Origin of the sequence: Brevirhabdus pacifica, from assembly GCF_002797755.1 — a bacterium.
In the GTDB taxonomy this organism is placed as follows: Bacteria; Pseudomonadota; Alphaproteobacteria; order Rhodobacterales; family Rhodobacteraceae; genus Brevirhabdus; species Brevirhabdus pacifica.
In genome coordinates, this window is sequence record NZ_PGFI01000013.1 from 1 (window position 1) to 53,922 (window position 53,922).

Annotated in this window: 62 protein-coding genes and 1 riboswitch (1 of these 63 only partly in view); of the genes, 28 read left to right on the forward strand and 34 right to left on the reverse strand. The window is 67.7% G+C overall.

The window, feature by feature from the left end:
- Positions 1-347: 347 nt before the first annotated feature.
- The 6 genes from CLV77_RS11765 to CLV77_RS11790 all read left to right on the forward strand — a co-directional run bounded on the left by CLV77_RS11765 (position 348) and on the right by CLV77_RS11790 (position 4,515).
- Positions 348-851 carry an SH3 domain-containing protein gene (locus CLV77_RS11765; RefSeq protein ID WP_076980136.1) on the forward strand — a complete coding sequence of 168 codons (504 nt, stop codon included), beginning with the start codon at positions 348-350 and terminating at the stop codon, positions 849-851.
- Between the two features lie 151 nt (positions 852-1,002).
- Positions 1,003-1,830, forward strand: a complete 828-nt coding sequence (locus CLV77_RS11770; protein WP_076980135.1) for an SDR family NAD(P)-dependent oxidoreductase — start codon at positions 1,003-1,005, stop codon at positions 1,828-1,830.
- 37 nt (positions 1,831-1,867) lie between these two features.
- Positions 1,868-2,065: a twin transmembrane helix small protein gene (locus CLV77_RS11775; protein WP_076980134.1), complete on the forward strand. Its 198-nt coding sequence runs from the start codon at positions 1,868-1,870 to the stop codon at positions 2,063-2,065.
- Positions 2,066-2,071: 6 nt separating this feature from the next.
- Complete coding sequence (locus CLV77_RS11780) at positions 2,072-2,680, forward strand: cob(I)yrinic acid a,c-diamide adenosyltransferase (RefSeq protein ID WP_076980133.1); 609 nt, start codon at positions 2,072-2,074, stop codon at positions 2,678-2,680.
- Between the two features lie 147 nt (positions 2,681-2,827).
- Entirely contained in the window at positions 2,828-3,589 is a 762-nt protein-coding gene (locus tag CLV77_RS11785) for an electron transfer flavoprotein subunit beta/FixA family protein (protein ID WP_076980132.1), read from the forward strand.
- Positions 3,589-4,515 (forward strand): electron transfer flavoprotein subunit alpha/FixB family protein, encoded by a 927-nt coding sequence (locus CLV77_RS11790; RefSeq protein ID WP_076980131.1) that lies wholly within the window; start codon positions 3,589-3,591, stop codon positions 4,513-4,515. The genes CLV77_RS11785 and CLV77_RS11790 overlap by 1 nt, the downstream gene beginning before the upstream one ends.
- Here CLV77_RS11790 and CLV77_RS11795 read toward each other — a convergent pair.
- Positions 4,458-5,462: a DUF6473 family protein gene (locus CLV77_RS11795; protein ID WP_157802057.1), complete on the reverse strand. Its 1,005-nt coding sequence runs from the start codon at positions 5,460-5,462 to the stop codon at positions 4,458-4,460. The genes CLV77_RS11790 and CLV77_RS11795 overlap by 58 nt on opposite strands.
- Before the next feature lie 159 nt (positions 5,463-5,621).
- On the opposite strand from CLV77_RS11795, the gene CLV77_RS11800 reads away from it, so the two are divergent.
- Complete coding sequence (locus CLV77_RS11800) at positions 5,622-6,500, forward strand: 3-hydroxybutyryl-CoA dehydrogenase (protein WP_076980129.1); 879 nt, start codon at positions 5,622-5,624, stop codon at positions 6,498-6,500.
- 35 nt (positions 6,501-6,535) lie between these two features.
- On the opposite strand, the gene CLV77_RS11805 is transcribed toward CLV77_RS11800, so the two are convergent.
- The 6 genes from CLV77_RS11805 to CLV77_RS11830 are packed head-to-tail and all read right to left on the reverse strand — an operon-like array spanning position 6,536 to position 11,008.
- A complete protein-coding gene (locus CLV77_RS11805; protein WP_076980128.1) occupies positions 6,536-6,805 on the reverse strand; it encodes an HPr family phosphocarrier protein in 270 nt (89 codons plus the stop codon).
- Positions 6,806-6,835: 30 nt separating this feature from the next.
- Positions 6,836-7,228, reverse strand: coding sequence for a PTS sugar transporter subunit IIA (locus CLV77_RS11810; protein ID WP_076980127.1), 393 nt, complete (start codon positions 7,226-7,228; stop codon positions 6,836-6,838).
- Positions 7,225-8,130 carry an RNase adapter RapZ gene (rapZ, locus tag CLV77_RS11815; RefSeq protein WP_076980126.1) on the reverse strand — a complete coding sequence of 302 codons (906 nt, stop codon included), beginning with the start codon at positions 8,128-8,130 and terminating at the stop codon, positions 7,225-7,227. Before rapZ ends, CLV77_RS11810 begins: the two co-directional genes overlap by 4 nt.
- Positions 8,131-8,142: 12 nt before the next feature.
- Entirely contained in the window at positions 8,143-8,574 is a 432-nt protein-coding gene (locus CLV77_RS11820; RefSeq protein ID WP_076980125.1) for an HPr kinase/phosphorylase, read from the reverse strand.
- Positions 8,575-8,579: 5 nt separating this feature from the next.
- Positions 8,580-10,310, reverse strand: a complete 1,731-nt coding sequence (locus tag CLV77_RS11825; RefSeq protein ID WP_076980124.1) for a sensor histidine kinase — start codon at positions 10,308-10,310, stop codon at positions 8,580-8,582.
- Entirely contained in the window at positions 10,307-11,008 is a 702-nt protein-coding gene (locus CLV77_RS11830; protein ID WP_076980123.1) for a response regulator transcription factor, read from the reverse strand. Before CLV77_RS11830 ends, CLV77_RS11825 begins: the two co-directional genes overlap by 4 nt.
- Before the next feature lie 320 nt (positions 11,009-11,328).
- Here CLV77_RS11830 and CLV77_RS11835 point away from each other — a divergent pair, with 320 nt between their 5' ends.
- On the forward strand, positions 11,329-12,927 hold the full coding sequence (locus CLV77_RS11835; RefSeq protein ID WP_076980122.1) for a phosphoenolpyruvate carboxykinase: 1,599 nt from the start codon (positions 11,329-11,331) through the stop codon (positions 12,925-12,927).
- A 77-nt stretch (positions 12,928-13,004) separates the two neighbouring features.
- Here CLV77_RS11835 and CLV77_RS11840 read toward each other — a convergent pair whose 3' ends face one another.
- Complete coding sequence (locus CLV77_RS11840; protein ID WP_076980121.1) at positions 13,005-13,781, reverse strand: sulfite exporter TauE/SafE family protein; 777 nt, start codon at positions 13,779-13,781, stop codon at positions 13,005-13,007.
- Positions 13,782-13,982 (reverse strand): hypothetical protein, encoded by a 201-nt coding sequence (locus CLV77_RS16395; RefSeq protein WP_143815122.1) that lies wholly within the window; start codon positions 13,980-13,982, stop codon positions 13,782-13,784.
- Positions 13,983-14,063: 81 nt separating this feature from the next.
- Between CLV77_RS16395 and CLV77_RS11845 the strand changes: the two genes are divergently transcribed.
- From CLV77_RS11845 to CLV77_RS11855, 3 genes are all read left to right on the forward strand, one after another.
- Complete coding sequence (locus tag CLV77_RS11845; protein WP_076980120.1) at positions 14,064-15,755, forward strand: acyl-CoA dehydrogenase family protein; 1,692 nt, start codon at positions 14,064-14,066, stop codon at positions 15,753-15,755.
- A 69-nt stretch (positions 15,756-15,824) separates the two neighbouring features.
- Positions 15,825-16,856 carry an NAD-dependent epimerase/dehydratase family protein gene (locus CLV77_RS11850; RefSeq protein WP_076980119.1) on the forward strand — a complete coding sequence of 344 codons (1,032 nt, stop codon included), beginning with the start codon at positions 15,825-15,827 and terminating at the stop codon, positions 16,854-16,856.
- Between the two features lie 3 nt (positions 16,857-16,859).
- The gene (locus tag CLV77_RS11855; protein WP_076980118.1) at positions 16,860-17,465 is read left to right on the forward strand and encodes an META domain-containing protein; all 606 of its coding nucleotides are present in this window, start codon (positions 16,860-16,862) and stop codon (positions 17,463-17,465) included.
- 22 nt (positions 17,466-17,487) lie between these two features.
- Here the strand turns inward: CLV77_RS11855 and recO are convergent, their stop codons facing one another.
- The 13 genes from recO to folK all read right to left on the reverse strand — a co-directional run bounded on the left by recO (position 17,488) and on the right by folK (position 27,705).
- The gene (recO, locus tag CLV77_RS11860; protein ID WP_076980117.1) at positions 17,488-18,207 is read right to left on the reverse strand and encodes a DNA repair protein RecO; all 720 of its coding nucleotides are present in this window, start codon (positions 18,205-18,207) and stop codon (positions 17,488-17,490) included.
- Between the two features lie 28 nt (positions 18,208-18,235).
- Entirely contained in the window at positions 18,236-18,568 is a 333-nt protein-coding gene (locus CLV77_RS11865; RefSeq protein WP_076980116.1) for a DUF1491 family protein, read from the reverse strand.
- Positions 18,569-18,574: 6 nt separating this feature from the next.
- Positions 18,575-19,495 (reverse strand): GTPase Era, encoded by a 921-nt coding sequence (gene era / locus CLV77_RS11870; RefSeq protein ID WP_197685785.1) that lies wholly within the window; start codon positions 19,493-19,495, stop codon positions 18,575-18,577.
- 121 nt (positions 19,496-19,616) lie between these two features.
- Positions 19,617-20,303: a ribonuclease III gene (rnc, locus tag CLV77_RS11875; protein ID WP_076980115.1), complete on the reverse strand. Its 687-nt coding sequence runs from the start codon at positions 20,301-20,303 to the stop codon at positions 19,617-19,619.
- Positions 20,300-21,091: a signal peptidase I gene (gene lepB, locus CLV77_RS11880; RefSeq protein WP_076980114.1), complete on the reverse strand. Its 792-nt coding sequence runs from the start codon at positions 21,089-21,091 to the stop codon at positions 20,300-20,302. The genes rnc and lepB overlap by 4 nt, the downstream gene beginning before the upstream one ends.
- A 54-nt stretch (positions 21,092-21,145) precedes the next feature.
- A complete protein-coding gene (gene acpS, locus CLV77_RS11885; RefSeq protein ID WP_076980113.1) occupies positions 21,146-21,571 on the reverse strand; it encodes a holo-ACP synthase in 426 nt (141 codons plus the stop codon).
- 18 nt (positions 21,572-21,589) lie between these two features.
- The gene (locus CLV77_RS11890; RefSeq protein ID WP_085047429.1) at positions 21,590-22,144 is read right to left on the reverse strand and encodes a hypothetical protein; all 555 of its coding nucleotides are present in this window, start codon (positions 22,142-22,144) and stop codon (positions 21,590-21,592) included.
- 246 nt (positions 22,145-22,390) lie between these two features.
- A complete protein-coding gene (locus CLV77_RS11895) occupies positions 22,391-22,828 on the reverse strand; it encodes a PA2169 family four-helix-bundle protein (RefSeq protein WP_076980111.1) in 438 nt (145 codons plus the stop codon).
- Between the two features lie 159 nt (positions 22,829-22,987).
- Positions 22,988-23,737, reverse strand: coding sequence for a pyridoxine 5'-phosphate synthase (locus CLV77_RS11900; protein WP_076980110.1), 750 nt, complete (start codon positions 23,735-23,737; stop codon positions 22,988-22,990).
- Between the two features lie 62 nt (positions 23,738-23,799).
- Positions 23,800-24,453, reverse strand: a complete 654-nt coding sequence (locus tag CLV77_RS11905; protein WP_076980109.1) for a DUF2062 domain-containing protein — start codon at positions 24,451-24,453, stop codon at positions 23,800-23,802.
- Positions 24,454-24,487: 34 nt separating this feature from the next.
- Entirely contained in the window at positions 24,488-26,611 is a 2,124-nt protein-coding gene (locus tag CLV77_RS11910; RefSeq protein WP_076980108.1) for a RelA/SpoT family protein, read from the reverse strand.
- 22 nt (positions 26,612-26,633) lie between these two features.
- Entirely contained in the window at positions 26,634-26,987 is a 354-nt protein-coding gene (rpoZ, locus tag CLV77_RS11915) for a DNA-directed RNA polymerase subunit omega (RefSeq protein WP_076980107.1), read from the reverse strand.
- A gap of 112 nt (positions 26,988-27,099) precedes the next feature.
- Entirely contained in the window at positions 27,100-27,705 is a 606-nt protein-coding gene (folK, locus tag CLV77_RS11920) for a 2-amino-4-hydroxy-6-hydroxymethyldihydropteridine diphosphokinase (RefSeq protein ID WP_076980106.1), read from the reverse strand.
- A gap of 100 nt (positions 27,706-27,805) precedes the next feature.
- Here folK and CLV77_RS11925 point away from each other — a divergent pair, with 100 nt between their 5' ends.
- From CLV77_RS11925 to CLV77_RS11950, 6 genes are all read left to right on the forward strand, one after another.
- Positions 27,806-28,384: a LabA-like NYN domain-containing protein gene (locus CLV77_RS11925; RefSeq protein WP_076980105.1), complete on the forward strand. Its 579-nt coding sequence runs from the start codon at positions 27,806-27,808 to the stop codon at positions 28,382-28,384.
- A gap of 162 nt (positions 28,385-28,546) precedes the next feature.
- Positions 28,547-28,957 carry a YqaA family protein gene (locus CLV77_RS11930; RefSeq protein WP_244901596.1) on the forward strand — a complete coding sequence of 137 codons (411 nt, stop codon included), beginning with the start codon at positions 28,547-28,549 and terminating at the stop codon, positions 28,955-28,957.
- Between the two features lie 112 nt (positions 28,958-29,069).
- Positions 29,070-30,020 carry a 4-hydroxy-3-methylbut-2-enyl diphosphate reductase gene (gene ispH, locus CLV77_RS11935; protein ID WP_076980103.1) on the forward strand — a complete coding sequence of 317 codons (951 nt, stop codon included), beginning with the start codon at positions 29,070-29,072 and terminating at the stop codon, positions 30,018-30,020.
- A 110-nt stretch (positions 30,021-30,130) separates the two neighbouring features.
- Positions 30,131-30,754 carry a glutathione S-transferase family protein gene (locus CLV77_RS11940; protein ID WP_076980102.1) on the forward strand — a complete coding sequence of 208 codons (624 nt, stop codon included), beginning with the start codon at positions 30,131-30,133 and terminating at the stop codon, positions 30,752-30,754.
- Positions 30,751-31,239: a ribonuclease HI gene (gene rnhA / locus CLV77_RS11945; protein ID WP_076980101.1), complete on the forward strand. Its 489-nt coding sequence runs from the start codon at positions 30,751-30,753 to the stop codon at positions 31,237-31,239. Before CLV77_RS11940 ends, rnhA begins: the two co-directional genes overlap by 4 nt.
- On the forward strand, positions 31,239-31,886 hold the full coding sequence (locus tag CLV77_RS11950; RefSeq protein WP_076980100.1) for a trimeric intracellular cation channel family protein: 648 nt from the start codon (positions 31,239-31,241) through the stop codon (positions 31,884-31,886). Before rnhA ends, CLV77_RS11950 begins: the two co-directional genes overlap by 1 nt.
- Positions 31,887-31,907: 21 nt before the next feature.
- Here CLV77_RS11950 and fmt read toward each other — a convergent pair whose 3' ends face one another.
- Genes fmt through def (CLV77_RS11970) form a run of 4 tightly spaced genes read right to left on the reverse strand, consistent with a single transcriptional unit; the run spans position 31,908 to position 34,396 of the window.
- The gene (gene fmt / locus CLV77_RS11955) at positions 31,908-32,813 is read right to left on the reverse strand and encodes a methionyl-tRNA formyltransferase (protein WP_076980099.1); all 906 of its coding nucleotides are present in this window, start codon (positions 32,811-32,813) and stop codon (positions 31,908-31,910) included.
- Entirely contained in the window at positions 32,813-33,325 is a 513-nt protein-coding gene (gene def, locus CLV77_RS11960; RefSeq protein WP_076980098.1) for a peptide deformylase, read from the reverse strand. Before def (CLV77_RS11960) ends, fmt begins: the two co-directional genes overlap by 1 nt.
- The gene (gene def, locus CLV77_RS11965; protein WP_076980097.1) at positions 33,322-33,843 is read right to left on the reverse strand and encodes a peptide deformylase; all 522 of its coding nucleotides are present in this window, start codon (positions 33,841-33,843) and stop codon (positions 33,322-33,324) included. Before def (CLV77_RS11965) ends, def (CLV77_RS11960) begins: the two co-directional genes overlap by 4 nt.
- Before the next feature lie 31 nt (positions 33,844-33,874).
- Entirely contained in the window at positions 33,875-34,396 is a 522-nt protein-coding gene (def, locus tag CLV77_RS11970) for a peptide deformylase (protein WP_076980096.1), read from the reverse strand.
- Between the two features lie 93 nt (positions 34,397-34,489).
- Here def (CLV77_RS11970) and CLV77_RS11975 point away from each other — a divergent pair, with 93 nt between their 5' ends.
- Positions 34,490-35,662, forward strand: coding sequence for a MalY/PatB family protein (locus CLV77_RS11975; RefSeq protein ID WP_076980095.1), 1,173 nt, complete (start codon positions 34,490-34,492; stop codon positions 35,660-35,662).
- Positions 35,663-35,673: 11 nt separating this feature from the next.
- Positions 35,674-37,170, forward strand: a complete 1,497-nt coding sequence (locus CLV77_RS11980; protein WP_170043962.1) for a citrate lyase subunit alpha — start codon at positions 35,674-35,676, stop codon at positions 37,168-37,170.
- Positions 37,171-37,224: 54 nt separating this feature from the next.
- On the opposite strand, the gene CLV77_RS11985 is transcribed toward CLV77_RS11980, so the two are convergent.
- The gene (locus CLV77_RS11985) at positions 37,225-37,572 is read right to left on the reverse strand and encodes a hypothetical protein (protein WP_076980093.1); all 348 of its coding nucleotides are present in this window, start codon (positions 37,570-37,572) and stop codon (positions 37,225-37,227) included.
- Between the two features lie 243 nt (positions 37,573-37,815).
- On the opposite strand from CLV77_RS11985, the gene CLV77_RS11990 reads away from it, so the two are divergent.
- The 5 genes from CLV77_RS11990 to CLV77_RS12010 all read left to right on the forward strand — a co-directional run bounded on the left by CLV77_RS11990 (position 37,816) and on the right by CLV77_RS12010 (position 42,709).
- Positions 37,816-38,811 (forward strand): glutathione S-transferase family protein, encoded by a 996-nt coding sequence (locus tag CLV77_RS11990; RefSeq protein WP_076980092.1) that lies wholly within the window; start codon positions 37,816-37,818, stop codon positions 38,809-38,811.
- A gap of 124 nt (positions 38,812-38,935) precedes the next feature.
- Entirely contained in the window at positions 38,936-39,454 is a 519-nt protein-coding gene (locus CLV77_RS11995) for a DUF1636 family protein (RefSeq protein WP_083707794.1), read from the forward strand.
- Positions 39,451-40,506: a threonine-phosphate decarboxylase gene (locus CLV77_RS12000; protein WP_076980091.1), complete on the forward strand. Its 1,056-nt coding sequence runs from the start codon at positions 39,451-39,453 to the stop codon at positions 40,504-40,506. The genes CLV77_RS11995 and CLV77_RS12000 overlap by 4 nt, the downstream gene beginning before the upstream one ends.
- Positions 40,503-41,462 (forward strand): adenosylcobinamide-phosphate synthase CbiB, encoded by a 960-nt coding sequence (gene cbiB / locus CLV77_RS12005; protein WP_076980090.1) that lies wholly within the window; start codon positions 40,503-40,505, stop codon positions 41,460-41,462. The genes CLV77_RS12000 and cbiB overlap by 4 nt, the downstream gene beginning before the upstream one ends.
- 56 nt (positions 41,463-41,518) lie before the next feature.
- On the forward strand, positions 41,519-42,709 hold the full coding sequence (locus tag CLV77_RS12010) for a lytic murein transglycosylase (RefSeq protein WP_076980089.1): 1,191 nt from the start codon (positions 41,519-41,521) through the stop codon (positions 42,707-42,709).
- 77 nt (positions 42,710-42,786) lie between these two features.
- Here CLV77_RS12010 and smc read toward each other — a convergent pair whose 3' ends face one another.
- Positions 42,787-46,242, reverse strand: coding sequence for a chromosome segregation protein SMC (gene smc / locus CLV77_RS12015; protein WP_076980088.1), 3,456 nt, complete (start codon positions 46,240-46,242; stop codon positions 42,787-42,789).
- Positions 46,243-46,482: 240 nt separating this feature from the next.
- Positions 46,483-46,701, forward strand: a riboswitch (cobalamin riboswitch).
- Between the two features lie 33 nt (positions 46,702-46,734).
- On the opposite strand from smc, the gene CLV77_RS12020 reads away from it, so the two are divergent.
- A complete protein-coding gene (locus CLV77_RS12020) occupies positions 46,735-46,929 on the forward strand; it encodes a CbtB domain-containing protein (protein WP_076980087.1) in 195 nt (64 codons plus the stop codon).
- Between the two features lie 4 nt (positions 46,930-46,933).
- The gene (locus CLV77_RS12025; protein ID WP_076980086.1) at positions 46,934-47,629 is read left to right on the forward strand and encodes a CbtA family protein; all 696 of its coding nucleotides are present in this window, start codon (positions 46,934-46,936) and stop codon (positions 47,627-47,629) included.
- Between the two features lie 32 nt (positions 47,630-47,661).
- Here CLV77_RS12025 and CLV77_RS12030 read toward each other — a convergent pair whose 3' ends face one another.
- Positions 47,662-48,423 carry a TSUP family transporter gene (locus CLV77_RS12030; protein ID WP_076980085.1) on the reverse strand — a complete coding sequence of 254 codons (762 nt, stop codon included), beginning with the start codon at positions 48,421-48,423 and terminating at the stop codon, positions 47,662-47,664.
- 109 nt (positions 48,424-48,532) lie between these two features.
- Between CLV77_RS12030 and CLV77_RS12035 the strand changes: the two genes are divergently transcribed.
- Positions 48,533-49,339, forward strand: coding sequence for an HTD2 family dehydratase (locus CLV77_RS12035; RefSeq protein WP_076980084.1), 807 nt, complete (start codon positions 48,533-48,535; stop codon positions 49,337-49,339).
- A 74-nt stretch (positions 49,340-49,413) separates the two neighbouring features.
- Here CLV77_RS12035 and rsmD read toward each other — a convergent pair whose 3' ends face one another.
- Together rsmD and CLV77_RS12045 are read right to left on the reverse strand one after the other, a co-directional pair.
- Positions 49,414-49,974 carry a 16S rRNA (guanine(966)-N(2))-methyltransferase RsmD gene (gene rsmD, locus CLV77_RS12040; RefSeq protein ID WP_076980083.1) on the reverse strand — a complete coding sequence of 187 codons (561 nt, stop codon included), beginning with the start codon at positions 49,972-49,974 and terminating at the stop codon, positions 49,414-49,416.
- On the reverse strand, positions 49,975-51,243 hold the full coding sequence (locus tag CLV77_RS12045; protein ID WP_076980082.1) for an NAD(P)/FAD-dependent oxidoreductase: 1,269 nt from the start codon (positions 51,241-51,243) through the stop codon (positions 49,975-49,977).
- Between the two features lie 81 nt (positions 51,244-51,324).
- Here CLV77_RS12045 and CLV77_RS12050 point away from each other — a divergent pair, with 81 nt between their 5' ends.
- A complete protein-coding gene (locus CLV77_RS12050; RefSeq protein WP_076980081.1) occupies positions 51,325-51,822 on the forward strand; it encodes a peroxiredoxin in 498 nt (165 codons plus the stop codon).
- Between the two features lie 54 nt (positions 51,823-51,876).
- Here CLV77_RS12050 and CLV77_RS12055 read toward each other — a convergent pair whose 3' ends face one another.
- The 3 genes in view from CLV77_RS12055 to CLV77_RS12065 are tightly spaced (each overlapping or abutting the next) and all read right to left on the reverse strand, a layout consistent with a single transcriptional unit that may run on beyond the window.
- Positions 51,877-52,797: a mechanosensitive ion channel family protein gene (locus CLV77_RS12055; protein WP_076980080.1), complete on the reverse strand. Its 921-nt coding sequence runs from the start codon at positions 52,795-52,797 to the stop codon at positions 51,877-51,879.
- Complete coding sequence (locus tag CLV77_RS12060) at positions 52,797-53,117, reverse strand: 4a-hydroxytetrahydrobiopterin dehydratase (protein ID WP_076980079.1); 321 nt, start codon at positions 53,115-53,117, stop codon at positions 52,797-52,799. Before CLV77_RS12060 ends, CLV77_RS12055 begins: the two co-directional genes overlap by 1 nt.
- A protein-coding gene (locus CLV77_RS12065) for a GNAT family N-acetyltransferase (protein WP_100053123.1) crosses the window boundary here: on the reverse strand, positions 53,114-53,922 show its 3' portion. 403 nt of this gene lie beyond the right edge of the window; only the last 809 of its 1,212 coding nucleotides appear in the window; its start codon lies off the right edge, out of view — the gene reads right to left on this strand; it ends in the stop codon at positions 53,114-53,116. Before CLV77_RS12065 ends, CLV77_RS12060 begins: the two co-directional genes overlap by 4 nt.

Here is a 53,922-nt window from a genome sequence, read left to right on the forward strand (position 1 = left end):
ACACCGCGCTTGGCATCCCTGTCACAGAAACCGTGGGATGAATCCGTCCGGGGAAAGGGGAACTCCGGACATCAGAGGCTTTGTGCAACAGAGCCCTAATACGTGGTTTCGCACCCTCAAGGATCCGGCCAAATTTTGCCGAGGATCAGGTGCCTCAAGTTCTCCCCTCGGCGGCCCCACGCTGAGCGGCTGTCCGCCCGCCACCTTCCCGGACGGCAGGCCCATGCGGCCCGCGGGCAAATGGTTCCCATAATTTTATGGAAAAAATATGCCCTCCGCCGCGAACCATTTCGGCGCGCATGGAGTTGGTTCAGCAAATGTCAACAGAACAATACTGGAGAATAAAAATGCTTCGTCTCACCTCCGCCCTGACCGCCGGTGTCTACATGACCATGGTTGTATTTGGCGATGGGGGGCCCACGTCGCAGATCTCCGCCGCCCAGGCCTCGACCGAGAGCGAAGGCGCCGTCGTGAGCCGTGCCGCCGCAAGCAACACCGCCCTCTACACGGCCAAGTTGAGCGACGAAGACGCGATCAAGGTCGCCGTCGCCGCCACCAAGGCCCCCCTGCCCACCGCAGAGCCGGCCGAGGCCACCGAAGAGGTCAAAACCGCCGCTGTCGCAGAAGACAAGGCCGATGCCGCCAACAAGGTGTTTGTCACCGGCAACGTTGTGAACATGCGCGCCGGTCCCTCGACCAAGAACCCCGTCCTGAGCAAGCTGAACATGGGTTCCGCCGCCGACCTTCTCGACAGCCTCGACAATGGCTGGGCCAAGATCCGCGACGAGAATGGCAAGATCGGCTACATGTCGGCCAAGTTCCTCTCGGACAAGAACCCGCGCGAAAGCTGACCGCGCCGGCATCCATAAATGTTGACATCCTTCGTGGCGCCCTTGGGCGCCACTTTTTTTGTGCCGCACCCGCCGCCCGGCGTCTCGCTTGTTATGAGAACGCGCGCCGACTACACCCGTTGGACAAGACCACATCAGCCCCGGAGGCGCCTTGACCCGTTCGATCCTAATCACCGGATGCTCCTCTGGCATTGGTGCCGACGCCGCCCGCACCCTGGCCGACCGCGGCTGGACGGTGTTCGCAAGCTGCCGCCAGGCCACGGATTGCGAGCGCCTGACGGCCGAGGGGTTCGACAGCCCCCAGCTTGACTACGATGCCCCCGACAGCATCGGCGCGGCGCTGGATCACGTGCTGGGCAAAACGGGCGGGACGTTGGATGCGCTTTTCAACAACGGTGCCTATGCCATTCCCGGCGCGGTCGAGGATCTGCCCCGCGACGCCCTGCGCGCCATATTCGAGACGAACCTCGTCGGGCAGTTCGACCTGATCAACCGGGTCCTGCCGGTGATGCGGCGGCAGGGGCACGGGCGGATCGTCAACAACTCCTCCGTGCTGGGTTTTGCCGCCATGCCCTGGCGCGGCGCCTACAACGCCACGAAATTCGCGATGGAGGGGCTGACGGACACCCTGCGGCTGGAAATGTCGGACACCCCCGTTCACATCTGCCTGATCGAACCCGGCCCGATCCGCACCGCTTTCCGGCGCAATGCCCAGAAGCAGTTCGCGCGCTGGATCGACTGGAAGGCCTCGGCCCGTGCCGCCCAGTACGAGGCCGAGTTACTGCCCCGCCTGCACGATCACGAGGGAAAGTCGCGCTTCGAGTTGCCGCCTTCGGCCGTCACGGCCAAGCTGATCCACGCGCTTGAGGCTACCAAGCCGCGCCCGCGCTATTTCGTGACCACGCCGACCTACGGCGCAGCCGCGATGAAACGCCTCTTGCCGACCCGTGCGTCGGACTGGCTTTCCGGCGCCAGATAGGGTTCAACGGACCCATGTCCCGACACAAGGAGTCGCCATGTTCCAGGATCCGCTATTCATTCTGATCGCCCTTGCGATGGCTGTCGTGGTGATCATCCTGCTGCTCGGGATCGGCGGCTTCGCCAAGGGCGGAGAGTTCAACCGCAAGCACGCCAACCGGCTCATGCGCTACCGCGTGGCGGCCCAGTTCGTGGCCGTGGTGCTGATCCTGCTATTCGTCTTCGTGCGGCGGTAATCCCCGATGGTGGTGCTCAGCAAGATCTACACCCGCACCGGTGACGCCGGCGACACGGCCTTGGGCGACGGGATGCGCGTGCGCAAGGACGCCGCCCGGGTCGAGGCCTATGGCACGGTAGACGAAACCAACGCCACCGTCGGGCTTGCCCGCCTGCACGCCCCCAAGGGCCAGTCGGCCGCCCCGGACGGCGCGCTGGACATGGATGCCCGCCTGGCCGCGATCCAGAACGATCTTTTCGACCTGGGGGCCGACCTCTGCCGTCCCGGCCACGACCGTGACGCCGAGGCCGAGTATCCCCCTCTGCGCGTGACCGAGGCTCAGGTGACGCGGCTGGAGCATGAGATTGACACGATGAACACGGCACTGACGCCGCTTCGGTCCTTCGTGCTGCCCGGCGGTTCCGCCCTGGCCGCACAGCTTCACCTCTGCCGGGTGGTCAGCCGCCGGGCCGAACGGCTGACCGTGACACTGGCGGTGAACGAACCCGTCAACCCGGCGGCCCTGCGCTATCTCAACCGGCTCAGCGACTGGTTCTTCTGCGCGGCCCGGATCGCCAATGACAATGGTGCGGCCGACGTGCTGTGGGTGCCCGGCGCCAATCGCGAGGGCTGAGAGGCCCGTCGCCCGCCAGTGAACGTCGCGGCGCCCCCCGGCGCAGGGCCAACTTTGCCCTGTTTTCCCCCTGCATGACCCGTTAAGCCTGTGACCGAAATAATTGGCGTGCCGGGTCTGCCGGCATTTAAACGGGAGAAAACGCAGATGAAGGTGCTCGTGCCGGTCAAGCGCGTGATCGATTACAACGTCAAGGTCCGGGTCAAGTCGGACGGCAGCGGTGTCGATCTCAACAACGTCAAGATGTCCATGAACCCCTTCGACGAAATCGCCGTCGAAGAGGCCATCCGCCTCAAGGAGGCCGGCAAGGTCGAAGAGGTCATCGCCGTCTCCATCGGCGTGAAGCAGGCGCAGGAAACCCTGCGCACCGCGCTGGCCATGGGCGCCGACCGGGCCATCCTGGTCGTCGCTGCAGATGACGTGCACCAGGACATCGAGCCGCTGGCCGTGGCCAAGATCCTCAAGGGCGTGGTCGAGCAGGAACAGCCCGGCCTCGTCCTCTGCGGCAAGCAGGCGATCGACAACGACATGAACGCCACCGGTCAGATGCTGGCGGCGCTGCTGGGCTGGTCGCAGGCGACCTTCGCCTCGAAGGTCGAGATCGAGGGCGACAAGGCCCGCGTCACCCGTGAGGTCGACGGCGGCCTTCAGACCATCGCCGTCGCGATGCCCGCCGTGGTCACCGTGGACCTGCGCCTGAACGAGCCGCGCTATGCCTCGCTGCCCAACATCATGAAGGCAAAGAAGAAGCCGCTGGACGAGAAGACCGCCGAGGATTACGGCGTCGACGTCTCGCCCCGGCTGGAAATCGTCGGCACCACCGAGCCCGCCGCCCGCAAGGCCGGCGTCATGGTCGGTTCGGTCGACGAGCTCGTGGACAAACTCAAGAACGAAGCGGGGGTTATCTGATGGCTGTACTTCTTCTGGCAGAAGTGACCGATGGCGAACTGTCGGTCGACGCGACCGCCAAGGCCGTGACCGCGGCCCAGGCGCTGGGTGACGTGACCGTGCTCTGCACCGGCGCAAGCTGTGCCGCCGCTGCCGAGACCGCCGCCAAGATCGACGGCGTGGCGAAGGTGCTTTGCGCCGAGGATCCGCTTTACGGTCACCGCCTGGCCGAGCCGGTCGCCGCGCTGGTCGTTTCGCTGGCCGGCGACTATTCGCATATCGTCGCCCCGGCCACGACCGACGCCAAGAACATCATGCCGCGCATCGCCGCGCTGCTAGACGTAATGGTGCTGTCCGACGTTTCGGGCATCAAGGACGCCGACACGTTCGAGCGCCCGGTTTACGCCGGCAACGCGATCCAGACCGTCAAGTCGCGCGACAGCGTCAAGGTGATGACGATCCGCACCTCGACCTTCGACGCCGCGGGCCAGTCCAATTCGGCCTCGGTCGAGCAGATCGGCGCCGCCGTGGATCCGGGCCTGTCGGAATGGGTCGAGGACAAGGTCGCCGAATCCGACCGCCCCGAGCTGACTTCGGCCGGCATCGTCGTCTCTGGCGGCCGCGGCGTCGGTTCCGAGGATGACTTCGCCCTGATCGAGAAGCTTGCCGACAAGCTGGGCGCTGCCGTCGGCGCCAGCCGTGCCGCCGTCGACTCGGGCTTTGCGCCCAACGACTGGCAGGTCGGGCAGACCGGCAAGGTCGTCGCCCCCGACCTCTACATCGCGGTCGGCATCTCGGGTGCGATCCAGCACTTGGCGGGGATGAAGGACTCGAAGGTCATCGTCGCGATCAACAAGGACGAAGAGGCCCCGATCTTCCAGGTCGCCGATTACGGGCTTGTCGCGGACCTCTTCACCGCCGTGCCGGAGCTGGTCGAAAAGCTCTGATCCGGCCGGATCAACGATGAACGGATCTGCGGGTCCGCCCCCCGGGGCGGGCCCGCTTGCGTTCCGGCCCCCAGGTCGGCCAGCGAGTCGATGATATGCGCCGCCGCCTCGCGATGGGCCGAAGGGCCCACCAGCCGCGCGGCCATGCGCGCATCGTCGGGGCCGACCATCATCCCCTGCGCCTGGGTCGCCCGGGCCGTGGCGCTGATCCGGCAGATACGCAGATCGCTGACCTCCTTGCGCAGGGCCGCCACCATGCCGGCGGTCACGAATAGAGGGGAGCGCCAGCGGTCCGCCGGGGCGATCTGGGCGGCGCAGGGCGCCTCGGACATCCACAGCAGGGTGATGCGCCCGCCGATCCGGTCCAGCAACAGCCGCATCCGCGCGGTCCAAGCCGCCTGCAACTCGTGCTCGATCGCGCCGAAGCGTTTCGGGCAGCGTTCCCACAGGCTGCGCAGCATGTGCTGCGTGAAGTTGAACTCGGTGAAATCCACATCGTGGTAGAGGGCGCGCAGCGCATCTGTCGCCTCCAGGAAGCGGTCGTTACGGCGGGGATGAACCGTGTAAAGGCGGTTCGACATGTTGGCGGCGCCCAGCACCTGGATCACCGTCGCGCGCGAACGGCGGCAGATGTCGATCACCGCCCCGTCGCGCAGGAACACGTCCAACCCCGCGTTGTGGATCGCCAGGTTCACGGTCGGCACGCCCAGCCCCTCGGCCACCAGATCCGGCAGCGGCCGGGGCACGCAGCGCCCGTAGAACATCGCCGCACCGACGAAGGCCACCTCCTGGCCGGTGCCGGCGCTGCGCATGGGCGGTGGCCCCTGGGCCGCCTTGGCCTTTGCCGGGCGAGAACCCGAATTCTGCCCCCGGAATATCTGTGCCGATCCCTCGTACCGGCACTCGTCATAGTCCATCGCCTCGTCAAATGAACGATCGCAGGTCATCTCGACCCCCCGCATTGAAACTTCACCCGGGGACCTTTCTGCAGGCCAAGGCTTACCAAAACGGAAAGCTTAAAATTAGCCCGGTCCCCGCCGGTCGTTCCGCCTTGCGCCGGTCGCGCCAGTCCATATGCTCGGCGCCGATCAGCGAAAGGACAGCGGATGGAGATCAAGAGCATCGGGATCGTCGGCGCGGGCCAGATGGGCAACGGCATCGCCCATGTCTGCGCGCTTGCCGGTTATGACGTCCTCATGACCGACATCACCCAGGAGGCGCTGGACAGCGCCCTGGCGCTGATCCGCTCGAACCTTGAAAGACAGGCCTCCCGCGGGAAGATCGAGGAAGACGAGGTGTCCGCCGCCCTGGACCGGATCCGCTGCACGCTGAAGCTGTCGGACCTTGGCCAGACCGACCTGGTGATCGAGGCCGCGACCGAGCGTGAGACCGTCAAGCAGGCAATCTTCGAGGATCTGCTGCCGCACCTCAAGCCCGAGACGATCCTGACCTCGAACACCTCGTCGATCTCGATCACCCGGCTGGCCAGCCGCACAGACCGGCCGGAAAAATTCATGGGCTTCCACTTCATGAACCCGGTGCCGGTGATGCAGCTGGTCGAGTTGATTCGCGGTATCGCCACCGACGAGGCCACCTTCAAGGCCTGCCTCCAGGTCGTGGAGCGTCTGAACAAGAGCGCCGCCACCGCCGAGGATTTTCCCGCCTTCATCGTCAACCGCATCCTGATGCCGATGATCAACGAGGCGATCTACACGCTTTACGAAGGCGTCGGGAACGTGAAGTCGATCGACACCTCGATGAAACTGGGCGCCAATCATCCCATGGGGCCGCTGGAGCTGGCCGATTTCATCGGGCTCGACACCTGCCTGGCGATCATGAACGTGCTGCACGACGGGCTGGCGGACACCAAGTATCGTCCCTGCCCCCTGCTGACGAAATACGTCGAGGCCGGCTGGCTGGGCCGCAAGACCCGGCGTGGTTTCTATGATTATCGCGGTGAGGGCGATCCCGTTCCGACCCGCTGAACCGGCGCGGGGAACGCGGGATCGAGGCGGTCGGTCTAGCGGTCCTCGCCGAAGCGGTTGGTGACCAGCTCTTCCAGCGCGGCGGCCAGATCCTCGGCCGCGTTGCCCTTGGTGGCGATGCGGATCTCGCTGCCCTTCGACGCCGCCAACATCAAAAGCCCCATGATCGAATCGCCCGACACGTCCATCCCGTCCTTGCTGACGGTGGCCTCGGCATCATGGGCCTCGACCACCTCGACCAGCTTGGCCGAGGCGCGGGCATGCAGCCCCTTTTCATTCACGATCTTGAGAACGCGTTCCGGCATTCCAGCCCCCCTTTTCATTGGCACGCGGGCTTAGCCGGCGGATCCGTCAAAACTGTTGATGTATTTGCGCCCTGCATTCATCGCGGCGGTGACCGCCTCGGCTACCGGCAGGCGGCGGGACTTGGCCAGCTTGATGAGCATGGGCAGGTTGGCACCGTAGAGAATCTTGCGATTCACCGGGTGACAGGCCATCAGCGACAGGTTCGAGGGCGAGCCGCCGAACATGTCCGTCACCACGACGACACCCTCACCCTCGTCGACCGCATCCGCGGCCGCACAGATTTCTCGCTGTTTCACGCCTCTGTCATGATCGGGCTCTATAGAGATGGCACGGATGCCGGGTTGGTCACCGACAACATGTTCCACCGCGGCCAGGTATTCCCTGGCAAGCCCGCCATGCGCGACGATGACGATACCGATCACGCTTGTGTCCCTTTGTCCGACGCAGGTGCCCCCCCACCTGTCCGCTCAAGCTCCCTATGTCGTTTAGACACCTGCCATCCCCGTTCTTCAAGGGCCATGGAGAGGGTTTCGGCCAATGTGACGGAACGGTGTTGCCCGCCGGTGCAGCCAAAGCCGATCGACAGGTGCGATTTGCCCTCGGCAAGGTATCCCGGCAGCAGCAGAAGCACCATTTCCAGCAGGTGGTGAAAGAACTCCTCGAAGCGCGGATCGGCCTTCACATAGTCCTGCACCGGCGTGTCGCGACCGTTGAACGGGCGCAGCGCCGGCTCCCAATAGGGGTTTTGCAGGAAGCGCACGTCGAAGACCATGTCGATGCCCCGGGGCACGCCGCGTTTGTAACTGAAGGACTGGACCGTGATGGCCAGGGTCAGCGCATCCTTGGGCTGAAACCAGCGGGCGATCTCGGCCCGTAGTTCGTGCGGGGTCAGATCCGAGGTGTCGATCAGGATATTGGCGCGGCTGCGGATCGGCATCAGCAGGTCGATGTCGACGGCGATGCCATCGGCCGGGGTCTCGGCCGGGGCCATGGGGTGGCGGCGCCGGGTCTCGGAAAAGCGCTGCACCAGAACCTCCGGCCGGCAGTCCAGGTATACCACCTCGAGGTTGATGTCGGTGCGCGCGGTCAACCGCTCGATCAGCTCGATCAGTTCCGCGCCCGAGAAATCCCGGTTCCGCGTGTCGAAGCCAAGCGCCAGCGGCCGGTTCAGGGGCGCGTTCTTCAGCAGCGGCTCGAGCAGGCTGAGGGGCATGTTGTCGATCGCCTCGTAGCCGAGGTCCTCGAGCGCGTTGATCGCGGTCGAGCGCCCGGCGCCGGAAGGCCCGGTGATCATGACGAGAGTATTGAAGCCCTGCTCGCGCATGGCGGGTCCCTTTCAGGCAGCACGTCCGTTGAATCTGAGATAGACAATTATCGCCGCCGCAAAATGGCACATCCCGGATCTGTGAACGAGGGCAATGTCATGGCCCAGGAAATTCCGCACCCGGGCGGGTGGCATGCGCTCTTCCTCGGTGATGTCCAGATCGGCGCAAAGCGTCAGGGCGATCGGGCCGCTGGCCGCGGGCGCCCGCAGAAGGCCCACGCCCCGCGCCTCGATCAGGCCGCGGATGGGGGTCGGGCAGCGCATCTTCACCCCCGCGCCGTCGGACACCAGTTCGACCCGGTCGTCGGCCACCAGTTCGGCCCCGAGGGCGATCAGCTCCAGCGCCAGGGACGACTTGCCCGCCCCGGACCGGCCGGTCACGAGGACACCCCGCCCGTCGATGCTGACGGCGCTTGCGTGAACTGTCAGGGGTTCGGCAGGCACCGCCGTCAGACCGGAAGGCCGACCACGAAACGGGCGCCCAGCGGCTCGGAGGTGATGTCGGCATCGGTCGGGCGGATATTCTCGGCCCAGATAACGCCGCCATGGGCCTCGACGATCTGCTTCGAGATGGCCAGGCCAAGGCCCGAATGGTTGCCGAACTGCTTCTCGGGACGCTCGGAGTAGAAGCGCTTGAAGATCTTGTTCAGCGCCTCTTCGGGGATGCCGGGGCCGGTATCCTCGACCACCACCAGCACGCGATTGTCACGGCGGCGAACCCAGATGCGGACCGCGTCCCCTTCGGAGCAGAAGCTGACGGCGTTGGTGATGAGGTTGACGAATACCTGCGCCAGGCGCCCCTCGAGACCGTCGATGATGACCGGCTCCTTGGGGATGTCCGAGATGAACTCGACCCCGCGCGAAGCCGCCTCGGCGCTGTGGAATTCGATCAGGTGGCCCAGCATGCGCAGCAGGTCGAAAGGCTCCTCGTCCTCCTTGACCAGCTCGCTGTCCAGGCGGGACGCGTTCGAGATATCGCTGACCAGCCGGTCAAGGCGGCGCACGTCATGGTCGATCACGTCCAGCAGCTTTTCGCGCTGCTCGTCCTTCTTGATGAAACGCAGGCTGCCCACTGCCGAACGCAGGGAAGCGAGCGGGTTCTTGATCTCGTGGGCCACGTCCGCGGCGAATTGTTCGTTGGAATCGATGCGGTCGTACAGCGCCATCACCATCCCGCGCAGGGCGCCCGAAAGGCGGCCGATCTCGTCGGGGCGGGCCGTCAGGTCCGGGATGCGGACGCGGCTGGGACTCATCTTGCGGGCGTTCTTGTCGCGGCCCAACTCGGCGGCCAGGGCAAGGTCCGACAGCGGATTGGCGATGGTGCTGGCCAGGACCATGCTGAGGCCGATGGAGACGATCATCGCCAGCAGGAACATCTGCAACACCTGCTCCCGCTCGGAGCGGACGAAGGCCTCGATCTCTTCGTTGGAGGTCATGACCGAGACCAGGCCCAGGACGCGCCCGCCCGTGATGACCGGCGTCGAGACGATATAGATCACCCCCCGGTCCGAGCTGTCGACCGCCTCGATCGAGGTCTTGCCGGCCAGCGCGATGTCGGCGCGCTTGGTGATCTCGGCGACCGCGTCGATGCGGTTCTCGTCAAGCCGGTTGGTGCCGAAAAGCCCCTTCAGCCAGGAAAAGGCCCGATCAAACGCGTCGGTCAGATGAGCCTTGGGAGACCCTTCGGATGCCGGCGTCGCGGTCAACTCGGCCGTTTCGCGGGCCAGACCCTGGGTGGTCGCAAGGATGCGCTTCTGCCGGTCCAGCACGAAGACCTCGACCCCCGCGGGCAGGTCCAGAAGGGCCATGCTGCGGCGCAGTTGGGGCGCCATGTCGGGTCCCAGGTCGGGCGCGCCTTCGGCCGGCAGCTGGGCCTCGACCAGGTTGGCCAGAAGCCGCGCCTCGGTCACGAGCGCACGCTCGCGCTGAACGACAAGACTGCCGCGGAACGGGTCGACGTAGAGAACCCCCACCACAAGGATGATAAGGGCGATCAGGTTGAAGGTGATGATCTTGCGGGCCAGTGGAGAGCTGCGCAGCGTGATGAAGCCGCGCTTCTCGCGGCCGGCGCGCAGGTCATCCTCGACCGACTCGGACGCCCCGACCCAATCCTCGCCGATCAGCACGTCGGCGTTCTTCGGCGCTTTCTTCGCCAACGGCCCCCCTTCCGCGAGTGTCATTCCTCGTTGTATCTGTATCCGATACCATAAAGCGTCTCGATCGCCGAGAACTCGGGATCCACGCTCCGCATCTTCTTGCGCAGGCGCTTGATATGGCTGTCGATGGTGCGGTCGTCGACATAGACCTGATCGTCATAGGCGACGTCCATCAACTGATCGCGGCTTTTCACGAAGCCGGGCCGCTGTGCCAGGGCCTGCAACAGCAGGAACTCGGTCACGGTAAGGGTGACTTCCTGGCCCTTCCACGACACGGCGTGACGCAGCGGATCCATCTGAAGCTGCCCGCGGATCATGACCGTCTGGTCGGGCGTCTCGGGTTCGGCACGGCCGTCAAGGGCCTCCTGCCGGCGCAGAAGCGCGCGGATGCGTTCGATCAGAAGACGCTGAGAGAAGGGTTTCTTGACGTAGTCGTCCGCCCCCATGCGCAGGCCCAGGACCTCGTCGATCTCGTCATCCTTGGAGGTGAGGAAGATCACCGGCATCTTCGATTTCTGACGCAGCCGCTGAAGCAGGTCCATGCCGTCCATGCGCGGCATCTTGATGTCCAGAACCGCAAGCTCCGGCATGTTCTTCGCAAAAGCGTCCAGGGCGGTCTGCCCGTCGTTGTAGGTCTCAACCTCGAAACCCTCGGCTTCGAGAGTCATTGAAACCGACGTCAGGATGTTCCTGTCGTCGTCGACCAAGGCGATTTTCGACATTAGCCTGTCCCCTTACTGCCCGATTTCTATCTTTTTCACGCAATCTCTGCGCATTACGTCCTTGAATCAACACAAATCGCGAATCGTGCCCGCCATCTGGGCCCAGCTATGGCCGAATTTCGTTACCTTTGACTAATTTGCCGCACATTCCGCCTGAATTGGTTGCGCTAACCGTAACAACCCGCCTGTTTTCCCGCAGTTGAGCCGTGTTAAGGGTAGCGCGCCTGAATGATTCAGGCGGCGCGGGACTGGTCCCTCGCGCGACGGATGACGAAAAGGAGCGGTCCGGCATACGGCCTCTCCGTATCGGGAGCAATACGATGACGACAGGACGCGTTAATCCAGCCATGACGCTGGAGAAACAAGGTATTTCTGGTCTCAAGGCAGTTCACTACAACCTGCTCGAGCCGGCGCTGATCGAAGAGTCGCTGAAGCGTGGCGAGTCCACTCTGGGCAAGGGCGGCACGATTCTGGCGACCACCGGCGCGCACACCGGACGGTCCCCCAAGGACAAGTTCACGGTCAAATCCGAGTCCAACGCCGACAAGATCTGGTGGGAGAACAACCCCCCGATGGAGGCCGAGGCCTTCGACCGGCTTTATGAGGACATGATCGCCCACATGCAAGGCGGCGAGTATTTCGTGCAGGACCTCTATGCCTGCGCCGATCCGGAGCACCGTCTGAATGTCCGCGTCGTGAACGAGCTTGCCTGGCACCAGCTCTTCATCCGCTACATGCTGCGCCGCCCCGAGACCTCCGAGCTGGACAGCTTCGTTCCCGATTTCACCGTCATCAACTGCCCCAGCTTCAAGGCCGATCCCGAGCGTCACGGCTGCCGCTCCGAGACCGTCATCGCCGTCAACTTCGACCGGAAGATGATCCTGATCGCCAACACCGCATATGCCGGCGAGAACAAGAAATCCGTCTTCTCGCTGCTCAACTACATGCTGCCCGAGAAGGGCGTCATGCCCATGCACTGCTCGGCCAACCACGCCAAGGGCAACCCGGTCGACACGGCCGTGTTCTTCGGCCTGTCCGGCACCGGCAAGACCACCCTGTCGAACGACCCCAACCGCACCCTCCTGGGTGATGACGAGCATGGCTGGTCCGATCGCGGCACCTTCAACTTCGAAGGCGGCTGCTATCCCAAGACCATCAACCTGTCCCAGGAAGCCGAGCCCGACATCTACGCCACCACGACGATGTTCGGCACCGTCATCGAGAACATGGTCCACGATCCCTACACCAAGGAACTGGACTTCGACGACGACAGCCTGACCGCCAACATGCGCTGCGCCTACCCGATGGAATTCATCGACTACGCGTCCGACACCGGTCTTGGCGGCCACCCCAAGAACATCGTGATGCTGACCTGCGATGCCTTCGGCGTTCTGCCTCCGATCTCGCGACTGTCGCCGGCGCAGGCCATGTACCACTTCCTGTCCGGCTTCACCTCGAAGGTCGCCGGGACCGAGCGCGGCGTGACCGAGCCCGAACCCACCTTCTCGACCTGCTTCGGCGCGCCCTTCATGCCCCGCCGCCCCGAGGTCTACGGCAAGCTGCTGAGCGAGAAGATCGCCAAGCACGGCGCCACCTGCTGGCTGGTCAACACCGGCTGGACCGGCGGCGCCTACGGCACCGGTTCGCGGATGCCGATCAAGGCCACCCGCGCCCTGCTGACGGCGGCCCTGGACGGCAGCCTGAATGATGTGGAATTCCGCAAGGATCCGAACTTCGGCTTCGAGGTTCCGGTCTCGGTCCCCGGCGTCGACGACAAGCTGCTGGACCCGCGCAACACCTGGGACGACCCCGCGGCCTACGACGCGCAGGCCCGCAAGCTGGTGCAGATGTTCGCCGACAACTTCGCCCAGTACGAGGCCAACATCGACGAGGATGTGCGCGCCGTCGCCATCGGCTGAACCATCCGCAACGCGTGAATTGAAACGGGGCGCCCTGGCCGGGGCGCCCCGTTTTCGTTTCCACCCGTCTCTTCCGCTCAGCCGGTGACGGCCCGCCGGATCAGGTTCAGCCCCGCGACCGCCAGCACGATCAGCGTCACCCGGCGGAACCGCTCCTGGTCCAGCCGGTCGTGGATCTGGAAGCCCAGCGCCAGCCCCACGCAGGCCGGAATGATCAGCGCCGCCGACAGGGGCGCCGTCGCCGCGTTCAGCACGCCCGACTTCACATGTGCCACAAGCAGCATCACCGCCCCCAGCCCATAGATCACGCCCTGCACGCGAAGCTGCTGCGCCTTGGGGGTTTCCAGCATGGTGAGGTAGGCCACCGTCGGCGCGCCCCAGGTGCCCGAGGTGCCGCCCATGAACCCCGCCACGGCGGCCAGGATGACCTCCCCCCGGCGGCGGTGGCGGCTGTGCAACGCGGGACGCCAGCCCAGAAGCTGGGGCACCGCGAAAAAGAGGATCGGCAGCCCCACCAGCAGGAACATCGTGCGGGCGGGCAAAAGCGGGACCAACTGCGCGCTAAGCGCCAAGGTCAGCAGCAGTACGACCAGGAAGCGGCGATTGCGGGCCACCGCGTCCAGCATTGGCCGCACGCCACCCCGCAGCGCCTGCATCAGGTTGGTGAAAAGCGTGGGCAGGATCAGAAGTCCCAGCGCCACCTCGACCGAGACGAAGGAGGCCAGCGCCGACATCATCACCATGGGCTGGGCAAAACCGATGGTGCCCTTCACCACGCCGGCCGCGAAGGCCGAGGCGACCGCGACCCAGACGATCCAGCCTTCCAGCCCGCCCGTGATGCCAGCATACTCCACCTAGACCACAGCCCGGTGGTCCGGGTGGTGCCCGGCTTTCTGCGCTGCAGCCACGTCAGGGCGGACGGGGAATTCGATCAGGATCCCCCGACCAGGCTTAAAGAAGGTAAACTCACTGCTGGAAAAGGGGAAATCAGGATCGGCCGCAAAGACATTATCGTTCAATTCTGTAACTTCTGACGTATTTTTGTTGCGCTGCACCTGCAAACATCCTATGTCATTTCCGGCCCCCGCCGCGAAGGGGCCAATGGCCGAACCGACCCTGCGAGAGGAGCCCTCCCGATGCCGCATGATGGACAAGACAGCACAGCGATCCAAGCGAAAAGCCGGCTCGACGGAGAGCTTCTTGCCGTGACTTCGGCCGCACTCGGCGCCGTCTCGCCGTTGCTGGAGCGCGCCACGCAACTTGGACGCGAGCGCACGGTACGCGACGGGCGCGTCGCCGCCGACCTGGTCGAGGCGGAGCAGTCCGCCAGCCACGGGCTTGCCTGGTTGGCGACCTACATCGAGGCGCTGACCCAAATGCAGGCCTGGGCCGAGCGCCTGGACGCCGAGGGCACCCTGGGTGAGGTCGAGCGGCTGATCCTCGCGATCGCCTTTGGCGAGTATCTGGGCCAGCTCGCCGGTGGCATCCCCATGAGCCAAGGCGAGATCCTTCGCCTGCACGACATGGGGCTGACCCGCGCCGACGCGGCCTGTCTCGAGCATGGCGAAGTGCGCCTGCTGATCGAGCAGGGCAACACCCAAGCCCGCCGCACCCGCCTGGTCGAGCTGATGCAGGAGCAGTCCGCGAACGTCACCGTCGGCCGCACCGGCCTTGATGACGAGCTGGAGATGATCCGCGAACAGTTCCGCCGCTTCGCCGTCGAGAAGGTCGAGCCCGAGGCGCACGGCTGGCACCTGCGCGACGAGCTGATCCCGATGCCCATCATCGAGGAGATGGCAGAACTGGGCGTCTTCGGCCTGACCATTCCCGAGGAATACGGCGGCTTTGGCCTATCCAAAGCCTCGATGTGCGTGGTGTCCGAGGAACTGTCGCGCGGCTACATCGGTGTCGGCTCGCTCGGCACCCGATCCGAGATCGCGGCCGAGCTGATCCTGTGCGGCGGCACCGAGGCGCAGAAACAGCACTGGCTGCCCAAGATCGCCAGCGCCGAGATCCTGCCAACGGCCGTTTTCACGGAACCCAACACCGGGTCGGACCTGGGCAGCTTGCGCACCCGTGCGGTGCGCGAGGGCGACGATTATCTGGTGACCGGCAACAAGACATGGATCACCCATGCCGCCCGCGCGCATGTGATGACCCTGCTGGCCCGGACCGATCCCGCCACCAGCGACTACAAGGGCCTGTCGATGTTCCTGGCCGAGAAAGAGCCGGGCACCGACGCCGACCCCTTCCCCACCCCCGGCATGACCGGCGGCGAGATCGAGGTGCTGGGCTATCGCGGCATGAAGGAATACGAACTGGGCTTCGACGGCTTCCGCGTCTCGGGCGACAACCTGCTGGGCGGGGTTGAAGGGCAAGGCTTCAAGCAACTCATGCAGACCTTCGAAAGTGCCCGCATCCAGACCGCCGCCCGCGCCATCGGCGTGGCCCAGTCGGCACTGGATACCGGCCTGCGCTATGCCCAGGACCGCAAGCAATTCGGGAAGGCGCTGATCGCCTTCCCGCGGGTCAGCGGAAAGCTTGCGATGATGGCGGTCGAGATCATGATCGCGCGGCAGCTGACCTATCATTCCGCCCGCCAGAAGGATGGCGGGAAGCGCTGCGACCTGGAGGCCGGAATGGCCAAGCTTCTGGGCGCACGGGTCGCCTGGGCGGCTGCCGACAACGCCCTCCAGATCCACGGCGGTAACGGTTTCGCCCAGGAATATGCGATCAGCCGAATTCTTTGCGACGCGCGAATCCTCAACATTTTCGAGGGTGCGGCCGAGATTCAGGCTCAAGTCATCGCCAGACGCCTGCTTGGTTGATCCAAGGCCCTTTGATTTCACCCCTGTCGCGCACTACCTTGCCCTGATCTGCAACCACTGGATTGGGCAATGGACCAGGAAACCGTCCTGCTGACCGGCATCACCGGCTACATCGGCAAGCACGTCGCGCTGCGCCTGCTGAAGGCGGGGCTGCGCGTGCGCGGATCCGTGCGCGATCTTGACCGGGCCGAGGAGGTACGCCGCGCCCTGCGCCCCCACCTGCGGGATCCTGATACGCTGCCCGACATGCTGGAATTCGTCACCCTCGACCTGAACCGGGACGAGGGCTGGGACGAGGCGATGGCGGGCGTCGATATCCTGATGCACACGGCTTCGCCCTTTCCTCTGGCCGAGCCGCGCGATGCCGCGAGCCTCATCCGTCCCGCCGTCGAGGGGACCGAGCGCGCCCTGCGCGCCGCGGCCCGCGCGGGGGTCGAGCGGGTGATCCTGACCTCCTCGGTCGCCGCCATCCTGTCGCGCGACCTGCCAGCCGATCGAGAAGTCTTTACCGAGGATGACTGGACCGACCCCGCCCACCCGACCGCCGGCGCCTATGTCCGCTCGAAGACCGAGGCCGAGCGGGCGGCATGGCGTATCGCCGGGACCGAGGCTCCCGCGCTGCGCCTGACGGCCATCAACCCCGGGCTGGTCCTGGGCCCGCCCCTCGACCGCAATTTCGGCAGTTCCGTCTCGATCGTGCAGCGGCTGATGCGCGGCACGGACCCGATGCTGCCGCGGCTGGGCTTTGCCGCCGTCGACGTGCGCGACGTGGCCGAGATGCACCTGCGGGCCATCAGCCGCCCCGAGACCGAGGGTCGCCGCTACATCGCGGCCGAGCGGTTCATGTGGTTCAGCGATCTGGCCGCCGCGGTGCAGGAGGCCCTGCCCGACCGCCGCATCAAGGAGCGTGTCGCGCCTGACATGCTGGTGCGGGCGATGGCCCTCTTCGACCGGAGCTTGCGGCCCGTGCTTCCCACCCTTGGCCGGCGCACCGACGTATCGAACGCGCGCGCCGTCGCGGACATGGACATGGAGTTCATGGACGCCCGCGAGAGCGCTGCCGAAACCGCCCTTTTCCTTTCCGCGACGGGAGTGGGCTAGACCATGCGCATCCTTCTGCTGAGCCTGCTTGCGCCGCTGGCGCTGTCCTGGTGCGACAAGCCGGATGAGACCATCTACGGCCAGATCGACCGGGGCGTCCGCTGGGAGTTGGTGAGCCTGGGCGGCCGCCCGGCCGAGCCCGGATTCCAGATCGGCTTTCCCGGCCCCCGGCAAATCACTGGTCAGACAAGCTGCGGCCCGTTCAAGGCCGCGCAGGAGGCACCCTACCCCTGGATCGAGATTGGGGCGCTTTCGTCCCCCGACAAGGGGGATTGCAAGGATCCCCGCAGCCACCGGAGCGCCTACCTGGCGCTGAGAACCATGGGTATCGCCGATGTGGCGGGTGACATGCTGATGCTGAGCGATCCCGAAGGCGCGGCCGAGCTTGTCTTCCGCAGGGTCGGCTCGGAACCCGCCGAGGCGGAGCCCGTCCGTGTGCCCGGCGACGTGCCCGAGATCCCCACCGCCAAGGCGCCCCAGACCAGTGGTGCGACCCGCCAGCGCGCGGTCGCCAGCCCGCGCGTCACCGCGCCCGCCCGCGACAATCGCACCGCCGGTCCCGTCATCCTGCTGGACACGGATGCCTTCGTGGTGATCAGCCCGCTTTAGGGGGGCCACGGCGCGCCCTCGCCTATTCCCGGGCCAGCAAATCCACCAGCCGCTGCCGCGCCTTGGGCAGGGGCCGGTCGCCCAGTTCCGGTGCCAGGCGGTTGGCCAGGAAATGGCCTGTCGTCGCCAGCCCTGCCAGCAGATCCGACAGGCCCACCCCCTCTGACCGCACCAGCGCGGGCGAAAGGGGCAGCATCCGGTCGATCCATTCGCCGGCGGCCTCGGCGTGGACCGCCTTGCCGGTGCGGGGCGAGACATAGGTCAGCCCCTCGGTCCGGCCCGAGACGGTGCAGCGGGTCAGATCCAGGCCAAAGCCCATCTGCTCCAGCAGCGCCATTTCCCAGTGCAGGTAATCCAGCGGCCAGTCGTCGCTGTCCTCCATCGCCGCCAGCAGCGCCTGGGTCAGGGTGTAAAGCCCGGGCATGGGCGCACGCTCGGGCAGGCAGAAGGCCAGCAGCGCACAGACCGCGTTCAGCCCCGACAGCGCCAGCCTGTCCGACAACAGCCCCGCCCGCGATTGCAACGGCTCGACCGTGTACGCGCCGATGTGCTGGTCCAGCCGGGCGCGCCAGACGACCTCAAGCTGGGCGCCGGGTTGCAGGATGGTGGTTAGCCGTCGGCCGGTGCCGCCGCGCACCACGCCCGCGTGCAGCCCGTGCCCCTCGGTGAAGACCTGGATGATGACCGAGCTTTCGCCGTGCTTGCGCAGGCTCAGAAGCGTTCCGCGGTCTCTCCAGTCCATCCTGCGACCCTCCCAGCCGGTCAGGCGCTCAGCCGTCCAGCCCGGGCTGGTCCAGCATGTGACGGCCCTGGCGATCCTCGATCTCGACGATCCACAGGTCCGGATCCCGCTCGGCCTGGCGGGCCAGGGTCTGGCCGACCTCGGCCTCGGGCCCCTCGGCCAGGACGACCCATCGCCGCTCTCCGGTCATCAGGTCGAAGGAGCGTTGGAAGACCCGCGCCTGCCCGTCCATCGTATCGAGCCGCACCAGCACGGCCCCCGCCGTCGCATCGCCCCGACGCATCAGGTAGGCCGGGATGTCCGCCAGCTGAAGGCGGCGCATGTAGGCGTCGACCCAGAATTCGGCCGTGAGCCGGGTCATGCGAACCTAGTCGCCATCATTGAAATCAAGACCCATTTCCGAGAAGCGCTCGCGCTCTTCCAGCCAGTTCGGGCGCACCTTGACCTGTAGGAACAGGTGCACCGTGCGGCCAAGGAACTCGGTCAACTCGGCCCGCGAGGCCTGGCTGACAGCCTTGATCGTCTCACCCTTGTTGCCCAGCACGATGCCCTTGTGACCGTCTCGGATGACATAGATCAGCTGGTCGATGCGGACGGTGCCGTCCTTGCGCTCTTCCCAGGATTCGGTCTCGACGGTCAGCTGGTAGGGCAGTTCCTGATGCAGGCGCAGGGTCAGTTTCTCGCGGGTGATCTCGGCGGCGATCATGCGCATCGGCAGGTCGGCGATCTGATCCTCGGGGTAAAGCCAGGGGCCCGCCGGCACTTCCTGCGCCAGCCACTCGCGCAGGTGGTCGACACCGTGACCCCGCTCGGCCGAGATCATGAAGGTCTTGGTGAAGGGATAGGCCGCGTTCAGCTTCTCGGTCAGGGCCAGCAGGGCCTCGGACTTCACGCGGTCGATCTTGTTGATGGCCAGGGCCACGGGACGGTCGGGCGCGCGTTCGTTCAGCGCCTCCAGGATCGCCTCGACCCCTTCTGTCAGGCCGCGATGGGCCTCGATCAGAAGGACGACGACATCGGCGTCGGCGGCACCGGACCAGGCCGCGGCGACCATCGCGCGGTCCAGCCGGCGGCGGGGCCGGAACAGACCGGGCGTGTCCACGAAAACGATCTGCGAGGCACCTTCCAGCGCCACGCCGCGAATGCGGGCGCGGGTCGTCTGCACCTTGTGCGTGACGATCGAGACCTTGGCCCCCACCATGCGGTTGAGCAGGGTGGACTTGCCGGCGTTCGGCTCGCCGATCAGGGCGACGAAGCCGGCGCGCGAATTCTCGGGTTGGGTCAGCATCCCCTCGTCCGAGGCGGGATCCATGGGCTGGCCTTCGGCTCCGGACGCCTCATGGGGCTCCTCGCGGCGCTCCTCGGGCGTTGCCTCGGCGCCGTCCTTGCCGGGGTCGTTTTCCTTGCGATCAGCCATTCTTTTCAACCCGTTCCAGAAGTTTGCGCGCCACCGCCTGTTCGGCCTGGCGCTTGGAGCCGGCCGTCGCCTGTTCGCTCAGGCCATCGGCAAGCCGGGCCTCGATGGTGAATTGCGGCGCGTGGTCGGGGCCGTCGCGGCCGACCTCGCGGTAGGCGGGGGGCTGCTGCCCCCGGGCCTGGGCCCATTCCTGCAACGCGGTCTTGGGATCGCGGGCGTCGGCCTCGACCTTCTCGATCCGGTCGCCCCAGAGGCGCAGGATCATGTCGCGCGCCGCCTCGAACCCGCCGTCCAGGTAGACCGCCGCGATCACCGCTTCCATGGCGTCGGCAAGCAGGGCCTCCTTGCGGCGGCCGCCCGACATCTGCTCTGAACGGCCAAGCTTCAGCACGCTGCCCAGGTCGGCATCGCGGGCCACTTCGGCGCAGGTCTCCTTGCGCACCAACGCGTTGAACCGGGGCGCCAGCCGCCCCTCCGAGGCCGCGGGATCTGCCTTCAGCAGCGCCTCGGCCATGACCAGGCCCAGCACTCGGTCGCCCAGGAATTCGTAGCGCTGGTTGTCGGGGCGGGTCGCGGTCGAGATCGAGGCGTGGGTGACAGACTCGACCAGGCGCTCCGGCTTTCTGAAGCGATAGCCGATCCGCTTGGAGAATTGGTCGAGTTCAGCCGAAAGGTTCACGAGATTCCCTTGAAGAAACGATCGGGACGCCAAGTCCAGAAATATAGCATGGAGCGGCCCGCCGACGAGAAGATGATCCGGTCGGCCCGGCCGATCAGGTATTTCGACGGCACGAAGCCCACGCCGCCGACCGCCTGCGAGAAGCGGCTGTCCTGGCTGTTGTCGCGGTTGTCGCCAACGAAGAAGTAATTGCCCTCGGGCACCTCGAAGACGGGGGTGTCATCGCCGAAGCGGCCGTCGACGATATTCAGCACCGAATGCGACAGCCCGTTGGGCAGCGTCTCGGTGTAGCGGTCCTTGACGCAGGTCGCGCCCAGCCCGACCGGCAGGCCGTCCTTGCAGCTCGGCAGGTTGCCCACAGGCCCCTGCTTTTCATAGGTTTCGACGAAGGTGCCCGCGGGCTCCTGAGGGGCCAGTTCGCCGTTCAGGTAAAGGCGGCCGCCCTTGAACTGCACCTTGTCGCCCGGCAGGCCGATCAGCCGCTTGATGTAGTCCTGACCATTGACCGGGTGGCGGAAGACGACGACATCACCCCGCTCCGGCTCGGACGCGAGGATGCGATCCTCGATCGGGCACATGGAGAAGGGGCACGAGGCAGCCGAGTAGCCGTAGGCCATCTTGTTGACGAAGAGGAAGTCGCCGATCAGCAGCGTGTCCTTCATCGACCCCGAAGGGATCCAGAAGGGCTGAAAGAAGAGCGTGCGGAACACCCCCGCGATCAGCAGCGCGTAGACGATCGTCTTGATGGTCTCGACCGCCCAGCTGTCGGTTTTGGCCTCGTTCGCCATGTTTTGGCATCCCTCATGTGGTTTCGGGGTAAATGAAAGGCGCGACCGGGGGAGTCAACCGCCGCCGGTGTCGCCCTTATCCTTTTTCGGCAGGGCCTCGATGACCACGAAGGCCTGTGCCCAGGGGTGATCGTCGGTCAGGGTCACGTGGATCACGCTTTCATGTCCCGGCGGCGTCATGGCGCGCAGTCGCTCTGCCGCCCAGCCGGTCACGTGCATCACCGGCTGGCCGGTGGCCAGGTTGGTGACCTGCATGTCACGCCAGGCGATCCCCATCCGCAGCCCGGTGCCCAGCGCCTTGGAACAGGCCTCCTTGGCGGCCCAGCGCTTGGCATAGGTGCCCGCGACGTCGCGGCGCCGCGCGGCGCGGGCCTGCTCTTCGGGGGTGAAGACGCGGTTTCGGAAGCGGTCGCCAAAGCGCTCCAGCGTTCCGGCGATACGATCGATGTTGGCAAGGTCGGTGCCGATCCCCAGGATCATCTTGGGCCTTTCCTGGCGCTATCTGAACATGTTGGCGAAACCGTCGCCCAGGGCGCCCGCCCCCGAGGAGACGCGCGCCCGCACCTGCTGGGCCAAGGCGCCGGCGTCGGGCACCTCCATACCGCAAACGGCGTCGCCGTCTATGGCCGCGTCAGGATTGAAGGCCACGTCCAACTCGTGCAGTTCGGCCATCAGCTCGCAGGAATCGTGCAGCTCCCACGCAGTGGCGGCGGCGACGACGCCAAGGCCGACGACAGGCATCGCCTCGGCGGGCATGGTCAGGATGTTGCGCCGGGCCGCGTTGAAGACCCGCACCGAGGTCCGCCTGCTGGTGTCGGCCACGGCCCGGGCCACCGGGACCATTCGCCCGCGATAACGCACCTTCGGATTGGCCGCCGCGCGAGCCAGCGACTTGTTGCGCAGGTGCAGGTCGGCCTCGCGCCGGACCATGCGGGCGCGCACGGTGCTGGCGCCCGTGACCGCCGCCACCGCCCCCGAGGCTAGGGCAAAGGCCCCGTCGAACAGCAGGACCGCGCCGCTCAGCCCCAACGAGGCCACCAGCAAAAGCCCCATCACCGCCATCCGCAGACGCCAGATCAGGGCCAGCAGGAAGCGTGGCGCCGAGATGAAGAGAATGGAGAGGAGTGGAATGGCCGGATCCCCGCGTGACGGATTGCCGGGACTGTTTCACCGACAGGGACCGCAAGTCAAGTTTCGGGGCCGGATGTGCGAACGCCGCCCCCCTCTCGGGGGACGGCGCGATCAGTCTCATTCGGATCGTGGGCCGGTGGATCGCCCCGGACCCCCTGAACCCGTCGTTCAGGCCGCGTGGCGCTGACGCTCGGCCTCGGCGGTGTTGATCGCCTGGGCAACGTCGGCGCGCTGCTCGGCCAGGAAGTCCCAGCCGGGCTTTCCGGCGGTCGCCTCGATCGCCTCGTCGTAGAGGGACTTGAGGTCGGTCTCGCCGTTGACGATCTCGGCGTAGACGGCAGCATCGTCGCCGGTCACCTTGTCACGAAGCGCAAGCCAGGTGCGGTGGGCCGCCGCCAGGATCGAGCCGTCGTCGTCCATCTTCTCGCCCTCGGCCTCAAGCTGGCCGCGGATGCGGGTGGCGAATTGCTGACGCTGGGCGATCATGCGGTCGAAGAACGTCCCGTAGGAGGCGGTGCCTTCCACCTGCTCGCGCGAGGATTTGTAGCCGTCGCGGCTGTCGATGATACGGGTGTGCAGTTTTTTCAGCGTGTCGATATGGGACATTGGGTGCTCCTGTTCATTGGGCTTTCAGGATCACAACGCAAAGAGGTCCGGTATCGGTCCGAAGAATTCCGGCGAAATCCCGGCGTGTCGGCCCGCCGGGCGCCAATCCGCTGAAGCGTGCCGGGGCATCCCCCCTGCCCAGCGTCCGCACGGTCTGGCCTATGCGCGGGCGGCGTCCATCAGGCGGCGCATCTCCGCGATGGCGGGACCCAGCCCGCGAAACACGGCCTCTCCGATCAGGAAGTGCCCGATGTTCAGCTCCATCACCTGCGGCAGGGCCGCGATCGGGGTCACCGTGTCATAGGTCAGCCCATGGCCGGCGTGCACCTCCAGGCCCAGATCATCGGCCTGGCGCGCCGCCGCGGCCAGGCGCGCCAGCTCGGCGTCGCGCTCCGGCAGGCGCCCCTCGGCGTGCAGGTCGCAATAGGCGCCTGTGTGCAGCTCGACCACCTGTGCGCCCGAGCGGGCGGCGGCGTCGATCTGGCCCTCGTCGGCGGCCACGAACAGCGACACCCGGCACCCGGCCTCGCGCAGGGGCGCGATGAAGCGGGTCAGCCGGTCCAGCTCGCCCGCCACCTCAAGGCCGCCTTCGGTCGTCCGTTCTTCCCGCCGTTCGGGCACGAGGCAGACGGCATGGGGGCGGTGCCGCAGGGCGATGGCCTGCATCTCGTCCGTCGCGGCCATCTCGAAGTTCAGCGGCAGGCGCAGCCGCTCCATCAGCCGGTCGATGTCGGCATCGACGATGTGGCGCCGGTCTTCGCGCAGATGGGCTGTGATGCCGTCGGCGCCCGCCTCCTCGGCCAGCAGCGCCGCGCGCAGAGGGTCGGGATAGGCCGACCCGCGCGCGTTGCGCAGGGTGGCCACGTGGTCGATGTTCACACCCAGCCGCTGGGCGCCGTCCTTGTCCATGCCGGACCCTCCGTCACGTTGGGGCCGGGGGCCCCGTGATGGGGCGGATGGCCGCCCCGGCCTCAGTTCGATGTGATCCCGTCCTCGGACGTCTCGCGACCCTGCTTGCGAAGCTCGGCCAGCTTGGCGGCAAGCCGCTTCTTGCGTCGCTTCTGATAGGCCGAGACCACGACCACCGTCAGGTGATAGCAGAACATCGCCGCCACCAGCCCCGGAATGATGCCCCCGACCAGATAGGGCAGGAAGACCTGATCGTAGAACTGCGACAGGTTGTGCCAGTTGGCGTCCTGCCCGGTGAAGATGGCCATCAGGTTGTTACGCAGGTCCCGGCCCGCGTCGACGAAGCTGCGCAGCACGGATTTCTCGACCGTCTGCGACAGCCGCGAACCCATCAGGTAATGCCCGGTCTTCAGCGAGATCAGCGCGATCGGCACGTAGCTGAGCGGATTGCCGATGAACGTGCCCAGAAGCGCCGCCAGCAGGTTACCCCGCATCACCTTGGCCAGCGCCACGGCGACCACAAAGTGAAGGCCGAAGAAGGGGGTGAAGGCGGTGAACACCCCGGCGAAGACACCGCGGGCAATCTTCTCGGGCCGGTCGGGCAGCCGCCTCAGCCGATGGCCCACGTAGGACGCCGCCCGCGCCCAGCCGCCGCGGGGCCACAGGAAGTCGCCCAGCCGTTGCAGCAATGAGCGTGGAGTTCGGCGTTTGAACACGCGGTCGGTTGTCCTTGGCTGCCTGCAGTTAAGGCTATGGCTTGCGTTCCAGGCCGCGGTAACGGTCGGTCGATGCGACGTCGCTTTCGGCCTCGATCGCGGTCATCACGGCGTGCAGATGCTCTGCGTCGCGCACGTCCACGTCGATCAGCAGACGGTAGTAGTCGGGCTTGCGGTCGACGAAGTGCAGGTCACTGATATTCGCCTTCTGCTCGCCAATCACGGTACAGATCCGCCCCAGCGCGCCCCAGTCGTTGCCCAGCGCCAGGTTGATTGTGACGTTGTGGATCGCGGCGTGACGCCCCTCGTGCCAGTGCAGGTCGATCCAGCGGTCGGGCGTCTCTTCGAATTCTTCCAGCGCGGGGCAGTCGATGGAATGCACGATCACGCCCTGGCCACGGTAGGTGATGCCGACGATACGCTCCCCCGGGACGGGCTGACAGCACTGGGCCCGCTCGAATGTTTCCTCGGCGGCAAGGCCCGCGACCGCGCGCCGGCTGTCGATCTCGTCATCGTGGTGGGTCTTGGCCAGTTCGGGGTAAAGGCGTTCGACCACGGCGCGGGCCGACAGCTCGGCCGAGCCAAGCCGCGCCAGCAGCTCACCCGTGTCGGGCAGACCGTACGCCTTGGCGGCGATGCGCAGCGCCTTGTCGGTCGCGCGCTTGCCCACATGTTCGAACGCCACCCGCGCCAGTTCGCTGCCCAGCTTGATGTAGCGGTCGCGGTCAGCCTCGCGCAGGGACTTGCGGATCGCGGCCTTGGCCCGACCGGTCACGACAATATCGACCCATGTCGATTGCGGGCGCTGACCCTCGGCGGTGATGATGTCGACCGACTGGCCGTTCTTCAGCCGGGTCCACAGCGGCACGCGGATGCCGTCGACCTTGGCGCCGACGCAGCTATCGCCGATACGGGTGTGGATCGCATAGGCGAAATCCAGCGGCGTGCCCCCGCGCGGCAGCTTGACCACGTCGCCCTTGGGCGTGAAGCAGAAGACCTGGTCGGCATACATCTCAAGCTTCACATGCTCGAGAAACTCGTCGTGGTCGTCGGCATTCTCGAACCGCTCGGTCAGCGATGCGATCCAGCGGGCGGGATCAACCGCGAACGGGTTCTCGACCCGCTCGCCATCGCGATAGGACCAGTGGGCGGCGACGCCGGCCTCGGCCACTTCATGCATCTGGCGGGTGCGGATCTGAACCTCGACCCGCTTGCCGTCGCGCCCCGACACGGTGGTATGGAGCGAGCGGTAGCCGTTGGTCTTGGGCTGGCTGATGTAATCCTTGAAACGGCCCGGCACCGCGCGCCAGCGGCTGTGGATCGCGCCAAGCGCCCGGTAACAATCCTGATCGGAATGGGTGATGATGCGGAAACCATAGATGTCCGACAGGCGCGAGAAGCCCTGCTTCTTGGCCTCCATCTTGCGCCAGATCGAATAGGGTTTCTTGGCGCGACCGAAAACGTCGGCCTCGATCCCCTCGTTGTCCAGCTCGGTGCGGATGTCGTTGGTGATCTTGTGGACCACATCGCCGGTTTCGCGCTGCAGGGTGATGAAGCGCCGCAGGATCGAGTTGCGTCCCTCGGGGTTCAGCACCCGGAACGCCAGATCCTCAAGCTCCTCACGCATCCACTGCATGCCCATGCGGCCGGCAAGCGGGGCGTAGATCTCCATCGTCTCGCGGGCCTTCTTGGCCTGCTTGTCGGGGCGCATGGCCTTGATCGTCCGCATGTTGTGCAGACGGTCGGCCAGCTTGACGAGAATCACCCGCAGGTCCTTGGACATGGCCATGAAGAGCTTGCGGAAGTTCTCGGCCTGCTTGGTCTCGGTCGACGACAGTTGCAGGTTGGTCAGCTTGGTGACCCCGTCGACCAGCTCGGCGATGTCGGCACCGAATTCGCGCGTCACCTCGGTATAGGTCGAGCGCGTATCCTCGATCGTGTCGTGCAGCAGGGCAGTGACGATGGTCGCGTCGTCCAGCTGCATCTCGGTCAGGATGGCGGCGACGGCGACGGGATGCGAAAAATAGGGCTCGCCCGAATAGCGGAACTGCCCCTCGTGCATCCGGAGGCCATAGTCATAGGCCCGCCGGATGAGGTCTTCGTTCGTTCTGGGATTGTAGTTTCGGACCAGCGAAATAAGGTCTTCGACGTCGATCATTCGCCCCGGCCCGTCGCTGCGGTCAGCCCTGGCCCTGAGCTTCCATCAGGGCGCGCAGAAGCTTTTCCTCGTCCATGTCATCGTCGGCGGGCTTGTCGGCCTCGACACCCATCAGCAGGGCCATCGCGTCCTCTTCGGGCTCATCGACCTCGATCTGGGTCTGATGCGCCTCGATCATGCGCTCGCGCAGGTCATCGGCGGACTGGGTTTCCTCGGCGATCTCGCGCAGGCTGACGACGGGGTTCTTGTCGTTGTCGCGGTCCACGGTCAGCGGCGACCCGGCGGCCACTTCGCGCGCACGGTGCGCGGCCAGCATCACCAGCTCGAACCGGTTGGGGACTTTATCAACGCAATCTTCAACCGTCACGCGGGCCATGGGGATCTCCAAACTCAGTCAGGAAGGTATCAGGGCGTGTATGTATAAGGAACGCGCGGGGTTTACAAGGGGACACCGGGGCGCGCCCGGACGGGCCACGCCAAGGCCCGGCTCAGGTTCCCGGGGGGGCCGCGATGGGGCGGATCTCGGCCCGGGCCGCGGGGTCCAGCCGGTTCGTCATCTCGGCGACGGTCAGGCCCAGGACCGGGTGGCGCCAATGGGGCGCCACGTCGTTCAGCGGCACCAGCACAAAGGCCCGTTCCTGCACCCGGGGATGGGGCAGGATCAGGTCGTCGGGGGCCTCGCTCATCTGCCTCTGCAGGGGCAGATCCATCCATTGCTGCAAGGTTTCGCGATCAGGAAGGATCGTGTCGCCAAGTGCAATCAGGTCCAGATCCAGGGTGCGCGGCGCCCATCGTTCATTGCGAGTGCGGCCGAACTCAGCCTCGATCACATGCAATTTTTGCAAAACGCAGGTTGCAGAAATCGACGTTCTCACAAGTGCAGCCGCGTTAACGAAATCCGGGCCCGAACCTGGCGGGAAGGCAGGGGTCCTGTAGAATTTACTGATTTTTATTGAATGATGAGTTAAACTTTCGAGATTAACCAAGGCTTCCGTCAACGTCTCGATTGACGTTTCGACAGATGACGTCGCGTTACTACCCAGCGCGATCAGTGCTTCCGTAACAGTTTCGTAACGTTCTTTAGGTTGCGGCACCCGAGTTCATTCCTATTTTAGCGAGAGTCCTGCGTAGCACATTTCCATCCCTCACACTCACGAGGGCGCCGACGCGGGGCTATTACCGGAAGGACAGATTATGTTTTACAGAGACGAACGGCTTGCCCTGTTCATAGATGGGTCAAACCTTTACGCCGCGGCAAAGGCACTTGGATTCGATATCGACTACAAGCTGCTGCGGCAAGAGTTCATGCGCAGGGGCAAGATGCTGCGGGCGTTCTACTACACCGCACTGCTTGAGAATGACGAGTATTCCCCCATCCGTCCCCTAGTCGACTGGCTCCATTACAACGGCTTCTCGATGGTGACGAAACCGGCGAAGGAATACACCGACAGCCAGGGCCGTCGGAAGGTCAAAGGCAACATGGACATCGAGCTGACGGTGGACGCGCTGGAGCTGGCTCCGCACGTGGATCACATCGTGCTGTTCTCGGGCGACGGTGATTTCAAACCGCTGATCGAGGCGCTTCAGCGCAAGGGCGTCCGGGTTTCGGTCGTTTCCACCATCCGCTCGCAGCCGCCGATGATTTCCGACGAGCTGCGCCGCCAGGCCGATAATTTCATCGAGCTGGACGAGCTGAAGGAAGTGATCGGCCGCCCCCCGCGCGAGCCCCGCGCCGAAGAAGAGCAGCGCAGCGAGGAAATGGCCGATATCTGAGTTGCCGTTCCCGTTTCGCAAAGACACGGACGTTGAAGGCCGGGGCATTGTCCCCGGCTTTCGCGCGTCTGGCCGCCCGGGCCGGGGTGCGTTTGCGCCCCTCGCCGCCACCCAGCCGGGCGGGCGCTGATGGATCCCGCACTTTGGTCCCAATTGGGGGGCATGTTTCTTGCGGCCTTCGGCGCCGCTACCATTCTTCCGTTTCAGTCCGAGGTGGTGTTTGCCGGTATCCAGCTTGCCGGATCGGTCCCTCTCGGCCTTCTGATACTGGTTGCCAGCGTCGGCAATGTTCTGGGCGCCGTGGTCAACTACGTGCTGGGTCGCGGGATCGAGCGGTTTCAGGACCGGCGCTGGTTTCCCGTATCGCCCGCGTCACTGGACCGTGCGCGGGGCTGGTACGGGCGGTGGGGCGTCTGGACCCTGCTGCTGAGCTGGGCGCCGCTGGGCGATGCCTTCACCGTGGTCGCCGGGGTCCTGCGCACCCCTTTCTGGCTGTTCCTGCTGCTGGTCACCATCGCCAAGACCGGCCGCTACCTGTTCCTGGCCTGGGCCACGGCCAGCATCGCCGGCTGACCCGCCGCGCCCGGTTGCCTCTGGACCCCGGGGCGCGAAATCCTTACCTCTGCTGACGACGACACGCGCCGCTGGCCGCCACCCGGGCAGCGTGCCCCGACCGGAGAGACCGATGTCCCGCCCTCCCCTCACCCTCTACCTGGCCGCGCCGCGCGGCTTCTGCGCCGGGGTCGACCGCGCCATCAAAATCGTCGAGATGGCGTTGGAGAAATGGGGCGCGCCGGTCTACGTGCGCCACGAGATCGTGCACAACCGCTATGTGGTGGACGGGCTGCGGGACAAGGGCGCGGTCTTTGTCGAAGAGCTGTCCGACTGTCCGCCCGACCGGCCGGTGATCTTCTCGGCCCACGGCGTGCCCAAATCCGTGCCCGCCGAGGCCCGCGAACGCGAGATGGTCTTTGTCGACGCCACCTGCCCGCTGGTCTCCAAGGTGCATATCGAGGCCGAGCGCCATGCCGAGGCCGGCCGCCAGATGGTGATGATCGGCCACCAAGGCCACCCAGAGACCATCGGCACCATGGGGCAACTGCCCGAGGGCGAGGTGCTGCTGGTCGAGACGGCAGAGGACGTGGACCGGCTGGAGGTGCGCGATCCGGACCAGCTTGCCTTCATCACCCAGACCACCCTCAGCGTCGATGACACCGCCGGCATCGTCGAGGCGCTGAAGCGCCGTTTCCCGGCCATCGTCGGCCCCCACAAGGAAGACATCTGCTATGCCACCACCAACCGCCAGCAGGCGGTAAAGGCGGTGGCGCCCAAGGTTGACGCGATGCTGGTGATCGGTGCGCCGAACTCGTCGAACTCGCGCCGCCTGGTCGAGGTGGGTTCGGCCGCGGGATGCGCCTATTCGCAACTGGTCCAGCGCGCCGCCGACATCGACTGGCGTGCCCTGGGCGACATCCGCTCGGTCGGGATCACCGCCGGCGCCTCGGCCCCCGAGGTGCTGATCGAAGAGGTGATCAACGCCTTCCGCGACCGCTATGACGTCACCGTCGAACTGGTCGAGACCGCCCGCGAGAACGTGGAATTCAAGGTGCCCCGCGTTCTGCGCGAACCCGCCTGATCTGACCCTGCAGAACCGCGCAGGCCCGCGCCGGCGCACGCCTTGCTTGACCCGCGCCCCGCTTCGCGCCATCCCGAACGGGATGCCCCGCCCGCCCAAAAGGCCCCGCAATGACCGATCGGATCACGCTTTATTCGATGCCCTCCTCAGGCAACAGCTACAAGCTGCGGCTGATGCTGGCGCTTCTGGGCCGCCCTTATACCCACGTTGCGCTGGAAGATGGCACGCCCGAGCTGGACCGTGCCAAGGCGCAGGGCCTTCTGCCTCAGGGCAAACTGCCGGCGCTGCATCTGGACGACGGCACGGTGCTGGTCGAATCCAACGCCATCCTGTGGTTTCTGGCCCAAGGCAGCGACTGGATACCCGCCGATCCCCTTGATCAGGCCCGCGTGCTGGCCTGGATGTTCTTTGAGCAGAACCGCCATGAGCCGGTGATCGCCGGGCGTGCCTCGTTGCGCTGCTATGAAAACCGCCGCGCCCAAGCCACGCCCGAGCGGATGGCCGAGTTGCTGGAGTCGGGCCACGCGCTGCTGGCGATCCTGGATCAGGGTCTTGCGGGGCGCGACTGGCTTGTGGGCCATGCCCCCAGCCTCGCGGATATCGCCCTTTATGCCTACACCCACAGCGCCGGAAGCCGGGGCGGCTTCGACATGGCGCGTTTTCCCAACATCGCCGCTTGGTGCGTCCGCATGGCCGCCCTGCCCGGCCATATCGAACTGGACCACATCCCGTGACAGAACTTTTTGCCTATACCGATGGTGCCTGCAGCGGAAACCCCGGCCCCGGCGGCTGGGGAGCCCTTCTGATCGCCCGCGAGGATGGCAAGGTCATCAAGGAACGCGAGTTGAAGGGCGGCGAGGCCGACACCACCAACAACCGCATGGAGCTTCTGGCCGCGATCTCGGCGCTGGAAAGCCTGACGCGGCCCTCGACGCTGGTGATCGTGACCGACAGCGCCTACGTCAAGAACGGGGTCACGTCGTGGATCCACGGCTGGAAGCGCAACGGCTGGAAGACCTCGACCCGCAAACCCGTCAAGAACGAGGATCTGTGGCGCCGCCTTGACGAGGCGCAGGCCCGTCACAATGTGGAATGGCGCTGGATCAAGGGCCACGCCGGACACGAGGAAAACGAGCGCGCCGACGAGTTGGCGCGCGCCGGCATGGCCCCCTTCAAGCCTGCCGCGCGCCGGCCCGCCGGCGCGGCCGGGCGGCGCTGATGGAGGCGGCGGCCGCAGGCGCCACCCTTGTTCAGGTGCTGGACCTGGCCGCGGTCTTCGTCTTCGCGCTGACAGGGGGCCTTTCGGCCAGCCGGGCACAGCTTGACCCCGTGGGCTTCATCTTTGTCGCCGCCGTCACCGGCCTGGGCGGCGGCACACTGCGCGACCTGATCCTTGACCGCACTCCGGTCTTCTGGGTCGCCAACCCCTATTACCTTCTGGTGGCGGCGATCGCGGCGCTGCTGGTCTTCTTCACCGCACACCTGCTGATGTCGCGCCTGCGCGCGATCTACTGGCTGGACGCGCTGGCGCTGGGCATGGCCGTGCCGGCGGGCCTGGCCGTGGCTGTGGGGCTGGGCGCGGACTGGCCCATCGCGATCACGATGGGGATCATCACCGCGTCGTTCGGCGGGATCGCCCGCGACGTGATCTGCAACGAGGTGCCCGTGGTCCTGCAAGAGGGCGAGCTTTACATCACCGCCGCCTTCGCGGGCGGCGCGGCCGGGATGGCGGCGCTTGCCGTGACCGGCAGCCCGGTGACCATGGCGCTGGTCTGCGGCTTTACCGCCGTCATCATCCGGGCCGCGGCGCTGGCTTTCAACCTGCGCCTGCCGCGATACAAGCCGCGCCCGCCCCGCGAACGCTGAGAGCGGCCGCGCCGGGAAGGCTCAGTCGCCCATTCGCTCAGGCAAGGTGTTGCCGCGCAGGAATTCGGCCGCGCCCGCCGCCCGCTTGCCCTGGCGCTGGGCTTCCAGCACCTCGACCGCACCTTCGCCACAGGCGATGGTAAAGCCGGTCAGAACCTCGCCTGGGGCACCTGCCCCGCCCTCCGCCACGCGCGAGCGCAGCAGTTTCACCCGTTCGCCCGCCATCTCGGTCCAGGCGCCGGGAAAGGGCGACAGGCCCCTGATTTTGCGATCTACCTCTGCGGCCGGACGGGACCAGTCGATCCGCGCCTCGGCCTTGTCGATCTTGGCCGCGTAAGTCACGCCCTCTTCGGGCTGGGGCACGGGGGTCAGCCCCTCCAGCCGCTCCAGCGCCTCGACGATCCGGGCCGCGCCCAGCGCCGACAGCGCGTCGTGCAGATCGCCGGTGGTGTCTGTGGGTCCGATCGGGATCTCGGCCCGCAACAGCACCGGCCCGGTGTCGAGCCCGGCTTCCATCTGCATGATGCAGACGCCGGTGCGCGCGTCGCCCGCCATGATCGCCCGGTGGATGGGCGCCGCCCCTCGCCAGCGCGGCAGAAGGCTGGCGTGGATGTTCAGGCACCCGTGACGCGGCGCATCCAGCACCGCCTGCGGCAGCAGCAGGCCATAGGCCACGACCACCGCCACGTCAGCCTCAAGCGCCGCGAAGCGCGCCTGTTCATCCGCGTCGCGCAGGGTTTCGGGGTGGCGCACCTCAAGGCCCAGCGCCTCGGCCCGGGCATGGACGGGGGTGGGGCGCGGTTTCTTGCCCCGACCCGCCGGGCGGGGCGGCTGGCAGTAGACGGCGGCGATCTCGTGCCCGGCCGCGATCAGCGCGTCCAGGACGGGGACCGAGAAATCGGGCGTGCCCATGAAGACGATCCGCATCAGCCGATCTCCTTTCGTGCCTTGCGCAGAAGCATGTCGCGCTTGAGCCGGCTCAGCCGGTCGAAATACATCCGCCCCTCAAGGTGATCCAGTTGGTGCTGCGCCGAGGTGGACCACAGCCCCTCGAACCGGCGCGTCACCCGCGCACCCTCGGGGTCCAGATAGCCGATCTCAACCCATTCGGGGCGCTCCAGCCGGGCCGAGACACCGGGCAGGTTGGGGCTTGCCTCCTCGTGCCGGCGCATCCGGTCCGAGGCTGCGATCAGCACCGGGTCGGCCATCAGCACGGCCTCATCGCCGGTGCCGGTGGCATCGACCACCGCCAGCCGCCGCATCACGCCTATCTGGGGCGCGGCAAGGCCGACGCCGGGCATGGCGACCATCGTGGCGACCATGTCGGCCAAGATCTGGTGCACCGCTTCATCCACCGTGCCCACAGGCTCGGCGGGCGTCCGCAGCCGGGGGTCGGGCCAGGGGACGAACGGCCGGGGGGTGCCAAGGTGGCGCTTCATTGCGGCCCCGCCGCGCCGGGCGCGTCGCCCGAAATTTCGCCGCCGGCACCTTCACCGGCAGGATCCTCAGCCACCCGGTCGATGCAAAGGATCCCGTCCAGGTGGTCAAGCTCGTGCAGGATGCAGCGGGCGTCGATCCCCTCGAACCGGGCCTTCTGGGGGCGCCCGCGCTGGTCGGTCCATGCCAGGGTCACGGCGACGGGGCGCCAGACCGGCACCACGCGCCCCGGGATCGACAGGCAGGCCTCCGCGCCCAGTTCGCTGACAGGTGCCACGTCCAGAACCTCGGGATCGATGAAGGCGATGGGGCGCGGCGGCCCTTCCTTCCAGCGGGTGTCCATCACGAAGATCCGGGACAGCGCGCCGACCTGCGGGGCGGCAAGGCCCCGCCCCTCTGCCTGATACATCGCCTGCAACAGATCCTCGACAAGGGCCCGGGCGCGTTCGTCCACCGTGCCGACGGGCCGCGCGACTTGACGCAGAACCGGATCGGGATACAGGCGGATGGGCAGGGTCATGGCCGCAACGCCCCGGCGTGCGCCGGGCGGCTCACGACCGCGCCCGCTCGCGCTTGAGCTTCTGCATGCGCCGCGTGATCATCTGACGCTTGAGCGGCTTGAGGTAATCGATGAACAGCCGCCCATCGAGATGATCGATCTCGTGCTGCACGCAGGTGGCCCAAAGACCGGCGAAATCCTCCTGGTGCTCCTCGCCGTCGCGGCCGATCCAGCGCACGGTCACCTCGGCGGGCCGCTCGACATCGGCGTATTGCTCGGGGATGGACAGACAGCCTTCCTCGTAGACATTGCGCTCGTCCGAGCTGGCGATCACCTCGGGGTTGAACATCACCATGGGGCGCGGCTCGGCCCCCTCCTCCTTGACGCAATCCATCACAAGGGCGCGGGTCAGCACGCCGACCTGGGGTGCGGCCAGGCCGATGCCGGGCGCGGCATACATCGTCTCCAGCATGTCATCGGCCAGGGAGATGAGGGCGCCGTTCACGTCGGTCACCGGCGAAGCGACGGTTTTCAGACGCGGGTCGGGGTGGATCAGGATGGTGCGTTTGCTCATGCCGTTGGATTTAGGCGATGACCGCCCGATCCGCAACGCCCCCTTGCACCCGGCGTCCTGCAGGGTAGCGTGCCACAAAACGGAGGACAGCGCGTGAATTTCGACGAAGAGATCGACCGGCGGGGCACCCATTCCAGCAAATGGGACCAGATGGAGAAACTGTTCGGCGTCAGCCCCGAGGGGGGCATCCCCATGTGGGTGGCCGACATGGACTTCCGCGCCCCGCAGGCGGTGGAGAATGCGCTGCGCGATTACGCGGACCGGGGCGTATACGGCTATTACGGGGACGAGGATGCCTATCGCGCCGCCGTCGCCTGGTGGGCCGCGAACCGCCACGGCTGGCAGATCGAGGCCGACTGGATCTTCACCACCCACGGCCTGGTCAACGGCACCGCCCTCTGCCTCGACGCCTTCAGCAAGCCCGGCGACGGCGTCGTTCTTTTCACCCCCGTCTACCACGCCTTCGCCCGGGTGATTCGCGCCGGCGGCCGCCGGGTCGTCGAATGCCCCCTGGCCGTGGAAGAAGGGCGCCACGTGCTCGACCTCGAGGATGCGCAGTCGCGCCTGACGGGCGACGAGACGATGCTGATCTTCTGCTCGCCCCACAACCCGGGCGGACGCGTCTGGACAGAAGATGAGCTGCGCGCCGTGGCCGAATTCGCCCGCCGCAACGACCTGATCCTCGTCTCGGACGAGATCCATTGCGACCTGGTTTTCCCGGGACACCGACACCTGCCCCTTGCCACCGCCGTCCCCGAGGCGCTGCCGCGGCTGGTGATGATGACGGCGGCCACCAAAACCTTCAACATCGCCGGCGCGCACCTGGGCAATGTCATTATCCCCGACCCCGAGCTGCGCGCGCGCTTTGCTGCGCGCATCGCGTCACAAGGCATCTCGGCCAATTCGATGGGGCTTTTCATGGTGACGGCCGCCTTCTCGCCCGAGGGGGCGGAATGGGTCGATGCGCTGATGGGTTACCTGGACGGCAACCGTCAGATGCTGGACGAAACGCTGAACGCCATTCCCGGCGTGCGCTCCATGCCGCTGGAGGCGACCTATCTCGGATGGGCCGATTTCTCGGGGACTGGCATGATTGACGACGAGCTGACCCGCCGCATGCACGAGGATGCCCGCGTGGTGCCCAGCCCCGGCCCCTCCTTCGGCACGGGCGGAAGCCGGCACCTGCGCTTCAACTTCGCCACGCCCCGCGCTCGGGTGGCCCAGGCATGCGAACGGATCGCGGCGGCTTTCTCGGACCTGCAATGATCGGGACCGGTATGGAAATTCCGGGATACGAGCCACCGGCGGCGGCGCGGGTGCCCCAGCCCCGTCTTGCCCCCCGCGCCGGTCGCCGGGGCGCCGCCCTGTGGCGCACCGACGAGCTGGAAAAGGCACTGGAGCGGGCGGGCCTGCGCGACGGGATGACCGTGTCCTTCCACCATCACCTGCGCAACGGTGACTGGGTGATGAACATGGTGCTGGGCGCGGCGGCGCGGATGGGCATCCGCGACCTGCACCTGGCGGCAAGCTCGATCTTCCCGGTCCAGGCGCCGCTGGTGCCCCTGGTCGAGGATGGCACGATCACCCGGCTGACCACCAACTACCTGACCGGTCCCCTGGCAGAGGCGGTCCGCCAGGGCCGGCTGGCCCACCCGGCGGTCCTTCAGACCCATGGCGGGCGCGCCCGCGCGATCGAGGATGGATCGCTGCCGATCGACATCGCCTTCATCGCCGCCCCCGGCGCCGATGCAGAGGGGAACCTGAGCGGCGTCCACGGTCCATCGTCCTTCGGGCCGATGGGCTATCCCGCCGTGGACGCCACCCAGGCCCGCCAGGTCGTGGCCCTGACCGACAGCCCTTTCGAGGGGGTATTCCCCCGCGCCGACATCCCCGGCCATCTGGTCGACGGTATCGTCACCCTGCCCCGCCTGGGCGACGCGGCCCGCATCGTCAGCGGCACCACCAGCCCCACAACCGATCCCGCCGCCCTGCACCTGGCGCAGGTCGCCGCCCGGGCCATCGCCGCCGCCGGGCTGCTGCGCGACGGGTTCTCGTTCCAGACCGGTGCGGGCGGCATCTCGCTGGCCGTCGCCGGAGAGCTGCGCCGCATGATGCACGAGGGCGGCATCACCGGCAGCTTCGCCTCGGGCGGGATCACCGCGCACCTGGTCGGCATGCTCGAAGACGGCCTGTTGCGCGAATTGCGCGATGTTCAGTGTTTTGATCTGGAGGCCGTGGCCTCCTACGCCTGCAACGTGGCCCACCGGGGGATGAGCGCCTCGGATTACGCCAGTCCCGCCCGCCCCGACGCGGCGGTCAACGCGCTGGACGCGATGATCCTGGGCGCGGCCGAAATCGACCTGGAGTTCAACGTCAACGTCACCACGGCAGGCGACGGGCGTATCATCGGGGGCTCTGGCGGGCATGCGGACGCGGCGGCGGGGGCCAAGCTTACGCTGGTGACGACGCGGCTTTGCGCCGGGGACAATCCCAAGATCGTGGCGCGGGTCGGCCATGTCACCACCCCCGGCCACACGATCGACGCCGTCGTGACCGAGGCCGGGATCGCGGTGAACCCGCGTCGACCGGAACTGGCGCGCGCCTTCCGTGCGGCGGGGTTGACGGTGGAACCGATCGAGGCGCTTGCCCGGCTGGCCGCGGAAACCTCGGGCCGGGCCCCGGCGCCCCCCGCATCGGGAGACCCGGGGCCGGTGGTCGCCGTCAGCGAGTATCGCGACGGAACGCTTTCGGACGTGATCCGGCGCGCGGGCTGAGGGGCGCCCCTCTCCGCGCGAAGGGCAGATCCCGGCCGCGTGCCGAGACGGGACCTAACGGCCCAGCAGTGCGATCGGCGCGTCGGGCGCGCGGTAGAAATCAAGCGGCGCCCGGTCGCTTGCCTGGGTGCTGCGCTTGTATTCATACCGCATCTCGTCGCCCTCAAGCTCGGAGGCAACGATGAGGCACTGGTAAAGGTGCTTGCCGGCAGAATGGATGTCCACCAGCCCGCGCAGATTTGGCACCGCACCATGCTCCACCGCGAAGCCGCCCTCCCAGATCCGGTCGATCGGCCAGTGTTGGTCGCCCATCGCGACCCGCAGGCGCGTCTTGCGGCGTCCATCATTGCGCTTGGCCTTCAACAGGCCCTCGCGCACCTCCTTGGGTAGAAAATCGTCCATGCCACTCCCCCGGTCTACATGTTCGAAGCTTCCTGTTGTTCCCGATTCGGTCAAGTGAAGCTTTGACGACAATTCGTTCCGTTGCCGAAACAAATCGCCCCGGCCGAAAATCGCAACACATCCGGGACCATGCGGTTCCGTGCGTTCGCGAACATGCGCCCTGCGGGTATCTGCGGTTTTATGCAGTCGGGGAATGCTATCTCAGAAGGGACGGCACGAAACCGACTGTAAACGGAGAGCGGCATGGGACTTCTGATCGAGGGTGAATGGCATGACGCCTGGTACGACACCGAGAAGACGGGCGGTGCCTTCGTCCGCTCCACCGCCGGGTTTCGCAACTGGGTGACACCCGACGGCGCCCCCGGTCCCAGCGGCGAGGGGGGCTTCAAGGCCGAAAGCGGCCGCTACCATCTTTACGTCTCCTATGCCTGCCCTTGGGCGCACCGGGCATTGATCTTTCGCAAGCTGAAGCAGTTGGAAGACCATATCGACATCTCTGTCGTGCACCCCGACATGCTGGGCGACGGCTGGACCTTCGCCACCGATTTCCCCGGCACGACGGGGGACCGTCTGTTTGGTCACGACTACCTGCGCGAGGTCTATCTGCGCGCCGATCCGGGCATCACCGGGCGGGTCACGGTGCCCGTGCTGTGGGACCGGCAGCGCGAGACGATCGTCTCGAACGAGTCGGCCGAGATCATCCGCATGTTCAACAGCGCCTTCGACGACATCACCGACAACCGCGACGATTATCGCCCGGCCGAGCTGGAAGCGCGGATCGACGAGGTCAATTCCTGGGTCTACGACGACATCAACAACGGGGTCTACAAGGCCGGCTTCGCCACCACCCAGGACGCCTACGACAAGGCCGTCACCACCCTTTTCGCCACCCTCGACCGGGCCGAGGATATCCTGACCGCCCAGCGCTACCTGGCCGGCGACCGCGTGACCGAGGCCGACTGGCGTCTTGCGACCACGCTCTTCCGTTTCGATGCGGTCTATCACCTGCATTTCAAATGCAATCGGCGGCGGCTGATCGACTACCCCGCGCTTTGGGACTATGCCCGCGAGCTTTACCAGTGGCCCGGCGTGGCCGAGACGGTCCGCTTCGACCATTTCGTGCGCCATTACCACTACAGCCACGACACGATTAACCCGCACCGGATCATCCCGATCAACCCGCGCCCCGACTGGGATGCGCCGACCGGGCGGCGGCTGGCCCGCAGCGACGCGGCCTGAGACAGCACGCGCGTGGGGGACGAACGCGGAAACAGGCGACGGGCTTGCGCCGGTTGATCCCGTTCCGGCGGCGGGCTATTGCGGGTTGCCGCGGCCCCGCCCCGGCCCAAGCTCGGAGGGCGCGATGACCACCTGGATTACCGTCTGTGACACCTGCATGGAGCAGGGCCGCCCCGACAAGGATGTCGAGGAGTTTGACGGCGCGCGCTTTGCCGGCCTGATCGAGGGGGCGCTTGCCGACCGGCTTCGGGCCGACCCGTCGGGCACCGCCCCGGCCACCCCCACCGCCCCCGATGCCCCCAAGGCCCTGACCCCGGCGCCTGCCCAGGCCCTGCGCGTCCGGCGCCATTCGTGCCTGATGGGCTGTGCCAACGGTTGCAACGTGGCGATCCAGTCCGAAGGCAAGCTGAACTATACCCTGGGCGGATTTGCCGGCCTGGCGGACGAGGCCGAGGCCATCGTCGATTATGCCCGCCTGCATGCCGCCAGCCCGATTGGCCAGGTGCCCTATCGCCAGTGGCCGCAGCCCATCAAGGGACATTTCGTGACCCGCCACCCGCCCCTTCCCGTCACCGAGCCGGAACTGGCGCAGGCGGTAGAGGCCGCCCCCTCCCTTTCCGAAAAGACCCCGGTCGGGAAATGACGCCCCCTGCCGCGTCGTCGCCCCCGACCGCACCCGTCGAGGCGCGCGACCACGGCGGCGGGCTGGACGCCGCCCGCGCCCGCCATGGCGGGGAACGCAGCGACTGGCTGGACCTTTCGACCGGTATCAACCCGCTCGCCTACCCGGTCGAGGGCATACCCTCCGCCGCCTGGACCGAGCTGCCGGATGCCGGGGCGCAGGCGGAGCTGCTGACCGCCGCCCGCCGCTTCTGGCAGGTGCCCGACCGGCTGGCGGTGCTGGCCGTTCCCGGAACCTCCTCGGCGATCGCGCACATGCCCCGGCTGGCGGGCAGGCTGGCACCGCCCTCGGCCGACGGTGCGCCCCGGGCCGTGCTGATCCGGCAGCGGACCTATAACGAACACGCTGCTGCCTTCCGCCAGGCTGGCTGGCAGGTGCTGCACGCAGCCTCCGCCGGCACCCCGCCTTCGGCGGCGGTTCTGGTTCACCCCGACAACCCGACCGGCGACCTCTGGCCCGATCCCCTTGCCGCCGCCGGGCAGGACGGGCTGCTGGTCATCGACGAAAGCTTCGGCGAATGCTGCCCCCACGCCAGCCACGTGCCGCTGGCCGGCGGACGGGTGGTGGTCCTGAAGGGGCTGGGCAAGTTCTGGGGGCTTGCGGGCCTGCGGCTGGGCTTCGTCATTGGTGAGGCGTCGCTTCTGACGCCGCTGGCCGAGGCGTTGGGCCCTTGGCCCGTCTCGGGCCCGGCGCTGACGCTGGGCGCCCGGGCGCTTTCGGATGCCGGCTGGATCGCCGCGACAAGGGCGCGCGTGGCCCGTGACGCCGACAGGCTGGACGCGCTGATGGCGCCGCACCTCGCCCCCGGCGCGTCCCCCCGGGGCACCACGCTCTTCCGTCTCTACACGGTGGCGGATGCCGCCGCGTTGCAGGACCGGCTGGCCCGCGCCCGGATCTGGAGCCGCGTCTTCCCCTACGATCCGACCTGGATCCGCCTTGGCCTGCCGGGCCGGGCGGAAGACTGGGACCGGCTGACCGAGGCGCTGGCATCCGCACCTGGGGCCGCGCCATGAGCCTTGCCCTCATGCTGATGCTGGCCCTGCTGCTGGACGCGATGATGGGAGAGCCGCGCTGGCTCTGGTCCCGGCTGCCGCACCCGGCGGTGGCGATGGGGCGCGCCATCTCGGGTGCCGACCGGCGCTGGAACCGGGGGCGCGCGCGCCGCCTGCGCGGTGTGCTGGTGTTGGCGGGGCTGTCGCTTCTGGTGCTGGTGCTGGGGGCGATCCTGGCCTCGCTTCTGCCCTGGCCGTTCGAGGTGCTGCTGGTTGCCATCCTGCTGGCCCAGCGAAGCCTGGCCGAGCATGTGCGCGACGTGGCCCGCGCGCTGGAGGCCAGCCGCGACCCCGCCCCGGCCCGGAGCGCCGTTGCCAAGATCGTCGGGCGCGACACGGCGGCGCTGGACCGGCCGGGCATCGCCCGGGCCGCCATCGAAAGCGCCGCCGAGAACCTGTCGGACGGGGTCGTCGCGCCGGTCTTCTGGTACCTTCTGGGCGGGTTGCAGGGCCTGCTGCTCTACAAGCTGGTCAACACCGCCGACAGCACCATCGGGTATCGCACGCCCCGGCACCTGGCCTTCGGCTGGGCCGCCGCCCGTCTGGACGACGCGATGAATTTCCTGCCCGCGCGGCTGACCGCGCTGCTGCTGGCGGCGGCGGGGGCCTTGCCGGTCCGATCCCGCGCCATGGAAGGGGCGGGGGGCTTTGCCTACGCCTGGCGCATTGCGCGCCGGGATGCGGGCCTGCACCGGTCGCCCAACGCCGGCTGGCCCGAGGCCGCGATGGCGGCCACGCTGGGCATCGCGCTGGCCGGGCCGCGGGTCTATGACGGGCAGGCGACCGCCGATGCCTTCGTCCACCCCGAGGGCCGCCGCGATCCCGATGCCGCGCAGCTGCGGGGGGCGATCGCCATGCTGTGGCGGGTCTGGGTGCTGCTGATTGTGGGCGCCTTTCTGCTTGCCTTGCTGGTTTGAGCGTTACCTGTTGGCCGGGGGCTGCTAGGTTTCCCCCAACAAGGAGGGTTTTCCACATGCGCTTTACCAACGTTCTCGCCGCATCCGCCGTGGCCGTGGCCGCCGCGATCGCGCCGACCGGCGCCGCCTGGGCACAGGCCTGCGGCGGGGATTTCAACAGCTGGCTGTCCGGCGTGAAGAAAGAGGCCGTCGCCAAGGGCCATCCCGCCGCCAAGGTCGACGCCTTTCTTGCATCGGCCCGCCGCGACCCCGCCGTCATCAAGGCCGACCGCGCCCAGGGCGTGTTCCAGCTTCCGTTTCTGGAGTTCTCCCAGCGGCTGATCAGCCAGAACCGGATCAACAACGGCCAGTCGATGGCGCGCAAGTACAACAGCGTCTTCAACTCGGTCGAGCGGAACTTCGGCGTCAGCCGCGGCGTGCTGCTGGCCTTCTGGGCCTTCGAGACCGATTTCGGCCAGGTCCAGGGCAATTTCAACACCGTCAACGCCCTGCTGACCCTCAGCCACGATTGCCGCCGCCCCAACCTCTTCCGGCCGCAGATCTTCGCGGCGATGAAACTGTTCGAGCGGGGCGATCTTGATCCCGCCCGCACCCAGGGCGCCTGGGCTGGCGAGATCGGCATGGTCCAGATGCTGCCCGAGGACATCATCAACAACGGCGTGGACGGCGACGGCGACGGGCATGTGAACCTCAAGACCTCGGCGCCCGACGCGCTGATGTCGGGGGGCAAGATGCTGCGTTCGCTGGGTTGGCGCGCGGGTGAGCCCTGGCTTCAGGAAGTGGTCGTGCCGGCGCAGATGGATTGGTCGCAGACCGGGCTGCACACCAAGAAACGCGCCTCGGACTGGGTCGCGATGGGGGTGCAACCGCGCTCGGGCAAGGTATCTGGCGGACTGCCCGCCTCGCTTCTGCTGCCCCAGGGCCGCAAGGGTCCCGCGTTCCTCGCCTACCCGAACTTCGATGTCTATTTCGAGTGGAACCAGAGCTTTGTCTACGTGACGACGGCCGCCTATTTCGCCACCCGTCTCGAGGGGGCGCCGTCCTACCGCGCGGGCAAACCCGATCCCTCGCTCAACGGCAACCAGATGAAGCAGCTTCAACAGAAGCTGGTGGCGCGCGGACATGACGTCGGCAAGGTCGACGGCATCCTGGGCGAAAAGACCCGCCGCGCTGTCCAGCGCGAGCAGCAGCGCCTTGGCCTGCCCGCGGACGCCTGGCCGACCCCGGCCCTTCTGTCCAAGCTGTGATCGGGTCCTTGTGATCCCCCGACGGCCCCGCCCTGCGGCTGGGGCCGTATTCGGGGCGCCGGCGTAGTCCCCCGCCCTCAAGCCACCATCGACGCGGCCTTTTTCAGATCCACCGAGACAAGTTGGCTGACCCCCTGTTCGGCCATGGTGACGCCGAACAGCCGGTCCATGCGGCTCATGGTGATGGCGTGGTGGGTGATGATCAAAAAGCGCGTGTCGGTGCGGCGCGTCATCTCGTCCAGCAGCCCGCAGAAGCGCGTCACGTTGGCGTCGTCCAGCGGCGCGTCGACCTCGTCCAGCACGCAGATCGGCGCCGGGTTCGCGATGAAGACGGCGAAGATCAGCGCCATGGCGGTCAGCGTCTGCTCCCCGCCCGACAGCAGCGACAGGGTCGACAGCTTCTTGCCCGGCGGCTGGCACATGATCTCCAGGCCGGCCTCAAGCGGATCGTCGCTTTCCACCAGCACCAGCCGCGCCTCGCCCCCGTTGAAGAGCAGGGTGAAAAGCGTGCCGAAGTTGCGGTTCACCTCCTCGAAGGCGGTCAGAAGCCGTTCGCGGCCTTCCTTGTTGAGGCTGGCGATGCCCTGGCGCAGCTTCTTGATCGCCTCTTCAAGGTCGATCTTCTCGGCCGCCAAGGTGTCATGCTCCTCCTGGACCTCGCGGGCGTCCTCCTCGGCGCGCAGGTTGACCGAGCCCAGGGCGTCGCGCTGACGCCGGTGGCGCAGCACGTCGGCTTCGATGGTGGCGACGGCGGGCATGTTGGCGGGGTCGATGTCCAGCGCCGCCAGAAGCTCCTCGGGGTCGCATTCCTGTTCCTCGCGGATCCGCTCGACCGCGGCGGCCTGGGCATCGCGCAGGGCCTCGGCGCGGGCGGCGGCGCCGGCGCGGGCCTCGCGGGCGTCAGCGGCAAGGCGTTCGGCCTCGCGCTCGGCCTGGATCGCCTGGCGCAGGGTCGATTCGCCGGCAGAGAGGGCATCGGCGGCCCGGGCGCGGCGGCTGCCGGCCTCGTCCAGCGCGGCGGCCAGCTTCTCGCGCCGCTCGGTCAGGGTGCCGGGGATGGCGCGGGCGGTCTCCAGCTCGGCCTCGGCCTCGGTCCGGCGGCTGTTCAGCTCGGCGATCCGGTCGCTGGCGGTGCGCAGGCGGCTGCGCCAGCCGGTCAATTCCCGCTCGACCGCTTCCGCCCGACGCTCGCGCGCCTCCCCGCCCCGGCGCAACTCATCATGGGCCGAGCGCTTGGACAGCATCGTGACCCGCGCGGCCTCGACCGTCAGCTTCAGCTCCTCGACCTCGGCCCGTGCCGCGTCCAGATCCCCCAGGTTCGCCGCCGCGACCTGCGCCTCCGCAAGGCGCGAGCGGGCAGCGGCCAGTTCCTGTTCGTGGCGGCCCGCGGCAAGGCTGAGGTTCTCAAGCTGGCCCGCGGCGATGTTGCGATCGGCTTCGGCCCGCGACAGGTCGCGGTTGGCGGTGGCCACGGCCTGGTCGGCCTCGCGCCGCGCGGCGCGGGCCTGGCGGTCGGCCTCGCCGCTGGCCTCAAGTTCGGCCACCAAGGTCTGATGCGCGCGCCGTGTCCCCTCGGCGCGCGCATTCGCCGCCTCGAGATCCTGTTTCAGGGCCTCAAGACGGTTGAGCTGTTGCAGGCGCAGGGCCGCGGCGGTGGGCGCATCCTCGGCCCCCGCCCGCAACCCGTCCCAGCGCCAGAGGTCGCCCTCGACGCTGACCAGGCGCTGGCCGGGCTTCAACTCGGGCTGAAGCCGGGCGCCCTCGGCGGCGTCGACCAGGCCGATCTGGCCCATCCGGCGCGACAGCACCCCCGGCCCGCGCACATGGCGCGAAAGCGGCACGACCCCGCGCGGCAGGCTCTGCAATTCGTTGTAATTCGGCAAGGTGACCCAGCCCGACGCATCGGCCTGACCCACCTCGGGCGCGCGCAGGTCGTCGGCCAATGCCGCGCCAAGCGCCTTTTCAAAGCCCGGATCGACACGCATGCGGTCAAGCAGCATCGCGTCCTCGTTCGACTCGCGCTCGACCAGGCGGGCAAGCGCCGCCTTTTCGGCCGCCAGCGCCCCCGCCTCCCCCTCGGCCGAGGAGCGGTTGGCGCGGGCGTCGGCCTCGGCCGACTGGGCGCTTGAGCGGGCCTCCTCGGCGGCCTGGGCGGCGGCTTCGGCGGCTTCGGCCTCGGCTGCGGCGCGGGCCTGGGCCTCGGTCGCGGCCTCGAAACGCGCGCCAGCCTCGTCCAGCGCGGCGCGGGCGGCTTCCATCCCGGCCTGGACCTTGCGCGCCTCGTTCTCGGTGCGCTCCAGCGTGGTGGCGCTGTCATCATGCAGGCGGCGGGCGGACTGATGACGGGCGGCCAGGCGGGCCACCTCCTCGGTCGCGGCCGAAAGCAGCGCCTCGCGCTCCTGCAAAAGGGTCGCCGCCTCCGTCGCCTCCTGCATGGCCGCGTCCATGCGGGCCTCGTGCCCCGATCCGGCCTCGGCCAGCTCGGCGGCCTCGGCTTCCAGCCCGGCGATCGTCTCGCCGGCATCGCTGTTCAGCGCGCCCTCCCGCTCGGCGTCATTGGCAAGCTGGGCGATGCGGCCGGTCAGGCGTTCGATCGCCTCGGCGGCGCGGCTTTCCTCCTGCCCCAGGGTGTCGCGCTCCACCTCCAGCCGCTGCAAAAGGGCCGAGGCGATGGCCTCCTCCTCGCGCAGGGGGGGCAGGGCGGCCTCGGCCTCCTCGCGGTGCTTCTCGGCGGCGCGGGCAGCGGCCTCGCCCCGGGCGGCCAGGGTGGTCCGCTCGGTCATGGCGGCGGCGGCGGCGGCCATCTCGTCGGCGGCCTCGCGCCATCGGCGGTAAAGCAGCAGCCCCTCGGCATGGCGCAGCGCGGTGCCGATCTCGCGGTAGCGCGCGGCCTGCCGGGCCTGGCGCGCAAGCTGTGCCAGCTGCGCCGCCAACTGCTCCAGCACGTCGTCGACCCGGGTCAGGTTGGTCTCTGTCTGGCGCAGCTTCAGCTCGGCCTCGTGGCGCCGCTGGTACAGGCCCGAGATGCCGGCGGCCTCTTCGAGGATGCGGCGGCGGGCCTTGGGGCGGGCGTTGATCAGCTCCGAGATCTGGCCCTGCCGGACCAGCGCCGGAGAATGCGCCCCGGTCGAGGCGTCGGCGAACAGCATCTGGACATCGCGGGCGCGCACGTCCTTGCCATTGGTCTTGTAGGCGCTGCCCGCGTCGCGGGTGATGCGGCGCACGATGTCCAGCGTGTCGCGGTCGTTGAACCCTGCCGGGGCCAGCCGGTCGGTGTTGTCGATGGCAAGGGAGACTTCGGCGAAATTGCGGGCGGGCCGGGTCGCGGCACCGGCGAAGATCACGTCCTCCATGCCGCCACCGCGCATGGCCGAGGGTCGGTTCTCCCCCATCACCCAGCGCAGCGCCTCAAGCAGGTTCGACTTGCCGCAGCCGTTGGGCCCGACCACCCCGGTCAGCCCCTCGGCAATGACCAGCTCCGTCGGGTCGACGAAGCTCTTGAAGCCGTTCAGTCTGAGGCGGGTGAAGCGCACTCTGGCACCCCTCGTCTGTGACGTCCTGACCAAAAGGACACCCGCAAACCGGGCCTGAGTCAACGATAGCCCACCGCATCTGGCCAAAACCGGCGACTTATCCACAATATATAGCCGATTCCGGCAATATTATGCCTTCAGGAGCGGCGTGAACCCCACCCAAGCCGGCGCCTGGCCCGTCGGGGCAGGCCCGCGGCCCGGCACATCGGGAATCATCCTTGACCGACGGCGCCCGCGCCCGCTACGTAGAACGGGCATGGTCCCCCGTCGGTGCAAAGCGCCTGGGGGATAAATGGGAATTCGGTCAGGGTGACCCAACTCGGGACCCGATGCCGAAGCCGCCCCCGCGACTGTATGCGGCGAGCCTCCGCCAAACGCCACTGGATCCCCGGATCCGGGAAGGCGGCGGACAGGCCCCGACCCGCAAGCCAGGAGACCAGCCATGCACTCAACCAGGCCGCCTGTCGGGTGTGACAGGCAAGGAGAACCAACATGACCGCGATCACTTCCTACAAGACCACCGCATCCGTGCACGGCGGCACCGCCGCGCGCACCGAGACTCTTGGCATCGCCGCCGCCATCCTGGCCGGCCTCGCGCTGCTGTTCGTCGCCGGGATTTCCCAGGCTTCGGTCGTGCATGGCGCCGCCCACGATCAGCGCCACGCCATCTCGTTCCCCTGCCACTGACACGATGACCTATCGTCTGTTCGCCGGCGCGCTCTACGCCGGCCTCGCCGCGGGGCTTGTCGCCGCGGTGCTTCAGTTCGTCTTCGTCATCCCCCTCCTGGTCGAGGGGGAGTTGTTCGAGACGGGGATGCGGGTCCATTTCCAGGATGGCAGCGTGCAAAGCCCGGCCGGCTCCGGCGGGCTGGAGTTCGACCTCGTGCGCCACGGGCTGACCGTCGGCATGGCGATCGTCAGCTATACCGCCTTCGCCCTGCTGATGAGTGCCAGCATGGCCATCGCCGCCCGGCGCGGCGAGGTCATCACCCCCCGGCGCGGCGCCGTCTGGGGGCTGGCGGGCTTTGCCGCCATCGCCCTGTCGCCCGCCGCCGGCCTTCCGCCCGAGCTGCCTGGCACCATCGGGGCCGAATTGGTCGCCCGCCAGGTCTGGTGGGTGGCGGCGATGCTCTTTTCGGTGGCTGGCATCGCGCTGATCGCCTTTGCCCGCGGGCCCCATGCCTGGGCCCTAGCGCTGGCGGGGCTTGGCCTGCTGCTGCTGCCGCATCTCTACGGTGCGCCGATGATCGACCGGTACTACGGCATCAGCCCGCCCGAACTCTCGGCGCTTTTCGCCACCCGATCGCTGGCCGTCACTGCGGTGGCCTGGGTGGTGATGGGGGCGGTCGCCGCCCATTTCCGCGCCGACCATCGGCCCGCGGGCTGAGCGGCCTGTCCTGAACCCGATCCCGGGCGGCCTCAGATCGCCCGGGTTACGATCAGCGCCGTTGCCGCCAGCGCCGCCAGACCCAGCGCCACGGGCCGCATCCGCGCCCGGCCCTGGCCCAGCGGATCCCCGCGCGCCACCAACCCGGCCAGCGCCACACCCAGCGCCACCATCGGCAGCAGGCTCAGCGCCAGAACCAGGTCCGTCAGGCCCACCAGGCCCTGCCACGCCAGAGCCAGGATCGAAACCGTCATCCCCCAGAAGAAGAACACGTTCTGCATCGCCGCCGAGCGGCGCGCCTCGTGGTACTGGTAAAGCAGCGCCATCGGCGGCGCGCCCACCGCCGTCAGCGTGCCCATCAGCCCGGCGGTGACCCCCGCGCCGAAAAGGCTCAGCCTGCTGATCGCGACCCGCACGCCCAGAAGCGACAGCGCGATGCCAAGGTAGACCGTGCCGCCCACCACCCAGGCCACCAGCGCCGGATCCCCGGCCAGGCGCTGCGCCACCAGCGCCGCCAGGACCGCCCCCGCCGCCCGCCCCGCGAAGCCGGCCGGCAGGTCGGCCCTCTCGACCAGCCGCAAGTCCACCGCCGTCGACGAAAGCCCCACGGCGATCCCCACCAGAAGCAGCGTGGCGGGCACGAACTCGGGCGCCACCATCGCCACCATGGGTGCTGCGATCATGCCGAACCCCTGCCCCGCCAGCCGCTGCAACATGGTGCCGGCCAGCACCGCGAGGGCGGCCACCACCCAGGCCGATGCTGCAAGGCCCGGCCACACCAGCAACTCAGACAATGGCGGTTGCCCCGCCCGAAAGCTCTGTGCAGAATTGAACTCCGCGCCGGGCGGCGACGCGTTGCGGCGTCATCGGCGACCTCCGAAAAATACAGGGACAGGACAGATCATGCACGAAGCCGAGGGACGAGCGCAAACGGTAACCGATCCCATGGACCCCGCGCGGCTGGCGGCATTGCACGCCACCCTCGGACGGCCCGGCCCCGTGCCCGAACTTCTGCCCCCCTTCGCCCACCAGATCCATTTCTGGCAGGCCAGCCCCCCCGAGGGGCTGGGCGCCGACGGCCACCCCCGCACCGGCGCCTTCATCCCCGATCTTGGCCTGCCCCGGCGGATGTGGGCGGGCGGCCGGCTGATGTTCCATGCCCCCCTTCGCCCCGGCACCCCGGCCGAGCGCCAGACCAGCATCGTCCGCGTCGCCCGCAAGCAGGGCCGGAGCGGCCCGCTGGGCTTTGTCACCCTCTGTCACGAGATCTTCCAGGACGGCACCCTGTGCCGCACCGAGGAGCAGGACCTCGTCTACCGCGAGGCCGCCGACCCCGAGGCCCCGCCCCCCCTCGCCATCGACGCCCCCCTCGACGAGACCGAGGCCCATGTCGTCAGCTTCGACACCACCCTGCTCTTTCGCTACTCGGCCCTGACCTTCAACGGCCACCGCATCCATTACGATACCGAATACGCCCGCCAGGCCGAAGGCTATCCCGGCCTCGTCGTCCACGGCCCCCTGCTGGCCCACCTGCTGATGGATCTGGCCGAGGACAGGCTGGGCGGGCTTCAGACCTTCAAGTTCCGCGCCACCGCCCCGCTCTTCCATTTCGAGACGGCCGAGCTTTGCCTGCGCGACCGCGACAGCGACCTGATGCTCTGGGTGCGGGCACCCGACGGACGGCAATGCATGGTCGCCGAGGCGATGTGACCGCCCCGCCCTCGCGGCACCGTCCTTCAGTGTCGTGAAAATATCCCGGCCCCCCGGTCGGGCCGGGCGCGGCCTCAGCCGAGGCGCAGGACGGTGATCACCGTGTCGCCATAGCGGCGCTGGTCTTCCATCTCGGCCCCCTCGGGGATCTGCGGCGGGCCACTCTCTTCCCAGACGACAAGGGCGCCGGGCGCGATCCAGCCGCCCTCGCCCGCCCGCGCCAGGGCCCGCTCGCCCATGGATTTGCCATAGGGCGGGTCCAAGAAGATCAGATCGTGGGGCGCGTCGGGGTTGGCCTCCAGCCTGGTGGCGTCGCGCCGGTGCAGCCGGGTACTGTCGGCGCTGCGCGTCAGCTCGACGTTGCGCCGGATCAGCCCGCCCGCGACCCGCCCGTCATCGACAAAGGTGACATGCGCCGCCCCGCGCGACAGCGCCTCGAGGCCCAGCGCGCCGGTCCCTGCAAAAAGGTCCAGCACCCGCGCGCCCGAGATGGGATCGCCATAGCGGCCGCCCAGCAGGTGGCTGAACAGGGCCTCGCGCACCCGGTCCGAGGTCGGGCGCAAATGCTTGCCCGCGTCCCCCTTGCCCAGCGCCGCCAGGGTCAGGCCGCGAAAGGATCCCGCGATGATCCGCATTCAGCCCAGCAGCTCCTTGACCGGCAGATCGTGCCGCGCCACCTGCGCGGGCTCCGGCGAGCGGCCGGCCTCGATCAGCCGCTTGCCCACCATGTAGCTGCGCGGATCGTTGATTGCGTCGACGGCCAGCAGGGTGTCGCCCCGGAAGTACCAGTAGGAGACCGGCGCCGACAGGTCCTCGGCGGCCTCTGGTGCGGCGCGCACGACGACCCGGTCGTAGCCGGTGTTCAGCCCGGCGATCTGCAGCTTCGCGTCATACTGGTCCGACCAGAACCAAGGCCGGGGGACATAGGGCGTCTCGGCACCCATCATGTTGTCAGCCACGGCCTCGGCCTGATCGATGGCATTCTGCACGCTTTCCAGCCTCAGCCGCCCTTCGCCCAGGGGGAAGTTGGCGCAATCCCCCGCCGCCCAGACATCGGGGGCCGAGCTGCGACCCAGCGCGTCGACGCGGATGCCATCCTCGACCGCAAGCCCCGCGGCCTCGGCCAGCTCCGTCTCGGGCAGGATACCGACGCCGACGATGACGAAATCCACCTCCAGGGTGCTGCCGTCGGTCAATTGCGCCGCGTGAACCCGCCCGTCGCCCCGCCCGTCGCCAGCATCAGCCTCGCCCTCGGTCAGCCGCTCCAGCCCGACGCCTTCGCGCAGGTCGACCCCATGGGCCGCGTGCAGCTGGCGGAACCGCTCGGATGTCTCGGGCGCGGCCACGCGCTGCAGGATGCGCTCGCCCATCTCGACCACGGTCACCGCGACGCCCAGCTTGCAGGCCACCGCGGCGGCCTCCAGGCCGATGTAGCCACCGCCGACGATCAGGGCGCGGCGCCCCTCGGCGAACTCGGGTGCCATGGCGTCGACATCCGCGAGGGTGCGGACCACGTGCACGCCCTTCAATGCGCCGCCGATTGCCGCCGGCAGGTGGCGCGGACGCGAGCCGGTGGTCAGCGCCAGCGCGTCGTAGGACAGGCTCTCCTCCGCGCCATCCGGGCCGGCAAGGGTCAGGCTGCGCACGGAGGTGTCGATGGCCGTCACCTTGCGGCCGGTCAGCAGGTCGATCTTCTGCTCGCCATAGAAACGCTCGGGGCGCAGGAACAACCGCTCGCGGCTGATCTCGCCCAACAGGTAGCCCTTGGACAGGGGCGGGCGTTGGTAGGGGGGTGCATCCTCGTCGCCGACCAGGGTGATGCGCCCCTCGAAGCCCTTGGCCCTGAGCCGCGCCACCAGAGAGGCCCCGGCCTGCCCGGCGCCCACCACCACGAAATGTGTCATCCGACGCTCTCCCCCTCTGGTTTGCCGCGCGGGGGAACCTATAACACGGGGGGTGAAACGCAATGAATGAAAGGTGATGGCATGGCAATTAAGGTGGGTGACCGGATTCCCGACGCAACCCTGCTGAGGATCGGCGATGCCGGCCCCGAGGCGGTCTCGATGGAGGGGCTGACCAAGGGCCGCAAGGTGGTGATCTTCGCCGTGCCCGGCGCCTATACGCCGACTTGCGACTCTGCCCATGTGCCCAGCTTCATTCGCACCCGCGACCGCTATGACGCCGCCGGCGTGGACGAGATCGTCTGCCTCTCGGTCAACGATCCCTTCGTGATGAAAAGCTGGGGCGAATCGACCGGCGCCCTGGATGCCGGCATCACTATGCTGGCCGACGCCGGGGCCGAATTCACCCGCGCCGTGGGAATGGACTTCACCGCCGAGGGCGCCGGGTTCATCAACCGCTCTGTCCGCTACGCCATGCTGGTCGAGGATGGCGTGGTCAAGCTGCTGAACATCGAGGAGGCGCGGGGCGTCTGCGAGGTTTCGGGCGGCGAGGGGCTTCTGGCCGACATGGCCGCCCTCTGATCACTTGAGGGTCCCGCGCCTTGCGCGGGACACCTATGCGCCAGAAGGGCGCGCTCAGCCTGCGGGCGCCGGGGTTCCGGGGCGATCGACCCCGTTCGCGCCCTCGGATCCATCGGCGTCGTTGCCCTCTTCGGCGCGGGCCTGCACCAGCGTCCGCGTCGGGAAGGGGATATCGATGCCGTTGGCGTCGAAGGCTTCCTTGACGGCGCGGGTCATGTCGGCGTGGAACTTGAAGAACTCGGCCCGGTCGCACCAGACCCGCACCGTGAAATCGACCGAGCTGTCGCCAAGGTTGCGGACCTGGATGAATGGCTCGGGGTTGGCATGGGCGCGGGGGTCCGACAGGATGGTGTCGCGGATCACCTGCTCGGCCCGGGCCAGATCGGCGCCGTAGCCCACGCCGAAGATCCACTCGGCATTGCGCAGGGGATAGGCCGAGTAGTTGGTGATCGCCGAGCCCCAGACATCGCTGTTGGGAATGATGATCTGGACGTTGCCGGTGGTCGCAAGCTCGGTCATCACGATCGAGATGTCCTTGACCGTGCCCGAATGGCCCGCCACCTCGACGAAATCACCCACGCGGAAGGGGCGGAAAATCACCATCATCACGCCCGCGGCGATGTTCGACAGCGTGCCCTGCAGCGCCAGGCCGATGGCCAGGCCCGCGGCACCGATGATTGCCACCAGCGAGGCCGTCTGCACCCCGAAGCGGTTCAGCACGAACACGGCCGCGAATGTCAGGATGGCATAGCGCGCCACGTTCCCCAGAAAGGCGAAAAGCGTGTCGTCGATCCGCTTGTAGCGCGCCGCTATGCCGATGATGCGCCGCCGCACCCAGCCCGAGATCATGAAGGCCAGCACCACGATCAGGATCGCCACCAGCACGTTGCCGATGACCGAGGCCAGGAACTGGATCGTCAGGAGGTCGCCGATCGTCACGCCGCTGGCGATCGGGGTCGAAAGAATATCGTTCATCAAGAGTTCAGTGCATCCATCTTGCGGGCGAGTTTCACGTCCCTTTGCGTCAGACCGCCAGCATCGTGGCTGGTCAGCGTGACGTCAACGCGGTTGTAGACGTTGGACCATTCGGGGTGGTGGTTCCACTTTTCCGCCCAGATGGCGGCGCGGGTCATCCAGCCGAAGGCCTCGACGAAGTTCTTGAACTCGAACCTCTTGGACAGGGCATCGCGCCCCTCGTCCAGGCGCCAGCCATTGTCCAGCAGGGGCGCCAGCGCTTCCTCGCGCGCCTCCCGCTCCAGCATGTCCTGCGGGGTCTTCTGGTTCTTGTCGGTCATTCTCTCTCCGTCGCGGTGGTCTTGCGGAAGGGTCCGTAGGAAGTCAGCACCTCAATTTCATCCTCGACCGCCTCGCGCTCGGCCTCGAGGAATTGCGCCACGGCGCGGCGGAACCCGGCGTCCGCGATCCAGTGCAGCGAATGGGTCGCCACCGGCAGGTAGCCACGGGCAAGCTTGTGTTCGCCCTGGGCGCCGGCCTCGACCCGGGCGAGACCGTGGGCGATGGCATGGTCCATCGCCTGATAGTAGCATAGTTCGAAATGCAGGAAGGGGTGATCCTCGACACAGCCCCAGTAGCGCCCGTAAAGCGTGTCGCGCCCGATGAAGTTCAGCGCGCCCGCGACAGGTTCATCCCCGCGCAGCGCCAGGACCAGCAACACGTCGCGGCGCATGGTCTCCTGCACCTCGTCGAAAAAGGCACGGGTCAGGTAGGGATGGCCCCATTTACGGGCCCCGGTGTCCTGGTAGAAGCGCCAGAAGGCATCCCAGTGCTCAGGCTCGATCTCGTCGCCGGTCAGCCGCACGATGCGCCCGCCGAAGCGCGCCGCGCCCTCACGCTCCTTGCGGATGTTTCGGCGCTTGCGCGAGCTAAGCGTGGCGAGAAAGGCATCGAAATCCGCGTATTCCCGGTTCTGCCAGTGGAATTGCTGACCGGTGCGGTGCATCAGGCCCATCGCCTCGCCTGCGGCGGCTTCCTGCGGGGTGCAGAAGGTGGCGTGGGCGGAGGAAAGGTCGTTGTCGGCGGCGATCTGGACCATGCCCTGGACCAGCGCGGCCATCCCCGCCTCGTGCCAGCCGGGTGCGG

What these genes read in the sequence shown, in the direction of transcription:
- CLV77_RS11765 (WP_076980136.1), top strand. Translation starts at nt 348, where the DNA reads ATGCTTCGTCTCACCTCCGCCCTGACCGCCGGTGTCTACATGACCATG.
- CLV77_RS11775 (WP_076980134.1), top strand. Translation starts at nt 1,868, where the DNA reads ATGTTCCAGGATCCGCTATTCATTCTGATCGCCCTTGCGATGGCTGTC.
- CLV77_RS11780 (WP_076980133.1), top strand. Translation starts at nt 2,072, where the DNA reads ATGGTGGTGCTCAGCAAGATCTACACCCGCACCGGTGACGCCGGCGAC.
- CLV77_RS11785 (WP_076980132.1), top strand. Translation starts at nt 2,828, where the DNA reads ATGAAGGTGCTCGTGCCGGTCAAGCGCGTGATCGATTACAACGTCAAG.
- CLV77_RS11790 (WP_076980131.1), top strand. Translation starts at nt 3,589, where the DNA reads ATGGCTGTACTTCTTCTGGCAGAAGTGACCGATGGCGAACTGTCGGTC.
- CLV77_RS11795 (WP_157802057.1), bottom strand. Translation starts at nt 5,462, where the DNA reads ATGACCTGCGATCGTTCATTTGACGAGGCGATGGACTATGACGAGTGC.
- CLV77_RS11800 (WP_076980129.1), top strand. Translation starts at nt 5,622, where the DNA reads ATGGAGATCAAGAGCATCGGGATCGTCGGCGCGGGCCAGATGGGCAAC.
- CLV77_RS11805 (WP_076980128.1), bottom strand. Translation starts at nt 6,805, where the DNA reads ATGCCGGAACGCGTTCTCAAGATCGTGAATGAAAAGGGGCTGCATGCC.
- rapZ (WP_076980126.1), bottom strand. Translation starts at nt 8,130, where the DNA reads ATGCGCGAGCAGGGCTTCAATACTCTCGTCATGATCACCGGGCCTTCC.
- CLV77_RS11825 (WP_076980124.1), bottom strand. Translation starts at nt 10,310, where the DNA reads ATGACACTCGCGGAAGGGGGGCCGTTGGCGAAGAAAGCGCCGAAGAAC.
- CLV77_RS11830 (WP_076980123.1), bottom strand. Translation starts at nt 11,008, where the DNA reads ATGTCGAAAATCGCCTTGGTCGACGACGACAGGAACATCCTGACGTCG.
- CLV77_RS11835 (WP_076980122.1), top strand. Translation starts at nt 11,329, where the DNA reads ATGACGACAGGACGCGTTAATCCAGCCATGACGCTGGAGAAACAAGGT.
- CLV77_RS11845 (WP_076980120.1), top strand. Translation starts at nt 14,064, where the DNA reads ATGCCGCATGATGGACAAGACAGCACAGCGATCCAAGCGAAAAGCCGG.
- CLV77_RS11850 (WP_076980119.1), top strand. Translation starts at nt 15,825, where the DNA reads ATGGACCAGGAAACCGTCCTGCTGACCGGCATCACCGGCTACATCGGC.
- CLV77_RS11855 (WP_076980118.1), top strand. Translation starts at nt 16,860, where the DNA reads ATGCGCATCCTTCTGCTGAGCCTGCTTGCGCCGCTGGCGCTGTCCTGG.
- recO (WP_076980117.1), bottom strand. Translation starts at nt 18,207, where the DNA reads ATGGACTGGAGAGACCGCGGAACGCTTCTGAGCCTGCGCAAGCACGGC.
- CLV77_RS11865 (WP_076980116.1), bottom strand. Translation starts at nt 18,568, where the DNA reads ATGACCCGGCTCACGGCCGAATTCTGGGTCGACGCCTACATGCGCCGC.
- era (WP_197685785.1), bottom strand. Translation starts at nt 19,495, where the DNA reads ATGCTGACCCAACCCGAGAATTCGCGCGCCGGCTTCGTCGCCCTGATC.
- lepB (WP_076980114.1), bottom strand. Translation starts at nt 21,091, where the DNA reads ATGGCGAACGAGGCCAAAACCGACAGCTGGGCGGTCGAGACCATCAAG.
- acpS (WP_076980113.1), bottom strand. Translation starts at nt 21,571, where the DNA reads ATGATCCTGGGGATCGGCACCGACCTTGCCAACATCGATCGTATCGCC.
- CLV77_RS11890 (WP_085047429.1), bottom strand. Translation starts at nt 22,144, where the DNA reads ATGGGGCTTTTGCTGGTGGCCTCGTTGGGGCTGAGCGGCGCGGTCCTG.
- CLV77_RS11895 (WP_076980111.1), bottom strand. Translation starts at nt 22,828, where the DNA reads ATGTCCCATATCGACACGCTGAAAAAACTGCACACCCGTATCATCGAC.
- CLV77_RS11900 (WP_076980110.1), bottom strand. Translation starts at nt 23,737, where the DNA reads ATGGACAAGGACGGCGCCCAGCGGCTGGGTGTGAACATCGACCACGTG.
- CLV77_RS11910 (WP_076980108.1), bottom strand. Translation starts at nt 26,611, where the DNA reads ATGATCGACGTCGAAGACCTTATTTCGCTGGTCCGAAACTACAATCCC.
- rpoZ (WP_076980107.1), bottom strand. Translation starts at nt 26,987, where the DNA reads ATGGCCCGCGTGACGGTTGAAGATTGCGTTGATAAAGTCCCCAACCGG.
- CLV77_RS11925 (WP_076980105.1), top strand. Translation starts at nt 27,806, where the DNA reads ATGTTTTACAGAGACGAACGGCTTGCCCTGTTCATAGATGGGTCAAAC.
- CLV77_RS11930 (WP_244901596.1), top strand. Translation starts at nt 28,547, where the DNA reads ATGTTTCTTGCGGCCTTCGGCGCCGCTACCATTCTTCCGTTTCAGTCC.
- ispH (WP_076980103.1), top strand. Translation starts at nt 29,070, where the DNA reads ATGTCCCGCCCTCCCCTCACCCTCTACCTGGCCGCGCCGCGCGGCTTC.
- CLV77_RS11940 (WP_076980102.1), top strand. Translation starts at nt 30,131, where the DNA reads ATGACCGATCGGATCACGCTTTATTCGATGCCCTCCTCAGGCAACAGC.
- CLV77_RS11950 (WP_076980100.1), top strand. Translation starts at nt 31,239, where the DNA reads ATGGAGGCGGCGGCCGCAGGCGCCACCCTTGTTCAGGTGCTGGACCTG.
- fmt (WP_076980099.1), bottom strand. Translation starts at nt 32,813, where the DNA reads ATGCGGATCGTCTTCATGGGCACGCCCGATTTCTCGGTCCCCGTCCTG.
- def (WP_076980098.1), bottom strand. Translation starts at nt 33,325, where the DNA reads ATGAAGCGCCACCTTGGCACCCCCCGGCCGTTCGTCCCCTGGCCCGAC.
- def (WP_076980097.1), bottom strand. Translation starts at nt 33,843, where the DNA reads ATGACCCTGCCCATCCGCCTGTATCCCGATCCGGTTCTGCGTCAAGTC.
- def (WP_076980096.1), bottom strand. Translation starts at nt 34,396, where the DNA reads ATGAGCAAACGCACCATCCTGATCCACCCCGACCCGCGTCTGAAAACC.
- CLV77_RS11980 (WP_170043962.1), top strand. Translation starts at nt 35,674, where the DNA reads ATGGAAATTCCGGGATACGAGCCACCGGCGGCGGCGCGGGTGCCCCAG.
- CLV77_RS11985 (WP_076980093.1), bottom strand. Translation starts at nt 37,572, where the DNA reads ATGGACGATTTTCTACCCAAGGAGGTGCGCGAGGGCCTGTTGAAGGCC.
- CLV77_RS11990 (WP_076980092.1), top strand. Translation starts at nt 37,816, where the DNA reads ATGGGACTTCTGATCGAGGGTGAATGGCATGACGCCTGGTACGACACC.
- CLV77_RS11995 (WP_083707794.1), top strand. Translation starts at nt 38,936, where the DNA reads ATGACCACCTGGATTACCGTCTGTGACACCTGCATGGAGCAGGGCCGC.
- CLV77_RS12000 (WP_076980091.1), top strand. Translation starts at nt 39,451, where the DNA reads ATGACGCCCCCTGCCGCGTCGTCGCCCCCGACCGCACCCGTCGAGGCG.
- cbiB (WP_076980090.1), top strand. Translation starts at nt 40,503, where the DNA reads ATGAGCCTTGCCCTCATGCTGATGCTGGCCCTGCTGCTGGACGCGATG.
- CLV77_RS12010 (WP_076980089.1), top strand. Translation starts at nt 41,519, where the DNA reads ATGCGCTTTACCAACGTTCTCGCCGCATCCGCCGTGGCCGTGGCCGCC.
- CLV77_RS12020 (WP_076980087.1), top strand. Translation starts at nt 46,735, where the DNA reads ATGACCGCGATCACTTCCTACAAGACCACCGCATCCGTGCACGGCGGC.
- CLV77_RS12025 (WP_076980086.1), top strand. Translation starts at nt 46,934, where the DNA reads ATGACCTATCGTCTGTTCGCCGGCGCGCTCTACGCCGGCCTCGCCGCG.
- CLV77_RS12035 (WP_076980084.1), top strand. Translation starts at nt 48,533, where the DNA reads ATGCACGAAGCCGAGGGACGAGCGCAAACGGTAACCGATCCCATGGAC.
- rsmD (WP_076980083.1), bottom strand. Translation starts at nt 49,974, where the DNA reads ATGCGGATCATCGCGGGATCCTTTCGCGGCCTGACCCTGGCGGCGCTG.
- CLV77_RS12045 (WP_076980082.1), bottom strand. Translation starts at nt 51,243, where the DNA reads ATGACACATTTCGTGGTGGTGGGCGCCGGGCAGGCCGGGGCCTCTCTG.
- CLV77_RS12050 (WP_076980081.1), top strand. Translation starts at nt 51,325, where the DNA reads ATGGCAATTAAGGTGGGTGACCGGATTCCCGACGCAACCCTGCTGAGG.
- CLV77_RS12055 (WP_076980080.1), bottom strand. Translation starts at nt 52,797, where the DNA reads ATGAACGATATTCTTTCGACCCCGATCGCCAGCGGCGTGACGATCGGC.
- CLV77_RS12060 (WP_076980079.1), bottom strand. Translation starts at nt 53,117, where the DNA reads ATGACCGACAAGAACCAGAAGACCCCGCAGGACATGCTGGAGCGGGAG.